Annotated in this window: 49 protein-coding genes (1 of these 49 running past the window's edge); 37 read left to right on the top strand and 12 right to left on the bottom strand. The window is 65.7% G+C overall.

Annotated elements, in window-relative coordinates; genetic code table 11:
• The 6 genes from infB to VK98_RS01625 form a co-directional block, all read left to right on the top strand.
• On the top strand, positions 1–1,084 hold the end of the coding sequence (infB, locus tag VK98_RS01650; RefSeq protein WP_048412381.1) for a translation initiation factor IF-2. Its footprint begins 1,847 nt before the window's first position; 1,084 of the gene's 2,931 nt are visible here — the last part of the coding sequence; the start codon falls outside the window, past its left edge; it ends in the stop codon at positions 1,082–1,084.
• Positions 1,085–1,254: 170 nt separating this feature from the next.
• Positions 1,255–1,674: a 30S ribosome-binding factor RbfA gene (gene rbfA, locus VK98_RS01645; protein ID WP_048412380.1), complete on the top strand. Its 420-nt coding sequence runs from the start codon at positions 1,255–1,257 to the stop codon at positions 1,672–1,674.
• On the top strand, positions 1,671–2,594 hold the full coding sequence (gene truB, locus VK98_RS01640) for a tRNA pseudouridine(55) synthase TruB (protein WP_048412379.1): 924 nt from the start codon (positions 1,671–1,673) through the stop codon (positions 2,592–2,594). The genes rbfA and truB overlap by 4 nt, the downstream gene beginning before the upstream one ends.
• A gap of 119 nt (positions 2,595–2,713) precedes the next feature.
• A complete protein-coding gene (gene rpsO / locus VK98_RS01635) occupies positions 2,714–2,983 on the top strand; it encodes a 30S ribosomal protein S15 (RefSeq protein WP_019104449.1) in 270 nt (89 codons plus the stop codon).
• Between the two features lie 192 nt (positions 2,984–3,175).
• A complete protein-coding gene (gene pnp, locus VK98_RS01630; protein ID WP_048412378.1) occupies positions 3,176–5,320 on the top strand; it encodes a polyribonucleotide nucleotidyltransferase in 2,145 nt (714 codons plus the stop codon).
• Between the two features lie 85 nt (positions 5,321–5,405).
• Positions 5,406–5,945: an STM3941 family protein gene (locus VK98_RS01625; RefSeq protein ID WP_156187730.1), complete on the top strand. Its 540-nt coding sequence runs from the start codon at positions 5,406–5,408 to the stop codon at positions 5,943–5,945.
• 53 nt (positions 5,946–5,998) lie between these two features.
• Here the strand turns inward: VK98_RS01625 and VK98_RS01620 are convergent, their stop codons facing one another.
• Positions 5,999–6,676 carry a DUF3313 domain-containing protein gene (locus VK98_RS01620; protein WP_048412376.1) on the bottom strand — a complete coding sequence of 226 codons (678 nt, stop codon included), beginning with the start codon at positions 6,674–6,676 and terminating at the stop codon, positions 5,999–6,001.
• A gap of 298 nt (positions 6,677–6,974) precedes the next feature.
• Between VK98_RS01620 and VK98_RS01615 the strand changes: the two genes are divergently transcribed.
• From VK98_RS01615 to VK98_RS22615, 15 genes are all read left to right on the top strand, one after another.
• Positions 6,975–9,596 carry a family 20 glycosylhydrolase gene (locus VK98_RS01615; protein WP_048412375.1) on the top strand — a complete coding sequence of 874 codons (2,622 nt, stop codon included), beginning with the start codon at positions 6,975–6,977 and terminating at the stop codon, positions 9,594–9,596.
• A gap of 370 nt (positions 9,597–9,966) precedes the next feature.
• A complete protein-coding gene (locus VK98_RS01610) occupies positions 9,967–11,181 on the top strand; it encodes an aspartate aminotransferase family protein (RefSeq protein WP_048412374.1) in 1,215 nt (404 codons plus the stop codon).
• A gap of 158 nt (positions 11,182–11,339) precedes the next feature.
• Entirely contained in the window at positions 11,340–12,371 is a 1,032-nt protein-coding gene (aruF, locus tag VK98_RS01605; RefSeq protein WP_048412373.1) for an arginine/ornithine succinyltransferase subunit alpha, read from the top strand.
• On the top strand, positions 12,368–13,402 hold the full coding sequence (astA, locus tag VK98_RS01600) for an arginine N-succinyltransferase (RefSeq protein WP_048412372.1): 1,035 nt from the start codon (positions 12,368–12,370) through the stop codon (positions 13,400–13,402). The genes aruF and astA overlap by 4 nt, the downstream gene beginning before the upstream one ends.
• Positions 13,402–14,862, top strand: a complete 1,461-nt coding sequence (astD, locus tag VK98_RS01595) for a succinylglutamate-semialdehyde dehydrogenase (RefSeq protein ID WP_048412371.1) — start codon at positions 13,402–13,404, stop codon at positions 14,860–14,862. Before astA ends, astD begins: the two co-directional genes overlap by 1 nt.
• A complete protein-coding gene (astB, locus tag VK98_RS01590; RefSeq protein ID WP_197082927.1) occupies positions 14,859–16,205 on the top strand; it encodes an N-succinylarginine dihydrolase in 1,347 nt (448 codons plus the stop codon). The genes astD and astB overlap by 4 nt, the downstream gene beginning before the upstream one ends.
• Before the next feature lie 596 nt (positions 16,206–16,801).
• On the top strand, positions 16,802–18,112 hold the full coding sequence (locus VK98_RS01585; protein ID WP_048412369.1) for a lysine N(6)-hydroxylase/L-ornithine N(5)-oxygenase family protein: 1,311 nt from the start codon (positions 16,802–16,804) through the stop codon (positions 18,110–18,112).
• Positions 18,109–19,152, top strand: coding sequence for an FAD-binding oxidoreductase (locus tag VK98_RS01580; protein WP_048412430.1), 1,044 nt, complete (start codon positions 18,109–18,111; stop codon positions 19,150–19,152). The genes VK98_RS01585 and VK98_RS01580 overlap by 4 nt, the downstream gene beginning before the upstream one ends.
• Before the next feature lie 6 nt (positions 19,153–19,158).
• The gene (locus VK98_RS01575; protein ID WP_048412368.1) at positions 19,159–21,177 is read left to right on the top strand and encodes a class I tRNA ligase family protein; all 2,019 of its coding nucleotides are present in this window, start codon (positions 19,159–19,161) and stop codon (positions 21,175–21,177) included.
• Positions 21,174–22,811 (top strand): AMP-binding protein, encoded by a 1,638-nt coding sequence (locus VK98_RS01570; RefSeq protein WP_053077169.1) that lies wholly within the window; start codon positions 21,174–21,176, stop codon positions 22,809–22,811. Before VK98_RS01575 ends, VK98_RS01570 begins: the two co-directional genes overlap by 4 nt.
• Before the next feature lie 20 nt (positions 22,812–22,831).
• Entirely contained in the window at positions 22,832–23,437 is a 606-nt protein-coding gene (locus VK98_RS01565) for a GNAT family N-acetyltransferase (RefSeq protein ID WP_048412367.1), read from the top strand.
• Positions 23,438–23,500: 63 nt separating this feature from the next.
• Positions 23,501–24,208: a carboxylesterase gene (locus tag VK98_RS01560; protein ID WP_053077168.1), complete on the top strand. Its 708-nt coding sequence runs from the start codon at positions 23,501–23,503 to the stop codon at positions 24,206–24,208.
• Between the two features lie 20 nt (positions 24,209–24,228).
• The gene (locus tag VK98_RS01555; protein WP_048412366.1) at positions 24,229–25,200 is read left to right on the top strand and encodes a cupin-like domain-containing protein; all 972 of its coding nucleotides are present in this window, start codon (positions 24,229–24,231) and stop codon (positions 25,198–25,200) included.
• An 80-nt stretch (positions 25,201–25,280) separates the two neighbouring features.
• On the top strand, positions 25,281–26,486 hold the full coding sequence (locus tag VK98_RS01550) for an ATP-grasp domain-containing protein (RefSeq protein WP_048412365.1): 1,206 nt from the start codon (positions 25,281–25,283) through the stop codon (positions 26,484–26,486).
• A 104-nt stretch (positions 26,487–26,590) separates the two neighbouring features.
• The gene (locus VK98_RS22615) at positions 26,591–27,808 is read left to right on the top strand and encodes an MFS transporter (protein ID WP_053077167.1); all 1,218 of its coding nucleotides are present in this window, start codon (positions 26,591–26,593) and stop codon (positions 27,806–27,808) included.
• Positions 27,809–27,977: 169 nt separating this feature from the next.
• Here the strand turns inward: VK98_RS22615 and VK98_RS01540 are convergent, their stop codons facing one another.
• Both VK98_RS01540 and folE read right to left on the bottom strand, forming a co-directional pair.
• Positions 27,978–28,403 carry a BLUF domain-containing protein gene (locus VK98_RS01540; RefSeq protein WP_048412364.1) on the bottom strand — a complete coding sequence of 142 codons (426 nt, stop codon included), beginning with the start codon at positions 28,401–28,403 and terminating at the stop codon, positions 27,978–27,980.
• 94 nt (positions 28,404–28,497) lie between these two features.
• Positions 28,498–29,193, bottom strand: a complete 696-nt coding sequence (gene folE, locus VK98_RS01535) for a GTP cyclohydrolase I (RefSeq protein ID WP_048412363.1) — start codon at positions 29,191–29,193, stop codon at positions 28,498–28,500.
• Between the two features lie 494 nt (positions 29,194–29,687).
• Between folE and VK98_RS01530 the strand changes: the two genes are divergently transcribed.
• The 11 genes from VK98_RS01530 to VK98_RS22610 all read left to right on the top strand — a co-directional run bounded on the left by VK98_RS01530 (position 29,688) and on the right by VK98_RS22610 (position 43,904).
• On the top strand, positions 29,688–31,601 hold the full coding sequence (locus tag VK98_RS01530) for a thiamine pyrophosphate-binding protein (RefSeq protein ID WP_048412362.1): 1,914 nt from the start codon (positions 29,688–29,690) through the stop codon (positions 31,599–31,601).
• A gap of 30 nt (positions 31,602–31,631) precedes the next feature.
• Positions 31,632–33,227: an FAD-dependent oxidoreductase gene (locus tag VK98_RS01525; protein WP_048412361.1), complete on the top strand. Its 1,596-nt coding sequence runs from the start codon at positions 31,632–31,634 to the stop codon at positions 33,225–33,227.
• A 375-nt stretch (positions 33,228–33,602) separates the two neighbouring features.
• Entirely contained in the window at positions 33,603–35,255 is a 1,653-nt protein-coding gene (locus VK98_RS01520; RefSeq protein ID WP_048412360.1) for an ATP-binding cassette domain-containing protein, read from the top strand.
• Positions 35,256–35,588: 333 nt separating this feature from the next.
• Positions 35,589–36,038, top strand: a complete 450-nt coding sequence (locus VK98_RS01515; RefSeq protein ID WP_019102112.1) for an Os1348 family NHLP clan protein — start codon at positions 35,589–35,591, stop codon at positions 36,036–36,038.
• Positions 36,039–36,128: 90 nt separating this feature from the next.
• On the top strand, positions 36,129–37,124 hold the full coding sequence (locus VK98_RS01510) for a radical SAM protein (RefSeq protein WP_048412359.1): 996 nt from the start codon (positions 36,129–36,131) through the stop codon (positions 37,122–37,124).
• 26 nt (positions 37,125–37,150) lie between these two features.
• A complete protein-coding gene (locus tag VK98_RS01505) occupies positions 37,151–38,659 on the top strand; it encodes a radical SAM protein (protein ID WP_048412358.1) in 1,509 nt (502 codons plus the stop codon).
• A complete protein-coding gene (locus VK98_RS01500) occupies positions 38,656–39,555 on the top strand; it encodes a hypothetical protein (protein ID WP_048412357.1) in 900 nt (299 codons plus the stop codon). Before VK98_RS01505 ends, VK98_RS01500 begins: the two co-directional genes overlap by 4 nt.
• 38 nt (positions 39,556–39,593) lie before the next feature.
• Entirely contained in the window at positions 39,594–40,403 is an 810-nt protein-coding gene (locus tag VK98_RS01495) for a hypothetical protein (protein ID WP_156187729.1), read from the top strand.
• The gene (locus VK98_RS01490; protein WP_048412355.1) at positions 40,387–41,538 is read left to right on the top strand and encodes an HEXXH motif-containing putative peptide modification protein; all 1,152 of its coding nucleotides are present in this window, start codon (positions 40,387–40,389) and stop codon (positions 41,536–41,538) included. Before VK98_RS01495 ends, VK98_RS01490 begins: the two co-directional genes overlap by 17 nt.
• Entirely contained in the window at positions 41,535–42,770 is a 1,236-nt protein-coding gene (locus VK98_RS01485) for an HEXXH motif-containing putative peptide modification protein (RefSeq protein WP_048412354.1), read from the top strand. Before VK98_RS01490 ends, VK98_RS01485 begins: the two co-directional genes overlap by 4 nt.
• A gap of 9 nt (positions 42,771–42,779) precedes the next feature.
• A complete protein-coding gene (locus VK98_RS22610) occupies positions 42,780–43,904 on the top strand; it encodes a 2OG-Fe(II) oxygenase family protein (RefSeq protein WP_053077166.1) in 1,125 nt (374 codons plus the stop codon).
• Between the two features lie 16 nt (positions 43,905–43,920).
• Here the strand turns inward: VK98_RS22610 and VK98_RS01475 are convergent, their stop codons facing one another.
• Positions 43,921–44,523 carry a TetR/AcrR family transcriptional regulator gene (locus VK98_RS01475; protein WP_048412353.1) on the bottom strand — a complete coding sequence of 201 codons (603 nt, stop codon included), beginning with the start codon at positions 44,521–44,523 and terminating at the stop codon, positions 43,921–43,923.
• Positions 44,524–44,635: 112 nt separating this feature from the next.
• On the opposite strand from VK98_RS01475, the gene VK98_RS01470 reads away from it, so the two are divergent.
• From VK98_RS01470 to VK98_RS01455, 4 genes are read left to right on the top strand one after another with little or no spacing between them, the layout of a single operon-like run.
• Positions 44,636–45,691 (top strand): sugar phosphate isomerase/epimerase, encoded by a 1,056-nt coding sequence (locus VK98_RS01470; protein WP_048412352.1) that lies wholly within the window; start codon positions 44,636–44,638, stop codon positions 45,689–45,691.
• A gap of 31 nt (positions 45,692–45,722) precedes the next feature.
• Complete coding sequence (locus tag VK98_RS01465; protein WP_048412351.1) at positions 45,723–46,601, top strand: alpha/beta fold hydrolase; 879 nt, start codon at positions 45,723–45,725, stop codon at positions 46,599–46,601.
• A gap of 2 nt (positions 46,602–46,603) precedes the next feature.
• Positions 46,604–47,554 carry an alpha/beta hydrolase gene (locus VK98_RS01460; protein WP_048412350.1) on the top strand — a complete coding sequence of 317 codons (951 nt, stop codon included), beginning with the start codon at positions 46,604–46,606 and terminating at the stop codon, positions 47,552–47,554.
• Complete coding sequence (locus VK98_RS01455; RefSeq protein ID WP_156187728.1) at positions 47,541–48,017, top strand: hypothetical protein; 477 nt, start codon at positions 47,541–47,543, stop codon at positions 48,015–48,017. The genes VK98_RS01460 and VK98_RS01455 overlap by 14 nt, the downstream gene beginning before the upstream one ends.
• Positions 48,018–48,701: 684 nt before the next feature.
• On the opposite strand, the gene VK98_RS01450 is transcribed toward VK98_RS01455, so the two are convergent.
• The 8 genes from VK98_RS01450 to VK98_RS01415 all read right to left on the bottom strand — a co-directional run bounded on the left by VK98_RS01450 (position 48,702) and on the right by VK98_RS01415 (position 56,631).
• Positions 48,702–50,582 (bottom strand): pYEATS domain-containing protein, encoded by a 1,881-nt coding sequence (locus VK98_RS01450; RefSeq protein WP_048412348.1) that lies wholly within the window; start codon positions 50,580–50,582, stop codon positions 48,702–48,704.
• Positions 50,579–51,742 carry a hypothetical protein gene (locus tag VK98_RS01445; RefSeq protein ID WP_048412347.1) on the bottom strand — a complete coding sequence of 388 codons (1,164 nt, stop codon included), beginning with the start codon at positions 51,740–51,742 and terminating at the stop codon, positions 50,579–50,581. The genes VK98_RS01450 and VK98_RS01445 overlap by 4 nt, the downstream gene beginning before the upstream one ends.
• Before the next feature lie 10 nt (positions 51,743–51,752).
• Positions 51,753–52,883 carry a hypothetical protein gene (locus VK98_RS01440; protein ID WP_048412346.1) on the bottom strand — a complete coding sequence of 377 codons (1,131 nt, stop codon included), beginning with the start codon at positions 52,881–52,883 and terminating at the stop codon, positions 51,753–51,755.
• Between the two features lie 701 nt (positions 52,884–53,584).
• Positions 53,585–53,896: a DUF1484 family protein gene (locus VK98_RS01435; protein ID WP_048412345.1), complete on the bottom strand. Its 312-nt coding sequence runs from the start codon at positions 53,894–53,896 to the stop codon at positions 53,585–53,587.
• A 31-nt stretch (positions 53,897–53,927) separates the two neighbouring features.
• Complete coding sequence (locus tag VK98_RS01430; RefSeq protein WP_048412344.1) at positions 53,928–54,209, bottom strand: hypothetical protein; 282 nt, start codon at positions 54,207–54,209, stop codon at positions 53,928–53,930.
• 455 nt (positions 54,210–54,664) lie between these two features.
• Positions 54,665–55,687, bottom strand: a complete 1,023-nt coding sequence (gene arsB, locus VK98_RS01425) for an ACR3 family arsenite efflux transporter (protein WP_048412425.1) — start codon at positions 55,685–55,687, stop codon at positions 54,665–54,667.
• An 88-nt stretch (positions 55,688–55,775) separates the two neighbouring features.
• Positions 55,776–56,255 carry an arsenate reductase ArsC gene (locus VK98_RS01420; RefSeq protein WP_048412343.1) on the bottom strand — a complete coding sequence of 160 codons (480 nt, stop codon included), beginning with the start codon at positions 56,253–56,255 and terminating at the stop codon, positions 55,776–55,778.
• Positions 56,256–56,259: 4 nt separating this feature from the next.
• Positions 56,260–56,631, bottom strand: a complete 372-nt coding sequence (locus tag VK98_RS01415) for a helix-turn-helix transcriptional regulator (RefSeq protein WP_048412342.1) — start codon at positions 56,629–56,631, stop codon at positions 56,260–56,262.
• 135 nt (positions 56,632–56,766) lie between these two features.
• Between VK98_RS01415 and arsH the strand changes: the two genes are divergently transcribed.
• Positions 56,767–57,489, top strand: coding sequence for an arsenical resistance protein ArsH (gene arsH / locus VK98_RS01410; RefSeq protein WP_048412341.1), 723 nt, complete (start codon positions 56,767–56,769; stop codon positions 57,487–57,489).
• Positions 57,490–57,671 lie beyond the last annotated feature (182 nt).

The raw sequence follows: 57,671 nt of genomic DNA, 5'->3' as shown, positions 1-57,671 counted from the left end.
GTTCGTCGAAGTGTCGGCCAAGATGGGCCAGAACATCGACGCGCTGCTGGAAGCCATCCTGCTGCAAGCCGAAGTGCTGGAGCTGAAGGCTCCGGTGGAGGCGCCGGCCAAGGGCATCATCGTCGAGGCTCGCCTCGACAAGGGTCGCGGCCCGGTGGCCACGCTGCTGGTTCAGTCCGGCACCCTGAAGAAGGGCGACGTGGTACTGGCGGGCACCGCCTTCGGCCGCATCCGCGCGATGATGGACGAAAACGGCAAGGCCATCGAATCCGCCGGTCCGGCGATTCCGGTGGAGATCCTGGGTCTGTCCGACGTGCCGCAAGCCGGCGAAGACGCGATGGCTCTGGCCGACGAGAAGAAGGCGCGCGAAATCGCCTTGTTCCGCGCCGGCAAGTTCCGCGACGTGCGTCTGGCCAAACAGCAGGCGGCCAAGCTGGAGAACATGTTCGCGCAGATGGCGGAGGGCGAGGTGCAAACCCTGTCCATCATCATCAAGGCCGACGTGCAAGGTTCCTACGAAGCGCTGGCCGGCAGCTTGCAGAAGCTGTCCACCGACGAAGTCCGCGTGGGCATCCTGCACTCCGGCGTGGGCGGCATCTCCGAATCCGACGTCAACCTGGCGATCGCCTCCAAGGCCATCGTGATCGGCTTCAACACCCGTGCCGACGCCGCCGCCCGCAAGCTGGCGGAGAGCGAAGGCGTGGACATCCGCTACTACAACATCATCTACGATGCGGTGGACGAAGTGAAAGCGGCGCTGTCCGGCATGCTGGCTCCGGAGAAGAAAGAACAGATCCTGGGCACGGTGGAAATCCGTCAGGTGATCCCGGTGTCCAAGGTGGGCAATATCGCGGGTTGCATGGTGACCGACGGCATGATCAAGCGCACCGCTTCGATCCGTCTGATCCGCAACCACGTGGTGGTGCACACCGGCGAACTGGACTCCTTGAAGCGCTTCAAGGACGACGTGAAGGAAGTGAAGCAGGGCTACGAATGCGGCCTGATGCTGAAAAACTTCAACGACATCCAGGAAGGCGACCAGCTGGAAGCGTTCGAAATCGTGGAAGTGGCGCGTTCCCTGTAAGCGGGACGCCAGGGGCGGGTGCCGGTCTGACCGTGAGGTCGGCGGGCGCTCGCCTTTTTTAATTTTCGCCGCGAAAACCACGAAATGACATGGCGGCCCGCGCCGTGTCATTTCTTGGGTTTCGTGGTCTTGAGCGGCGGCGACGCCGCGCAAAGTTGATTGGAAGCAATATGGCAAAAGCCAAAAAAGGTTTCTCCCGTTCCGACCGCATCGCCGAGCAGATTCAGCGCGAACTGGCGGAACTGACCCGCAAGGGCCTGAAAGATCCGCGCGCCGGCTGGATCACCATCACCCTGGTGCAAGTGACCCGCGACTATTCGCACGCCAAGGTGTTCTACACCGTGATGGACGAGAAGACGCGCGAAGCGACGCAAGAGGCGCTGGAAAGCTCGGCCGGCTATCTGCGCTCCGAGCTGGGCCGCAGCATCAAGATCTTCACCACGCCGCAGCTGCACTTCGTCTACGACGAGTCGGTGGAGCGCGGCATGCACATGACCAGCCTGATCAATCAGGTGGCGCGCGAGGACGCCGAGAAGTTCGGCGGCCAGGAAGCCGCATCCGGCGAGGACGGCGCCGAGGGCAAGGAATGAGCAAGCCGCGCAGCAATCGCCGCCCGATAGACGGCGTGCTGCTGATCGACAAGCCTTACGACATTTCCAGCAACGGCGCGCTGCAAAAGGCGCGCTGGCTGCTGAACGCCGCCAAGGCCGGCCACACCGGCGTGCTGGACCCGCTGGCCACCGGACTGTTGCCGGTGTGCCTGGGCGAGGCCACCAAGTTCTCCTCCTATCTGCTGGACGCGGACAAGGGCTACCGCGCCACGGTGAAGTTCGGCGTGGTCACCACCACCGGCGACGTGGAAGGCGAGGTGGTGTCCGAGCGCCCGGTCGCTTTCGACCGCGACGGCCTGCTGGCGGCGATGGCGGCCTTCCGCGGCGAAATCTCCCAGGTGCCGCCTATGTATTCGGCGCTCAAGCACCAGGGCAAGCCCTTGTACGAGTACGCGCGCGCCGGCATCGAGATCGAGCGCGAGGCGCGGCGGGTGCATATCCGCAAGCTGGAGCTGATCAGCCTGGACGGCGACAGCGCGGTGATCGAGGTGTTGTGCAGCAAGGGCACCTATATCCGCACCCTGGCCTGCGACATCGGCGAAGCCCTGGGCTGCGGCGCTCACCTGACCGGCCTGCGCCGCACCGCCACCGGCGGCTTCACGCTGGACGAGGCCTTGCAGTTGGCCGACATCGAGGCGCTGGAAATGCCGCAGCGCGAGGCGCTGTTGCTGCCGGCCGACATCCTGGTGCGCCATCTGCCCGAGGCGGAACTGGCGGCCGACGAGGCCGGTAAATTCATGCACGGACAGCCCGTGCGTTTTGCCGAAAAATGTGCGAAAATGCAGCGTTTCCGGATTTACCGCGAGGGAAGCCGGGAATTCCTGGGGCTGGGCGAGGCGCGCGACGATGGTCGCCTGCATCCGATCCGGCTCCTGGCGAGCAAGGCGGCGACGCTTTGAACGCCGGCGGCCATTAGGCCGCAACCGGAGTGTTGATGGGTTGCCGGGGTTTAGGCCTTGGCTGCTCGCTGCACTTGTCGGGTTGAAAAACCCCTACTGATAATTTGGAGTTACCCCAAATGGCAATGACCGCCGCTCAAAAAGCAGACATCGTTAAAGACTTCCAGCGCAGCGAAGGCGACACCGGTTCGTCCGAAGTGCAAGTGGCTCTGTTGACCGCTCGCATCAACGACCTGACCCCGCACTTCAAAGCCAACACCAAGGACCACCACAGCCGTCGTGGCCTGTTGAAGCTGGTAAGCCGTCGTCGCCGTCTGCTGGATTACCTGAAGCGCACCGATGCCGATAGCTATCGCGCATTGATCGCTCGCCTGGGCCTGCGCAAGTAAGGTTGGGTTTTGGAAAAGTCGCAGCGTGCTGCGACTTTTTCATGCCGCATCAAGATCGCGAGCATTATTGCTGTAACAACGGGGGGAGCCTCTAAAAATTCGGATCGGCGCTGTTGGTCGGAATTTTTAGGGGTTCCCGTTGTTTTTTCGGCTTGCGATTATTCGTCACACACAAAAGATTAGGGAAACCCTGTGTTCAATAAAATCACCAAATCTTTCCAGTACGGCCGTCACACCGTCACCCTGGAAACCGGCGAAGTCGCGCGTCAGGCGTCCGGCTCCGTCATCGTCACCGTTGAAGACACCGTCGTGCTGGTCTCCGTGGTGGGCGGCAAGAACGTTAAAGCGGGTCAGGACTTCTTCCCGCTGACCGTGGACTATCTGGAGCGCACCTACGCCGCCGGCAAGATCCCGGGCGGCTTCTTCAAGCGCGAAGGCAAGCAGTCCGAGAAGGAAGTGCTGACCAGCCGCCTGATCGACCGTCCGATCCGCCCGCTGTTCCCGGAAGGCTTCTTCCACGACGTGCAAATCGTCGCCACCGTGATGTCGCTGAACCCGGAAGTGGATTCCGACATCCCGGCGATGATCGGCGCTTCCGCAGCTCTGGCCATTTCCGGTCTGCCTTTCGCCGGCCCGATCGGCGCCGCGCGCGTGGGCTACGCCAATGGCGAATACATCCTGAACCCGACTCGCACCGAGCTGGCCACCTCCGAATTGGATCTGGTGGTTGCCGGTACCGAGCGCGCGGTGCTGATGGTGGAGTCCGAAGCCAAGGAACTGCCGGAAGCCGTGATGCTGGGCGCCGTGGTGTTTGGCCACGAACAGCTGCAAGCCGCGATCAAGGCCATCAACGAACTGGCCGACGAAGTGAACCCGGTGATGTTCGACTGGGCCGCTCCGGTAGCCAATGAAGAGCTGATCGCCCAAGTGCGCGCCATCGCCGGCGAGCAACTGGCCAACGCCTTCCGCCTGCGTCAGAAGCAGGCCCGCACCGTGGCGATCAACGAAGCCTGGGACGCGGTCAAGTCCGGCTTGATCGACGAAAACACCGACACCCTGAAGGCCAATGAGATCAAGGGCATCTTCAAGGGCCTGGAAGCCGAAATCGTTCGCGGTCAGATCCTGGCCGGCGAAGCGCGCATCGACGGCCGCGACACCCGCACCGTGCGCCCGATCAGCATCCGCAACAACGTGCTGCCGCGCACCCACGGTTCCGCGCTGTTCACCCGCGGCGAAACCCAAGCCATGGTGGTGACCACGCTGGGCACCAAGCAGGACGAGCAGATCATCGACGCGCTGGCCGGCGAGTACACCGAGCGCTTCATGCTGCATTACAACTTCCCGCCGTACTCCACCGGCGAAGCCGGCCGCATGGGCCCGCCGAAGCGCCGCGAAATCGGCCACGGCCGCCTGGCCAAGCGCGCGCTGGTCGCCGTGCTGCCGCCGGAATCCGAATTCGGCTACTCGATGCGCGTGGTGTCGGAAATCACCGAATCCAACGGCTCCTCGTCGATGGCTTCGGTCTGCGGCGGCTGCCTGTCGCTGCTGTCCGCCGGCGTGCCGCTGAAGGCGCACGTGGCCGGCATCGCCATGGGCCTGATCCTGGAAGGCAACCGCTTCGCGGTGCTGACCGACATCCTGGGCGATGAAGATCACCTGGGCGACATGGACTTCAAAGTGGCCGGCACCGCCGCAGGCGTGACCGCGTTGCAGATGGACATCAAGATCCAGGGCATCACCAAGGACATCATGCAGGTGGCGCTGGATCAGGCCAAAGAAGGCCGCATGCACATCCTGGGTCTGATGAAGGAAGCCGTGGACGGCCCGCAAGAGCTGTCCGCCCACGCTCCGCGTCTGTACGTGATGAAGATCAACCCGGACAAGATCCGCGAAGTGATCGGCAAGGGCGGCGAAACCATCCGCGCCATCACCAAGGACACCGGCTGCGAGATCAACATCGAAGAAGACGGCACCATCACCATCGCTTCGGTCAGCAACGAAGGCGCGGAAGCCGCCAAGAAGCGCATCGAAGAGATCACCGTTGAAGTGGAAGTGGGCAAGGTGTACGAAGGCACCGTGGTCAAGATCCTCGACAACAACGTCGGCGCCATCGTGTCCATCCTGCCGGGCAAGGATGGTCTGGTCCACATTTCCCAGATCGCCAACGAGCGCATCAAGAACGTGGCCGACTATCTGAAAGAAGGCCAGGTAGTGAAGGTCAAGGCCATCGAAATGGACGACCGCGGCCGCATCCGCCTGTCCATCAAGGCCCTGCTGGAAGAAGAAGCCAAGACCGCGCAGGCGACTGCCGACTCCTTCGGCCTGAAAACCCAGTAAGCCAGCCTGAGCGCCGCTTCTTTCGGGAGCGGCCGCCGGCTAGCCCCACCCCCTGCCTTGGCAGGGGGTTTTTTACGACTGCGAGATGAGCGCGATGGATGAGATTCGTATCGAGTTCAGCGGCGGCAAGGCGCTGCTGCTGGTCGGAAGCGGCCTGGCTTTTGTCGCCATCGGCTATTTCGTGTGGACCGGGCCCGATACCGGCGTCAGCCTGATCCAGCGCTACGGCGCCGGGGGCGCGGCGATGCTCTTCTTCGGCGGCTGCTGCCTGCTGGGCTTGCGCCAATGGCTGCAGAACCCGCCGGCGCTGGTTTTCAACGCGCTGGGGCTGTGGGATCACTCCAGCCAGATCGCCGTCGGGCTGATTCCCTGGGCGGACATCGTCGGCTGGGAGGTCTCGGCGGTGCGCGGCCAGAAATTTTTGATCGTCAAGGTGAGGACGCCGGAGACGTATCTGAGCAAGCTGGGGCCGGTGGCGCGGCTGTTCAGCCGCTTCAACTTCATGTGTTACGGCAGCCCGATCGCCATTTCCTCAAGCGCCTTGCAAGCGAGCTTAGACGAAGTGCTGGCGCTGGTGGAGCGCTACCATGGACGCTACGGCTCGGCGCCCGCCGGTTGGCTGTAGCCGTCGATATTCACGCCGAGCGCTTTGCCCTCGGCGTTTTTCTTGCTTGCTTCTCAGGGTTGGGCCGGCTTGACCGCCATCCCGCGCGCCAGCAGCCTGGCGCTGTCGCGGCACCAATTGTCGATCAGGCCTTGCAGGGCCTCCAGCTTGACCGGCTCGCCGCGCTGGCGGCTCTTGTCGCCCTTGCGCAGATTGACGCTGCCGGCCAGCAGTTTGCCGTTATTGGCGTCTTCCAATTGTCCCATGCTGGCCACCTTGGTCAGATAAGGCTCCTTGCCGGCGGCCAGCCGGCCCAGATTGAACACCGCCTTGATCGGCAGAATGTCCAGCGCTTCCACGCCCGGCCGCTCCTGGGCCATGCCGGTGACGGCCACGCGCAGGCGGGCGCTGTCCGGCAGCGCTTCGCGGCTGACCGGGATGCCGACCTTGTGCAATTCCTCGGTCATCCGTTGCTGGAAATAGGCGGCGATCCGGTTCTCCTCGCCGCTTTGTAGTAGCTGCCAGTCGCCGTCCGGCTGGTGGCGCATGAAGTACAGCGGCTCTATCACGATGGATTTGTAAGCGCTCAGCTGCGCGTCCGGCGCCCGGTACAGCTTTTGCGAGGCGTCGCGGTCCGCGGCCTTGAACGCCGTCAGCGGCAGGCTGAACACGGTTTGCGGGGCCGAGGCGTCCTGGGCCTGCGCGGGCAGGGTGGCCAGCAACAGCAGGCCGAGGGCGAGAGTCTTGCGCATCGATGCGCTCCTAATGAGGGTTGAACGGCGGCGCGCGGCCCGCCGGCGATGACGGATTTTGCGGCAACCGCGGCTAGACCGGCGGCATGGCGCGGGCGTTCCCGGGCTTCATAGATCTTTGCATTCCGGCCATCTCATGTTAGCCGTCCGCGGCGGGAGAGCGCGATTTTGATCTTGAGCATTGAATACCACATTAATACCAGTTAGCCTGTGCCCACGGTGGCATGCGGATGACGTACGGGAGGCGCGGCGGGGGAGTTCCGCCGCGCGGCGCGCCACGCAAATCGCAGAGGTGAGCATGAGGACGAAACAACTATTGGCGGCGGGCCTGTTGTCGGCCAGCGCGCTGGCTTGGGCGCAGCCGGATGTCGCGGCGCTGGCGCGGGATTTGTCGCTGAACATGGCGGTGGACAGCAATAAGGGGGCGGCCGCCGGCGCGCCCTGCGTGGAGCTGGGCGCGGACTGGGGCAGCTGTCTGAAAGGGCGGCTGATCCTGCAAAACCACGGCTCGGCCGCGGTGCCGGCCAAGGATTGGAGCCTCTACCTGCACAGCATACGCCGGCTGCTGAAGCTGGACAGCCCGGACTTCGAACTGAGCCGTCTGACCGGCGACCTGTACCGGCTGACGCCCAAGCCCGGCTTCGCCGGCATCGCCGCCGGCGCCAAGCTGGAGCTGCCGTTGGTGGCCGAGTACTGGATGTTGCACAACAGCGACGTGCTGCCGCGGCCCTATCTGGTGGCCGACGGCCAGCCGCCGGCGGTGCTGGCGCGCAATGACGACGACGACGCCAGCTATTTGCTGCCGCTGCCGGGCGAGGAATGGAAGTCGCCGGCGGGCGAGGCGAGGCCCTTGATGGACGCTGGCGAGCGCTACCGCGAATTCGCGCGCCGCGGCCCGCAGCTGGCCGCCGCCGACGTGGCCGCGCGGGTGATTCCCGCCGCGCTGCGCGTCAAGCGCGACGGCGGCAAGGCGGCGGCGGGCGGTCTGAGCTGGCGGCTGCCGGCCTTGTCCGCGGACGCGCGCGCGGCGCTGGCGCAACGCAGCCGCCAACTGGGGCTGGCCGGGCAGGGCCTGCCGGTCAGCGGCGCCGTGGTCAAGGGCTTGCCGGCCGACATCGCCGTCGCCGGCGGCTACCGCCTGCGGGTGGGGCGCGGCGGCGCGCGCATAGACGCGCATGACGCCGCCGGCCTGTTCTACGGCGCGCAGACCTTGCTGGGCCTGATTCCGCAGGGCGGCGGCGAGATTCCGGCGCTGACGGTGGAAGACGCGCCGCGCTACGGCCACCGCGGCTTCATGGTGGACGTGGCGCGCAATTTCCGCCAGCCGGCCACGCTCAAGCGCCTGATCGAGCAGATGGCCGCCTATAAGCTCAACAAGCTGCATCTGCACCTGTCCGACGACGAGGGCTGGCGCTTGCAGATCAACGGCCTGCCGGAGCTGACCGAGGTCGGCGCGCGTCGCTGTCACGATCTGAACGAGGACCGCTGCCTGCTGCCGCAACTGGGCTCGGGTCCGGACAACCGTTCCGGCGGCGGCTATTTGAGCCGCGAGCAGTATGTGGAACTGCTGCGTTACGCCAAGGCGCGCTTCATCGAGGTGATCCCGGAAATCGACATGCCGGCGCACGCGCGCGCGGCGGTGATGGCGATGGAGCGGCGCTACCGTCACCTCAGCCAGTTGGAACAGCCGGAGGCGGCGTCGGCCTACCGGCTGATCGATCCGCAAGACCGCTCCAACACCCTGTCGGTGCAATTCTACGACCGCCACACCTATGTCAATCCCTGCGTGCCCGGCGTGCCGCGCTTTGTCGACAAGGTGGTGTCGGAAGTGGCCGCCATGCACCGCGAGGCCGGCGCGCCGCTCGCCACTTGGCACTTCGGCGGCGACGAGGCCAAGAACATTCTGCTGGGCGGCGGCTTCCAGGACCTGTCCGGCACGGACCCCGGCAAAGGCAAGATCAAGCTGGCGGAGCAGGACAAGCCCTGGGCGCGCTCGCCGGCCTGCCGCGCGCTGCTGGCGCAGCGGCCGGGGAAAACCGTCGCCGATCTGCCCCTGCAGTTCGCCGAGGACGTCAGCCGCATCGTCGCGCGCCACGGCATCGCCGCCATGGGCGCCTGGCAGGACGGCTTGAAGGGCGCCAAATCGCCCAAGGACTTCGCCACCGCCAAGGTGATGGTCACCGAGTGGGACACCTTGTTCTGGGGCGCGGCCAAGGAGGCGCACGAGTTCGCCAACAAGGGCTTCCAGACGGTGCTGGCGATGCCGGACTATCTGTACTTCGACTTCCCCTACGAGCTTAACCCCAAGGAGCGCGGCTATTACTGGGCCTCGCGCGCCACCGACAGCTACAAGGTGTTCAGCTTCGCGCCGGATAATCTGCCGCAGAACGCCGAAGTGATGCCGGACCGTCAGGGCAAGGCCTTCGAAGTGCCCAGCGAGTCCGCGCCGGCGCGCTTCGCCGGCATCCAGGGCCAGGCCTGGAGCGAGGTGATGCGCAGCGACGCCCAGTTCGAGTACATGGCCTATCCGCGCTTGCTGGCGCTGGCCGAGCGCGCCTGGCACCGCGCTGGCTGGGAACGGCCTTACCGTCAGGGCGAGCGTTACCAATTGGGCGTCAGCCAACTGGTGGACCGCGCGGCGCTGAACCAGGACTGGCAGCAGTTCGCCGCGGTGCTGGGCTGGCGCGAGACGGCCAAGCTGGAGCGCGCCGGCGTCGGCCTGCGCATCGCGCCGCCGGGCGTGGCCAGCGGGACGGCCGGCGTGCTGACGGAGTTTCCCGGCCAGGCGCTGCAGTCCTCGCCGGACGGGCGCAGCTGGACGCGCTACCGGCCGGGCCAGGGCGCGGAAGCGCCGTATTGGCGCGGCGTCAGTGGCAACGGCGCGCGCTTTAGCCGGCAGGAGGCGCGCAGCGGCGACTGAGCGCCGATGCGGGCAAGACTGGGACGCTCGGGCCGCCGGCCCGGGCGTTTTTCATGGATGAGCGGTTTTCCGGCGTTGATAAGACAATAGAGTTGATCTATCTTGATGCTCCCGCAGCACGCCTGCGGGCGGCGCTTGCAGCCGGATTGGCAACAGTTTTCCACTGTAATGGATGTTGTCGGACAAAATTTATTGCGCTGTATCAAGGAATGTATACGGCGGTGTCGCAAACCGGATATGGGTTTGCGACGGGCTTACCTTAGAATCATTGAAACTTCATGAAATCGTCGATAAAGCCGGCACCACGACTGGCCTGGATTTCATCAGACGGATAAGAAACAAACGATAGAGCAGGAAGGGAACCATCAAGATGAGCAATACTGTCACGCGCGCCGATTTCGACCAGGTCATGGTCCCCAATTACGGCCCGGCCGGCTTCATTCCGGTCAAGGGCCTGGGTTCCCGCGTCTGGGACCAGAGCGGCCGCGAATTCATCGATTTCGCCGGCGGCATCGCCGTCAACTCGCTGGGCCACTGCCACCCGCAGCTGGTGGCGGCCTTGACCGAGCAAGCTTCCAAGCTGTGGCACGTGTCCAATGTGTTCACCAACGAGCCGGCCTTGAAGTTGGGCAAGCTGCTGACCGAGACCACCTTCGCCGAGCGCGTGTTCTTCTGCAACTCCGGCGCGGAAGCCAATGAAGCCGCCTTCAAGCTGGCGCGCAAATACGGTTCCGACCACTTCGGCCCGGAAAAGAACCAGATCCTGGCCTGCAAGAATTCCTTCCACGGCCGCACCCTGTTCACCGTCAGCGTAGGCGGCCAGCCCAAGTACACCGAAGGCTTCGGCCCGGTGCCGGGCGGCATCGCCCACTTCGAATACAACGACATCGAGTCGCTGAGGGCGGCCATCTCCGACCGGACCTGTGCGGTGGTGATCGAACCCATCCAGGGCGAGGGCGGCGTGATGCCGGCCGACCAGGCCTTCCTGCAAGCCGCGCGCGAATTGTGCGACCAGCACAACGCGCTGTTGGTGTTCGACGAAGTGCAGAGCGGCGTAGGCCGCACCGGCTCGCTGTTCGCCTACCAGGAATACGGCGTGACCCCGGACATCCTCAGCTCCGCCAAGGGCATAGGCGGCGGCTTCCCGATCGGCGCGATGCTGACCACCGAGAAAGTGGCCAAGAGCTTCGGCATCGGCACCCACGGCTCCACCTACGGCGGCAATCCGCTGGCCTGCGCGGTGGCGCACAAGGTGCTGGAGCTGGTCAAGGAGCCGGCGGTGCTGGACGGCGTGCGCGCCAAGCACCAGCGCTTCGTCGACGGCCTGAACGCGATCAACGCCAAATACCAGGTGTTCAAGACCGTGCGCGGCATGGGCCTGCTGCTGGGTTGCGTGCTGACCGACGCTTACGCCGGCCGCGCCAAGGAGTTTCTGAAGGCCGCTGAAAAGCAGGGCCTGATGTTGCTGGTGGCCGGCCTGAGCGTGGTGCGCCTGGCGCCGTCGCTGGTGATCGAGGATAAGGACATCGACGAAGGCCTGGCGCGTTTCGACGCGGCCGTCGCCGAACTGGTCGCCGGTCAATAAGCGCCCGCGGCACCGATTCCGGGCGGCCGCCGGCCGCCCTTGCTCCAGACACAATACCGTTATCCGCCCACGTTCCTGTCCTCGGCAGGCGCGCGGGCGATGCTGCGCCGCGGTCTCGCCGCGGCACGGCCGGATTTCAGCGATAGGGGAGATGTCCCATGCTTACCGTGCGTCCCGTCCGCACCTCCGATCTGCCCGCCATCGAACGCATGGCGGTGGCCAGCGGCATCGGCGTCACCAGCTTGCCCAACAACCGGGAAAAGCTGTTCGAGCGCATCCAGCAGTCCGTGTCCGCCTTCGAGCACGAAGCCATCGGCGACTCCGGCTGCGAATACTATATGTTCGTGCTGGAGGAAGACGGCCAGGTGCTGGGCACCGCGTCCATCAACGCCTCCGCCGGCTTCGACGAGCCCTTCTACAGCTACCGCAGCGAAATCTTCGTCCACGCCTCGCGCGCGCTGAAGGTCAACAACCGCGTGCACGTGCTGAACATGTGCCATGACCTGACCGGCATGGTGCAGTTGTGCGGCTTCTACGTGGACGGCCATCTGGAGCCCTTGGCCGCCGAGCTGCTGTCGCGCGCCCGGCTGCTGTTCATCGCCAGCAAGCGCGAGCGCTTCGGCCGCCGCGTGATCGCGGAGATGCAGGGCATCCACGACGACGCCGGCCAATCGCCGTTCTGGAACGCCATCGGCCGCCGCTTCTTCAATATGGATTTCCTGCAGGTGGAGCAGGCCTTCGTCAGCCACAGCAAGACCTTCATCGCCGAGCTGATGCCCAGCTACCCGATCTACGTGCCGCTGCTGCCGGACGAGGCGCAGCACTCGATAGGCCAGATCCACGCCAGCTTCGAACGCTCCTGCCAGCTGCTGTGCAACGAGGGTTTCGAAGCCGACAACTACATCGACATCTTCGACGGCGGCGCGGTGCTGACCGCCGAGGTGGACCGCCTGAAAACGCTGGAAAACAGCCGTTGCTACCCGGTGGAAGTGCTGGCCAGCCTGCCGGAGCAGGCGCAGCCGCAGTTGTTGAGCAATCTTGAATCCAGCGAGTTTTCCGCCGCGGTGTGCCGCGTGGCGGTGGTGGACGGCGTCGCCTTCATCAATCCCGACGCCGCCCGCGCGCTGGGCCTCGCCAGCGGCGGCCAGGTCCAGGTGGCCGGCCTGCAGCAGAAGGAGTCCGCAGCATGATGTTCATCCGCCCCGTAGCCCACAAGGACCTGGACGGCCTGATGAATCTGGCGCGCAGCGCCGGCGTCGGCCTGACCTCGCTGCCGGTCAACGAAGAGCGGCTGTCGCGCCGCATCGCCCGCTCGGTGCTGTCCTTCGCCGGCGAACTGGACAAGGCCGACCAAGGCTATGTCTTCGTGATGGAGGACGGCGCCACCGGCGCCATCGCCGGCATCTGCGCGCTGGAAGCCGCAGTGGGCCTGAAGGAGCCGTGGTACAACTACCGCGTCGGCACCATCGTCCACGCCTCCGAGGAGTTGGGCGTCTACTCGCGCCACGACACCCTGTTCCTGTCCAACGACCACACCGGCTATTCCGAGCTGTGCACGCTGTTCCTGCACCCGGACTACCGCGCCAACCGCAACGGCGGCCTGCTGTCCAAGAGCCGCTTCCTGTTCCTGGCCCAGTTCCCGCAGCTGTTCGGCAAGCTGGTGGTGGCCGAGATGCGCGGCGTGTCCGACGAGGCCGGCCGCTCGCCGTTCTGGGAAGGCCTGGGTCGTCATTTCTTCTCCATCGATTTCGCCCACGCCGACTACCTGACCGGCGTCGGCCAGAAGGCCTTCGTCGCCGAGCTGATGCCCAAGCACCCGGTCTACATCGACTTCCTGCCGCCGGAGGCGCAGGCGGTGATCGGCCAGACCCACGAAAACACCCGCCCGGCGGTGGCGATGCTTGAGTCCGAGGGCTTCCGCTACGAAGGCTATGTCGACATCTTCGACGCCGGCCCGACGGTGCAGACCTATACCAGCGAAATCCGCGCGGTGAAGGAAAGCGCGGCGGTGGCGGCGCGGCTGGCGGACCCGCTGCCGGAAGGCGACAAGAACTTCTATCTGGTGTCCAACGACTCGCTGGCCGGCTTCCGCGTCATCCTGGCCGAGACGCTGGCGCCCACCCATGAAATCCTGCTGACGCCGGAACAGGCGCAGGCGCTGAACGTGGAAGAGGGCGGCCATCTGCGCTGCGTCGCGCTCTACCCCAAGGAGAATGCATAGTGAGCAGCTTATTCATCAACGGACAGTGGCTGGAGGGCGCCGGCGCGGCGCTGAGCAAAACCAATCCGGCCGACAATAGCCCGCTGTGGCAGGGCCGCGCCGCCGACGCCGCCCAGGTGGACGCCGCCGTGGCCGCCGGCCGCGCCGCGTTCAAGCACTGGGCGCGCACGCCGCTGGACGCGCGCGTGGCGGTGGCCAAGCGCTTCGGCGAACTCCTGAGCGCCAACAAGGACGCGCTGGCCCGCGTCATCGCCCAGGAAACCGGCAAGCCGCTGTGGGAGGCGCAGACCGAAGTGACCACCATGGTCAACAAGGTGGACATCTCGCTGAAGTCCTACCACGAGCGCACCGGCGAACGCGCCGCCGCCATGGGCGACGCCCAGGCGGTGCTGCGCCACAAGCCGCACGGCGTGGTGGCGGTGTTCGGCCCCTACAACTTCCCCGGCCACCTGCCCAACGGCCACATCGTGCCGGCGCTGTTGGCCGGCAACGCGGTGATCTTCAAGCCGTCCGAGCTGACGCCGTGGACGGCGCAGGAAACGGTGCGGCTGTGGGCCGAAGCCGGCCTGCCGGCCGGCGTGATCGCGCTGCTGCAAGGCGCGCGCGACACCGGCGCGGCGCTGGCCGGCCACGCCGGCATCGACGGCCTGTTCTTCACCGGCAGTTCCGCCACCGGCGCGCTGTTGCACAAGAATTTCGCCGGTCATCCGGACAAGATCCTGGCCTTGGAAATGGGCGGCAACAATCCGCTGATCGTGGAAGGCGTCCAGGACATCGACGCCGCCGTCCACCACATCGTCCAGTCCGCCTTCGTCTCCGCCGGCCAGCGCTGCACCTGCGCGCGCCGCTTGCTGGTGCCGCAAGGCGCCTGGGGCGACGCGCTGCTGGCGCGGCTGGTGGAGGTGACGGCCAAGCTGCGCGTCGGCAAATACGACGCCGAGCCGGCGCCCTTCATGGGCGCGGTGATCTCCAGCGCCGCCGCCGAGGCGCTGCTGCAGGCCCAGGCCGCGATGCTGGCCGCCGGCGGCAAGGCGCTGCTGGAAATGCGCCGGCTGACGCCGGACGCGGCGCTGCTGAGCCCGGGCATCATCGACACCACCGCCGCCGCGCGTCCGGACGAGGAATACTTCGGCCCGCTGCTGCAAGTGGTGCGCTACGCCGATTTCGATCAGGCCATCGCCATCGCCAACGACACCCGCTTCGGCCTGGCCGGCGGGGTGCTGTCCGACGAGCGCGCGCTGTACGAGCGCTATCTGCTGGAAAGCCGCGCCGGCGTGGTCAACTGGAACAAGCCCTTGACCGGCGCCTCCAGCGCCGCGCCTTTCGGCGGCATCGGCGCTTCCGGCAACCATCGCGCCAGCGCCTATTACGCCGCCGACTACTGCGCGTATCCGGTGGCCTCGCTGGAATGCGACAGCCTGGCCGTGCCGGCCCAACTCTCGCCGGGGATCACGCTGTGAACGCCTATGAAGTGAATTTCGACGGCCTGGTGGGTCCGACCCACAATTACAGCGGCCTGTCCTTCGGCAATGTGGCGTCCACCAGCAACGTCAGCGCCGCGTCCAACCCCAAGCTGGCCGCCAAGCAGGGCCTGGCCAAGATGAAGGCCTTGCACGACCTGGGCTTCAAGCAGGGCGTGCTGGCCCCGCACGAGCGTCCGGACGTGGCCAGCCTGCGGCTGCTGGGCTTTGGCGGCAGCGACGCCGAGGTGGTGGCGCGCGCAGCGAAGGAAGCGCCGGCCATCCTGGCGGCGGCCTGCTCGGCCTCCTGCATGTGGACCGCCAACGCCGCCACCGTCAGCCCGTCCGGCGACACCGCCGACGGCCGCGTGCATTTCACTCCGGCCAATCTGAACAATAAATTCCACCGCTCGATCGAGCATCCGACCACGCGCCGGCTGCTGCAGGCGATGTTCGCCGACGAGTCCCGCTTCGCCGTGCATCCGGCCTTGCCGGCGCAAATGCACTTCGGCGACGAGGGCGCGGCCAACCACACCCGTTTCTGCGCCGAGTACGACGGCCCGGGCGTGGAGTTCTTCGTGTTCGGCGCGGCGGCTTTCGACGCCCGCTATCCCAAGCCGGCCAAATTCCCGGCGCGCCAGACCCTGGAAGCCTGCCAGGCGGTGGCGCGCTTGCACGGCCTGAGCGCGGAGCGCGTGGTCTACGCGCAGCAGGACCCGGACACCATAGACGCCGGCGTGTTCCACAACGACGTGATTTCGGTGGGCAACCGCCAGGTGCTGTTCCACCACCAGAAGTCTTTCCTCAATCAGCAGCAGGTGCTGGCCGAACTGAGCGCCAAGCTGGCCGCGGCCGGCGGCGACTTTGTGTCGGTGGAGGTGCCGGCGGCCGAGGTCAGCGTAGAGGAGGCGGTGAAGAGCTATCTGTTCAACAGCCAGCTGCTGTCCAGGCCGGACGGCAAGATGATCATCGTGGTGCCGGAAGAGTGCCGCAATCAGCCGCGGGTCTGGGCGTACCTGAGCAAGCTGGTCGCCAGCGGCGGGCCTATCGCCGAGGTCAAGGTGTTCGACCTCAAGCAAAGCATGCAGAACGGCGGCGGCCCCGCCTGCCTGCGCTTGCGCGTGGCGCTGTCGGCGGCGGAAATCGCCGCGGTCAATCCCAAGGTGCTGATGAGCGACGCGCTGTTCGCCACGCTCAACGGCTGGGTGGACCGCCACTACCGCGACCGGCTGAGCAGCGAAGACCTGGCCGATCCGCAGTTGCTGATTGAGAGCCGCACCGCGCTGGACGAGTTGAGCGGCATCCTGGGCCTGGGCTCGGTGTATCCGTTCCAGCTGGGCTGAAGCAAGCGGAACCCGCGCCTGATTTCGAGTCGGGCGCGCTAGCGAAACAGGCCGGGATTCCCGGCCTGTTTTGCGTTTGAAGCGACGGCGTCCGTCCGGATGCGCCGCTCTTGTCGTCGGGATGATGACAGCTTTCCTTTCCCCATAAACTGTACTGATTGATGGTATCTATTTGGAAAATGTCATCTATTTTTGGTTTTTAATGTTGTTTGACATGACAAAAGTCATGTGATAGCTTGAATGACATTGGAATATATTGATCGGTACGGCTTGCCGATCTAGGCCTCCAGGCCATGGGGGACACGGGTTTGCGGCGCGGCCGGCAGCGGCGGCGCGGCGGTCTGGATTCGGCGGGGGTGGAGAGGGCGAGGCGCCTGCTGCGCTTTTGCAACGGGATGCGGCCTGGCCTTTAGTACTGACCGGGCGGGCGGCGGGTTTGGACGCCGGAACGGACGCGGCGCGTCTCCGGCGATGCTTTGGCGGTTTGTGGTTGTTGTTGATTGCGAATGAGAGTGCCGGTTGGGTTTTCCGCCGCTGCGACGCGCAGTTCATCGCGGCTCCTTTTGTCTTGAATCCACTTCAAGTGCCAATACACCATGAAATATCACTGCATCGGCATCGGCAGCGGGCCGTCCAATCTGAGCGTGGCTTCGCTCTTGCACGGCCAGCACGACATCAAGAGCATTTTCTTCGAACAGAAGCCGGCCTTCTCCTGGCACGACGGCATGATGATTCCCGGCGCCGGGCTGCAAGTGTCCCTGTTCAAGGACCTGGTCACGCTGGCGGACCCGACCAACCGCTTCTCCTTTGTGTCCTATCTGCATCAGCACGGCAGATTGCTGCAGTTTCTCAACGCGCGTTTCGATCAGGTGTCGCGGCTGGAATTCCGCGACTATCTGAAATGGGCGGCGGAGAGCAACGACAACATCTGCTTCGGCGAGCGGGTGCTGGAGGTGGATTTCGTCGACGGCGCCTACGTGGTGCAGACCAGCAAGCGGCGGGTGCAGGGCGACAACGTGGTCGTCGGCGTCGGCATCGTGCCGGAGGTGCCGGACTTCGCGCGCTCCTGTCTGAACGAGAGCACGCATTTCCACGTCAACGACTTCGCCGCCAAGTCCGGCGTCACTGCCGGCAAGCGCGTGCTGGTGATCGGCGGCGGCCAGTCCGGCGCCGAGGCGGTGCTGGAGCTGCTGCGCCGCGGCGGCGACCAGGCGCCGGCCGCGCTCAGCTGGCTGTCGCGGCGGGAGAATTATTTTCCGCTCGACGATTCCCCCTTCACCAACGATCTGTATACGCCGACGCATTCCAATTATTTTTACGAGCAGGACGAGACCTTCCGCCGCGAATTCCTCAAGCGCAACCTGCTCAGCAGCGACGGCATTTCCGAGTGCACGCTGCGCAGCATCTACCAACAGATTTATACGTTGCGCTTCATCGCGCGCGCGCCTATCGACATCCGGCTGCTGCCCTTCCGCGAAGTGCGCGCCATCAGCCAGCACGGAGAACACTGGTCCGTCGCCGCCAGCCACCTGGGCGTCCATGAGTCCGAAACGCTGGACGCGGACGTGGTGATCTGGGCCAGCGGCTTCAAGCCGGCGCCCACCCCCTTTCTGCAGCCGCTGCGGGAGAGGCTGGAGCGCGAGGGCGAGGAGATCGCCGTCGACCGCGATTACGCGGCGCTGGGCAAGCTGCCGCGCAACCGCAGCCTGTTCATCCTGAACGCCATCCGCCAGCAGCGCGGCCTGGCCGATCCCAACCTCAGCCTGACCGCCTGGCGCAGCCAGATCGTCATCAACCGCATGCTGGACGCGCCGCGCGCCGGCAATGCGGACGCCGCCTTCGTGTCCTGGGCGCCGCTGGCCGCGACGCGCGCGGACGAGCGCAAGAACAAGAGGGAATGGGCATGAGGGCGCCGCATATCGTCGTCGTCGGCGGCGGCATTCTCGGCTGCACCATAGCCTCGCGCCTGCTGGAGCGCGAGCCGCGTGCCCGGCTCACCCTGGTGGACCGCGGCCTGATCGGCTCGGGGGCGTCGATGTATTCCGCCGGCGTCCATTTCCCGGTGGGCCGCTCCGAGCGCGTGCGCCGCCTGAGCGCCGCCAGCGCCGATTACTACCAGACCCTGAGCGCCGGCCATCCGCAGCTGCCGATGCACGGCTTCGACTTCTTCGTCGCCGCCGACGCGGCCGACGCCGAGGCGGTGCGCGCCCGCTGCGCCGGCCTGCTGCCTGTGACGGCGGAGGAGAGGCTGAGCCTTGCGTCGGACTTGCCGGCCGGCCGCGAGCTGTGGCGGCTGCCGGCCTGCCATGTGACGGATGTGCAGGCGCTGGCGCTCTGGCAGGCGCGGCGTCTGCGCGAGCGCGCCGAAGTGCTGGAGGGCGTCGGGGTGGAGGCGCTGGACGAGGGCGCCGACGGCGTCCGCGTCGTCCTGTCCAGCGGCCGGACGCTGGCCGCCGACGCCGTGGTGCTGGCCCCCGGCCCATGGGCCAACGAGGGCTGCTGGCGCGAGCTGACCGCCGCGCTCGGCATCCGCGTCAAGAAAGTGGTGGCCCTGCATCTGCAGCGGCCGCCCGAGGAGGGGCGGGCGCTGTTCTTCCCCGTCGAGGACGCCTTTCTGGCGCCGCTGCCGCATCGCGGGCACTGGCTGTTCAGCTACACCTGCCAGCAATGGGACCCGGCGCCCGAAGCGGGCCGGCTGGAGGCCCGCGAGATCGCCGAGGCGCGCGAGGCGCTGCTGGGCGTCGCGCCGGCCTTGGCGCCGCTGCTGGGTTCGGGCCGGGTGTTCTGCGACGCCTACAGCCCAAGCCGCGAGCCGCTGGCGCAATATGTCGGCCGCCATCAACGCATTCTGTTCGTCGGAGCGGGCAACGGCTCCGGTTATCGGCTGGCGCCCGGCATCGCCGCGGAGGCCGTCGCCCTGCTCAACCCCACACTCACCAACGGATAGCCGACCATGGACATCATTGACTTGAACCAAGCGCAGCGGGCGCCCGCTTTTGGCATCGAAATGGCCGCCATCGCCGGCCTGGGCGAGGGGGAGCCGCTGCGCCTGGCCTACGGCGTCGTCGAGCCGGGCGGGGAAAGCCGGCCGCACAAGCACGACGAGCTGGAGGCCTTCCTGATCCTCAGCGGCGAGGGCGTCATCGACGCCGACGGCCGCCGCCAGCCGGTGAGCGCCGGCCATCTGGCGCTGTTCAAACCGTTCGAGATGCACGTGCTGCGCAATACCGGCACGCAGCCGCTGCGCTTCTGCGACTTCTACTGGCGGGACCCGGCCCGGCGCGCCGCCGCCGCGCGGGACAACGGCGCCTCGCGCTTGCAGGGGCGTCCGGTGTTCGTGTTCTCCACGCCGCCGACGCCCAACGGCGACCTGCATCTTGGCCATCTGTCCGGCCCCTATCTGGGCGCCGACGTCTATGTGCGCTTCCTGCGCGCCAGCGGGCACGAGGCCTACCACCTGACCGGCAGCGACGATTACCAGAGCTATGTGGTGGGCCGCGCCCGCCAGGAAGACAGCAGTCCCCAGCGGGTGGCCAGCCATTATTCGGCGGAGATCAAGGCCACGCTGGACCTGATGGACATCCATCTGGATCAATACACCGTCACCACCCGCGACCCCGGCTACGCCGCCGGCCTGCGCGATTTCTTCTCGCGGCTGGTGCGGGGCGGCGCGGAGCTGCGCTCGGACGCGGCGCTGTTCGACGCCGAAACCGGCGATTATCTGTACGAGGTGGACGTCGCCGCCAAATGCCCGAGCTGCGGCTCGCCCTGCGGCGGCAATATCTGCGAGGAGTGCGGCGAGCCCAACAATTGCGTGGACCTGGACGCGCCGCGCTCGCGGCTGTCGGACGCGGCCCCGGTCACCGGCGCCATCCGCCGCTACATGATCAATCTATCCGCCTTCAAGGACGCGGTGGAGCAGCATCAGCGCCTGGGCAAGGTGTCGCCGCGCTTGCAGCAGCTGGCGGAGCGGGTGCTGGCGCGCAAGGACTACTGGGTGCCCATCACCCACCCGGCGCAATGGGGGGTGCCGCCGGCGGAGGAGGTCGAGGGCGAACAGGTGATCTGGGTGTGGCCGGAAATGGCTTACGGTTTTCTGCACGGCATCGCCGCGCTGGGCGGCCGGCTGGGCAAAGCGTGGAAAGCCGACCAGCCGCAGCTGGACTGGAAAATCGTCCATTTCTTCGGCTACGACAACAGCTATTACCACTCCATCCTGTACCCGGCCTTGTACCGGATGGCCTTCCCGGACTGGCGCTGCGACATCGACTACAACGAGAACGAGTTTTATCTTCTCGACGGCCTGAAGTTCTCCACCAGCCGCCGGCACGCGGTATGGGGCAAGGATATCCTGAGCCCGGACAGCGTGGACGCGGTGCGTTATTACCTGGCGCGGACCCGCGGCGAACAGGAGCGCACCAATTTCACGCTGGACGATTTCCACGCGCGGGTGGAAGGGACGCTGCTGGGCCAGTGGCAGGTCTGGCTGGCCGGCCTGGGCGAGCGCCTGCGGCAGGATTTCCAGCAAGAAGCGCCGGACGCCGGCAGCTGGACCGCCGCGCACACCGCCTATTTCGACACGCTGAACCAGCGGCTGGCCAGCCTGAAAATCCATTACGGCGCCGATGGTTTCTCGCTCAACCGCGTGGCGGAGGAACTGGACGCGCTGGTGGCCGGCGCGCTGCGCTTCGCCCAATCGAACGAGCGCATCCGTCGCAACCCGGCGCTGCGCGACGAGTACCGGACCGCGATCGCGCTGGAACTGGCCGCGGCGCGGCTGCTGGCCCAGACCGCCGCCCCCTTGCTGCCGCGCTTCGCCCAGCGCCTGGGCCGCGCCTTGGGCATGGAGCGCGTCGACGTCTGGCCGGATAGCGCGACGCTGACGCCGCCGGGCACGTCCCTGGACCTGGCGGAGCAGCGCTTCTTCACGCCGCTGCGCCAGCCGGCCGGCCCGCGGGAGGCGCAGGCATGAGCGGGCTGATTCCTCAAGCGCCGCGCGGCGAGGCCGTCGACCTGATCAACGCCATCGCGCTGCGCCGCTGCGACGATGAGCGGCATGTGATCCGTTTCCGCCAGGACGACGAGGTGCGGGTCTGGACCCTGGCCGAGCTGGACCGCAAAGCCGCGCGCGTGGCCCGCCGCTTGCGAGCGCTGGGTTTGCGACCGCGCGACCGCATCGGCGTGATGTCGCTGAACCGCATCGAGTTCGTGCTGTTGGACCTGGCCATCCTGAAGCTGGGCGGCGTGACCGCGGGTTTCGAAGCCGGCCGTTACCGGCCTGAACAGATCGTCGACATCTACGGGCTGAAGGCGCTGTTCGCCGAAGGCATCGCCAGCGGCGGCGCGTTTTTCGACATCGCCGAGATCCAGGCCTGGGCGGAGGGCGCCGAGACCGAGGCCGCCGAGCCGCCCATGCACGCCGGCTATGACGCGGCCGACATCTTCGCGATCAAGTTCACCTCGGGCAGCACCGGCGCGCCCAAGGGGCTGGAGGCCACCGTCGCCAGCGCCAACAGTTCCATCAATGACACGCAGACCCTGTTCGCGCATCGGGACGGCGACAATCTGCTGGTGTTCCTGCGCCTGGTGCTGTTGCAGCAACGCTACTGGATCTACTCGGCGCTGGTCTACGGTCATGACCTCACGCTGTCCAATCTGGAGCAGGCGCTGGACATGGCCAGCGCCTGCGCGCCTACGGTGGTGATGGGGGTGCCCGGGTTTTACGAAGAACTGCGTGGCCGGCTGCTGAGCCGGCACGGAGACAGCGCGGCCGCCGAGCGCGGCGCACAGATCCAGGCCGCGCTGGGCGGCCGCGTTCGTTATTTGTGGACCGGTTCCGCGCCGGCCAGCCGGGACGTGCTGGAGTTCTTCAATCATGCCGGCGTGCCGCTGTACGAGGGCTATGGCAGCAATGAGGCCTGCATCGTCGCCAAGAACCACCCGGGCGCCTTCCGCCTGGGCAGCGTGGGCCAGGTGCTGCCCGGCAAGAGCGTCCGCTTCGACCAGGACGGCATCCTGATCGTGGCCAGCCGCCATCCGGTCAATTGCCGCTATACCTGGTGCGATCCCGGGATCAATGAAAAGAGCTTCCTGCCCAGCGCCGAGGTCAAGACCTGGGACCTGGGCCATCTGGACGCGGACGGCTTCCTGTACATCCACGGCCGCATCGACGACATCGTTACGGTGACCAACGGCCGTAACGTGCTGGTGCGGCCGATAGAGGAGGGCTTGCGCCAGCACCCGCATATCCGGGAAGGGGTGCTGTACGGCACCGGCAAGCCCTTTGTCACGGCGATTTTGTCCCCGGACCTGGCCGCGGCGGACGCGGAGGCGTTGCGCCGGCATGTCGCGACGATGAATCAGGGGCTGTTTCAGGAGGAGCGCATCCTGGCCGTTGTCATCGCCGAGGAACCGTTTTCCATCGAGAACGGCCTGCTGAGTTCCCAATTCAAGCCCAAGCGCAAACTGATTTATCAGCGTTACGCGGCGCAACTGGACGAGATCTACGCCCGCCACGCGCGGACGCCGGAAGCGTTTTCCGAGGCGGCGGCGTATGTGCGGGATTGCCGGACGCCGCAGCCCTCCCTGAACCGCGACCCCGCCTAAACCCATGCAAGGAGCAAGCCATGACCTGGCGTAATCTGAAAGACCTCACCCTGGAAAACGAACGCGTGCGTCTGCGCCGGATTCAGATCGGCGACTACGCGGCTTTCGAGCGCATCGTATTCGAGCCCGCCATCTGGGAATACTTCGTCGCCCGCATCCAGACGCCGGACGATCTGGGACGCTTCATCGAGCAGGCGATACAGGACACCCTCAACGGCACGCGCATCGTGTTCGCCATCATCGACCGCCAGACCGACCGCATCGTCGGCAGCACCGCCTACGGCAATCTGGCCGAGGGCGAGCGGCGGCTGGAGATAGGCTGGTCCTGGCTGTGCCGGGACGCGCGCCGCACCGGCATCAACCGCGCGGTCAAGTTCGAGCTGCTCAAGCACGCCTTCGAGGCGCTGGAATGCGAGCGCGTGGAGTTCAAGACCGATGTGCTCAACGCCGGCGCCCGCGCCGGCCTGGCCGGCATCGGCGCGACGGAGGAGGGGGTGTTGCGCAGCTTCAACTTCATGCCCGGCGGCCGCCGCCGCGATGTCATCTACTACAGCGTGCTGCGCCGGGAGTGGGAACAGGTTCGCGACGAACGCTTCGCGGCGCTGGCCGCCGCGGCCAAGCCTTGAGCGGAAGCCGCCCCCTCATCAGCCATCGGAACAGGAAGGCCCCGCCTTCCCGGGAGCTTGAACATGAGAACGGAAGATTTCACCTTTGACGCCAACGGGCAGCGGCTGGCCGCCACCCGGGTGCAGCCGGAAGCCGGCGCGGCCAGCAGCATACTCACCCTGCACGGGCTGGGCCACATGTCCAACCGGCACACCATACGCTATGTGATCGACCACCTGGCCACGCATGGTCTGGGCTCGGTCTGCTTTGAGTTCTCCGGCAACGGCGACAGCAGCGGGGTGATGGAAGAATCATGTCTGCAGCGCCGCTACGGCGAAGTGCTGGCGGCGGCGGAGCACCTGGACAAGCGCGAGCCGCTGACCTTGATCGGCACCAGCATGGGCGGTCATCTCGCCGCCTGGCTCGCGCCCGTCTTGAAACCCGCCTGCCTGGTGCTGTTCTGCCCGGCCTGCTATCCGGCCGACGCCGTCGAATCCAAGTTCGACGGCAGCCTGGCCCGGCCGGGCTCTTATCCGGACTCGCCGGCCTATGCCGGCATCGGCGAATTCGGCGGCGACTTGCTGATCATCGGCGCCAGGAACGACGCGGTGGTACCCGCCGAGGCGCTGGACGGCTACCTGGCGGCGGCCCGGAACGCCCGTAGCAAGCACATCGTCTGGCTGGACGACTGCGATCATTTCATCCATCGCTGGCTGCCGCACCAGGACGCGCTGCGGCCGCGGCTGCTGAAAACGATACGAGACACTGTCCTGCAAGCGCGCGCTCGCTGATAAGCCCATTGGAGGAATCCATGCAAAACGCTCCCATTCTGATTGAAGAGAACATCTTGAAACGGCGCGATGTCGCCAGCATCGATATCGTTGAAAACGCTTTTTCGAACGGCCCGGTGGCCGAGGCCTTGCGGCAGGCGCCCAGCATCGAACGCCGCAAAGGCTTGAGCAAGGAGGCGTTTGATCGGGAGTACCGCGCTGGCCAGCGGCCGGTGATCCTGGAAGGCTATGCCGCCGACTGGCCGGCGGTGCGCAACTGGAGTTTCGAGCGCCTGGCCCAGCGCTGCGGCGACACGCCGGTGGTGGTCAACAGCTATAGCAGCCAGCGCTCCGCCCAGGCCAGCTTCGCCGAATTCGTGGCCATGATGATGAACAACGAAGGGCCGGACACGCAGCCCATCTATCTGCAGGAATGGTACTACAAGGCCTCCCGCCCGGAGCTGGCCGCGGATCTGCCCGAGATGGACATCGCCCAGTACGATTTTCGCCGCGATTTGTACGGCGAGGTCATTTCCACCAACCACCAGCTGTGGCTGGGCCAGCGCGGCGGCGTCACCCGGCTGCATCAGGATTCCTACACCATCGATGTCATGCATGTGCAGCTGGTGGGCGAGAAACATTGGATCGTCATGGGGCCGGAGGCGAAGCTGGCGGAAACGGCGGACGGCGGCGCGGACCTGGCCGCGCTGGCCCAAGACCCGGCCACCCAACTGATGCAATGCACCTTGAAGCCCGGCGATGTGCTGTACCTGCCCGCCTTGTGGTTCCACCGCATCAAGCTGCTGAGCAACTCGATAGGCCTGGGCCGCAAATGCCTGGACCAGGCCAATCTGCAAACCCACATCCGGCAGCGGATGGCGGAATTGCTGGCGCTGGCGCTCAACCCGGAAGAGGTCAAGCTCACCCACCCGGAGCTGTTCAATGTGGTGATGATGCGCAACCGGGTCTGGGCCAAGCGCATGGGCATCGATTTGTCGAAACTGAGGCCTTGAGCCGGCGCCGGCCTGGCCAGGACATACCTAAATTAGAGTCTGTTCAAAATCTTATGAATAGGCTCTTAGAGGAGAAGAGAATGAAGCAAGCGCACGTGCTGGTCGTCGGGGGACTGGACCACACGCTGGACAAACTGGAGCAACTGGGCGTCCGCTATTCGATGATGCAGACCCTGGAGCGCGTCAACGAGCGGCAGTACCGCGCGGCCACGCGCTACGCGGTGATGGATTACGAGGATATGGAGGAGGTGCTGTTGCTGGCGCGGGCCTGGCATGCCAGGGACCCGTTCGACGCGGTGGTGTCCTTCACCGAATACGGCCTGCATCCGGCATCGCAATGCGCGATCGAGCTGGGCATTCCGGGCGACAACCTGGAGGCGGTGCTGCATACCCGCGACAAGATCAAGATGCGCGAGCTGCTGGGCCAGCATGGTCTGAGCCCGGTGCAGTACCGGGTTTGCCAAAGCGTGGACGACGCCAGGGTCTTCTTCCGTGAGCTCAAGGGCGAAGCGATGGTGTTGAAGCCGTTTGCCGGCGGCCTGAGCGAAGGGGTGTTCTTCGTTGACGCGGAAGCGCATCTGGAAGCGCGCTGGAACGGTTCCCGCGCGGTGATGGACGGCCCCATCCTGGCCGAGGAATTCCTGCACGGCCCGGAATACAGCGTCGAATCCATCTCCATCAACGGCCGCCATCAGATCGCGATGATCACCGAGAAGGAAACCACGGCGCTGCCGCGCTTCATCGAGCTGGGCCACCAGGTGCCGGCGCGGCTGGACGAGGCGCAGCAGGCGGCGGTCAAGGAACTGGTCACCCGCTTTTTGGACGTCATCGGCCAGAAAACCGGGCCCGCGCACACCGAGATCCGCCTGACCCCGTCCGGCCCCCGCATCATCGAGTCGCAGACCCGGGTGGGCGGCGACCAGATCTGGGAAATGTGCGAGATGGTCAGCGGCGTCAACCTCACCGGCGAAACCGTGGCGGTGCTGACCGATTCGCCGCGGCCGGAGCGCAAGCCGGTGGCCCAGGCCGCCGCCATCCGCTTTTTCTCCTACGAGAACGCCCGCATCCTGGACGTGCGCGGCATCGAGCAGGCGAGAAGCGCGCCGGGCGTGGTCCGGCTGGATTGCCAATTGCAAGCCGGCAAGCGCTACGACACGCTGAAGTCGTCCAACTCGCGCCAGGGCTATGTGCTGTGCGTGGGCGACACCATAGAGCAGGCCGTCGCCAACGCCGAGGCAGCGCGCGACGCGGTGCAAGTGGCCTGGGAGCCGCTGGCCGAGGAATAGGGGTCGCAGATCCTGCCGGCAGGCCAGTCCGTCGCGCATGCTTTCACGCCGCGCGGCGGACTTTAACCGTTTCTTGAATCCATCCGAATCAAAGACAGGCAAGCATGAACTCGCATCCGGTCCGGCGCAGCGTGCTGTACATCACCGCGCATTACATCATGACCTATCTAGGCTACTACGGCCTGGTCTCCACCCTGGTGGTCACTCTCAACAAGGGCGGGTTCAGCGCGGAACAGATCGCCATGCTGGTCATCCTGTTCACCTTGACCACCAAGGCGGCGAAGATACCGCTGGCGCCGTGGCTGGACCGGATGGCGGCGACGCATTCCGTGTTGATAGGCTGCGGCATGGCCGCCGTCGGTTTCTTGCTGCTGTATTCAGCCCAGGGCTTTTATCTGACCGCTTGTGCGCTGACGCTGTCCGGCACCGGCATTTCCATCAACGCGCTGGCGAGCAAGCAATTGGCCGCGGCCACCAGCGACATGATGGACAACCGCGCCAAGCTGTTTTCCATCACCTATATCGGGATCAATATCGCGGCGGCGGCGGCGGCGCCGCTGGCGCTGTTCCTGGTGGCCCAGGGGCAATACCGACTGGTGTTGATCGGCATCGCCGTTTCCTATTGCATCGCCGGCGTGGTGACCTTCCTGAATTTCACCAAGCTGGGCATGAAACGCCCCGGCGGCGGCGCGCCGTCGTTCCGCTCCTATTGGAATCTGCTCTACCTGCCGGGCATGGCGCCCTTTCTGCTGATCAACTTCTTATGCTGGCTGCTGTACGGCCAGCTGTTCAATGTGCTCGCGCTCCATGTCTCGGAAACGCTGGCGCTGCCCGGCAAGCTGGGCTGGTTGTACTCCTTGAACGCCTTGCTGGTGATCGCGCTGCAATTGCCGGTCACCCATCTGGCCCACGGCTGGAGCGGCGGCAAGCCGCTGGGCATCGTCCGTTCCTCCTACGCCACCTTCGCGCTGGCCTTCATCATGCCCTTCATTCTCCCTGGCTATGGCGGCGCGCTGGCCTTTGTGTTGCTGTTCACTTTCGCCGAGATGATGTTCGCGCCGAGCATGGACGTGCTGCTGCTGTCCTTGATCGGCAAGGAAAGCCGCGCGGTGGGCTATAGCGTGCTGTCCATCAGCACCGCGCTGGGGGAATCGCTGGGCGGGGGCATGGGGGTGGCGGTGTACCGCTGGATGGCGGACTACGGCCATGCCGGCCAGTTCTGGCTGCTGCTCACCGGCCTGTCGCTGCTGTGCATCGCCGTCGCCTATGTGTTGCAGGAGTCCAGCGCCGGTTTGCGCTCGCTGGCGGCCGGCGCGGCTTAGAACCTGTTTACGATCTGCTGCGCGTCGGCGATACGGCGTTGAAAACAGCTTCGAAATGCTCATGTACCACTTGTACATTCCGCTTTCTCAGCGGTTTTCGCCTTGTCTCGCCTTAGCTCGCGAAATCGTAAACACGTTCTGCGCGACGCGCGGCAGAGCGTAAACCGGTTCAGTGGCGGATCTGGGTGCTGCCGGCCTCCGCCAGCGCCTCCAGCAACAGCGCGGTGCTGGCGCCGGGCAGGCTGAACGGGTCCAGCCGCGTCTGGGCGGAATAGCGCAGCAGCAGCGAGGCGTTGAGCTTTTCCATCATCACCTCGGCCATGCTCCAGTTGGCGAAGCGGCGTTGCTCCACTTCCTGGTAGTCCAGCAGGGTCAGGCATTGATGGCGCGGGTCGTGGGCCAGTTTCTGGTACAGCAGATTGACCTCGGCGCGGCCGCCTTCCAGCGATTGCACGAACACATCCTTGCTGTAGCACAGCACCCCGGTGATGCCCTGGGGCGGATTGTATTTGCGCGCGGCGATCATGATGTCGTCCACCAGATCGCTGTCTATCGATTTGTGCGCGCGGCTGCAGTAGGTCAGGCGTACCAGCATGAGTCTCCCCTTGGATGCGAAGAGGCCGCGCCGGATCGGCGCGGCCTCGTTTTCATCTTAGCCGCTGCGCGCCGGCTTGCCGCCGGCGACCGCCTTATTTATGCATCAAGGACAGGAATTCACGGCGCAGATTGGCGTCGCTGAGGAAGGAGCCGCGCATCACGCTATTGGTCATCTTGCTGTTGCTGTCCTTGACCCCGCGCCAGTGCATGCAGAAGTGGTCGGCCTCCATCACGATGGCCAGGCCGTCCGGCTGCAGCTTCTTCATCAGCAGGTCGGCGATCTGCGACACCGCCTCTTCCTGGATTTGCGGACGGGTCATCACCCAGTCTATCAGCCGCGCGTACTTGGACAGGCCGATCAGATTGGAATGCTCATTGGGCATCACCCCCACCCAGACGCGGCCGATGATGGGGCACAGGTGGTGGGAGCAGGCGCTGCGCACCGTGATCGGGCCGACGATCATCAACTCGTTCAGCTTTTCCACATTGGGGAACTCGGTGCTGGCCGGCATCGGCACATAGCGGCCGCGGAAGACTTCCTTGATGAACATCTTGGCCACGCGCTTGGCGGTGTCCTGGGTGTTGTGGTCGTGTTCGGTGTCGATGACCAGGCTTTCCAGCACCGCTTTCAGTTTTTCCTGAACCTCGGATTGCAGCAGGTCCAGTTCGCCGTCCTCGATGTGGGCGGCGATATTGTCGTTGGCGTGAAAACGGACGCCGGCTTGCTGCAGGCGGCTGCGGATGCGCTGTGAGACCGGCAGATGGTCAACGGTATTGGTCTTGTTCATTGTGTTGGCAGTCTCGGATGCTTATTTATCATTTTGGCGCCGCCATGGCTGGCGGCTCTATCCATTGCGCATGACTTGGGGCGGGGCAGGCGGTGGGCGCCTCCCCGGAAGGCGGCGTGGTTGGAGCCTGACCGATGCGACAGGAACGCTCCATGTTAGCACAAGCGCCGGAGCGCATCCGCAGCCGATGCGTCTAGTAGAAACCCTTAGCCCGTCAGGGCTTGACGCGGGAAGTCCTTAATTTGACGGGCATGCAAAGTCAATGCCGGCGGCTGGCCGCAGCCGATCTTGCTGTCCTTTCGGACTGGGGCGCGCGCGGCGCGGCGGCTCCCTTCGCGCCGGCGCGAGCCTTGCCGCGCCGGAGGCGCGCCCGTCGGCGGCTGCGCCGTCGGCGCGTGTTGGCGTTTTCGACACAGAAATGATCCGGATTGTATTTCCGCCGGCCTGGATTACCACTCACATAACAAGGACAACTCATCTGGAGACAGTACGGTATGGACAGCCAAGCGCAAACCGGCCGGCAACGCTGGGCCCGGGACTATGTGTTCGACGCCTTGAGCCAATTGGGCATCCACCGCATTTTCGGCGTGCCGGGCACCAATGAAATTCCCATCATCGACGGCACCTCCTACCCGGAAAACCAGGTGGAGTACATCGAGTGCCTGCACGAAAACATCGCCATGGGCGCGGCGATGGGCTCGGCGCGGATGACCGGCAAGCCCGGCGTGGTGGTGGTGCACGTCACCCCGGGCATCGCCCACGGCATCGGCAATCTGTTCAACGCCTGGCGTTCGCAGGCGCCGCTGGTGATTCTGTGCTGCCAGCAGCAGAACGAGCTGGTCACCCAGGAGCCTTTGCTGGCCTCCAATCTGGTGGACCTGGCGCGGCAATACACCAAGTGGGCGCATGAGGTGCGCACCGAGCAGGAACTGCCTATGGTGTTGCAGCGCGCCTTCAAGGAGGCGATGGCGCCGCCCAACGGCCCGGTGTTCGTCGCCATTCCCTGGGAATTCACCATGCGCCGCATCGGCGACGGCGACCGCCTGCCCGGCATTACCCGCATCTCCCCGCATTTCGTCGCCGACGCCGACGCCATCCGCCAGGCGGCCGCCATGCTGCGCGAGGCGGCCAACCCGCTGATCGTGGTGGGCGACGCCGCCGGCTACGCCGAAGCCTGGCCGGAACTGCAGGCGCTGGCGGAGTTGATAGGCGCGCCGGTGTCGCTGCAAACCTTCAGCAGCCTGGCCAACTTTCCCAACGGCGATTACCACTGGCAGGGCGAGCTGCCCGGCGGGCAGAAAGATCTGCAGCAAGTGTTCGCCGGCCACGACGTCGCCTTCTTGTGCGGCTTCAGCAACCAGGCCCAGGTCACCGTGTTCAAGTACAGCGACGGCCCGCTGATCCCGCCCTCGGTGCGTCAGGTTTACCTGAGCAACAACAGCTGGGACATCGGCAAGAACTACTACGGCGAGTGCGCGCTGTTCGGCGACATCAAGGCCACCTTGCCGCTGCTGAACCGGGAGATCGGCGAGCAGCCGTCGGCGGCCACGCGGCAGCGCAATCTGTCGCTGCGGCAAAAGTCCGAAGCGCGGCGGCTGCAGTGGGACGTCTATCTGCGCGAGGCGATGCGGCAGCAAGAAATCTGGGCGGTGGTGATCGCCGACGCGCTGCGCCTGGAAATCAGCGAACGCCGGCTGGAAAAGCAATTCGTCTACGTGCACGAGGCGGTGTCGGACCCGGCGCCGTTCCAATACCTGCTGCCCTTCACCGAAGAGGCCGCCGCGCCGATCAGCTACTACTGCGTCGGCGGCGGCTCGCTGGGCTGGTCCATGCCCGCCACCCTGGGCATCAAGCTGGAAGCGCAAGGCTGCCAGGGCATAGACACCCGTTTCGTGGTGGCGGCCACCGGCGACGGCTCCTCGCTGTTCTACCCGCAAACCTGGTGGACCGCGCAGCACCGTCAGCTGGGCGTGCTCTACATCATCACCAACAACCACGAATACCACACCCTGCAAATGGGGCTGCAGCAAGTGGAGGCGATGTACGGCGACGCGCCCGGCTACGGCTGGCAGGCGCGCACCCAGGACCCGGAATACCTGCGCATCCACCGGCCCAAGCCGGACTTCGTCGCGCTGGCCAAGGCCTTCGGCGGCATGGAGGGCGAGGTGGTGGTCCATCCGGAGGCGGTGCGCGCCGCGGTGCGGCGCGGGCTGGACCACGCGCTGGCCGGCCGCGCCTACGTGCTGGACATGCAGACCGTGGGCCTGGACCAGCCGCCGCCGACGCCGCAGCAGGCCAACGCCCGCTACCGCCATCAGCCGCGATTGGACTGTTTCCACGTGCCGGACGGGGACGTCCAGCGCAACACGGACAACGGCCGGCCGGCCAATGTGCCGGTGATCTTCTGATCCCGGCCCCACTCAGCGAGGACAAGCAAAATGGCCAGCGAAAACATAGACATCGCCATTGTCGGCGGCGGCGTGTCCGGCGTGTACAGCGCCTGGCGGCTGCAACAACACTATCCCCAGCTCAAGATCGCGGTGTTCGAGGCCAGCGATCACATCGGTGGCCGGCTGCTGTCGGTGCGGCCGCCGGACATCCCGGACATGGTGGCGGAGCTGGGCGGCATGCGCATCCTGCCGGAAGTGCAGCCGCTGATCTACGACCTGATCCAGGAGTTGAACGCGCTGCTGCCGGCGCCGGAGCAGATCGAGCTCTACCGCTTCCCGGTGGACGAGCCGCAAAACATCGCCTATCTGCGCGGCGTCTACCTGCGCTTGCAGGACTTCACCACCGAGCCGGACAAGGTGCCGTACCGGCTCAACTTTCTGGACCGGGGCCAAACCGGCGGCGGCGTCATCATCGACGCCATCGAGCAGATCGTGCCCGGCATCACCAATAAATCGCTGACCGAGGAGGAGCGCCGGCTGATGGCGCAGAGCGCCAGCTTCGGCGGCGTGCCGCTGTACCAGCAGGGCTTCTGGAACGTGCTGTTCCGCGTGATCACCGGCGAGGCCTATCAGTACGCCGAAGACACCGGCGGCTACGACACCACGCTGTGCAACTGGAACGCCGCCGACGCCATCCCCTGGTTTCTGTCCGACTTCGGCGTGTCGGCGCAATACATGGGTTTTTGCAACGGCTTCCAGCAAGTGCCGCTGGTGTTGGCCCAGTTGTTCCAACAGGCCGGCGGCGAGGTGAGGCTGGAAGCGCCGGTCAGCGGCGTGACGCGCAGCGGGCAGGGCTTCCAGTTCCAGGCGCAAGGCCAGACCGTGTCCGCCAAAACCCTGATCCTGGCGATGCCGCGCCGCGCGCTGGAACTGCTGTCCGCCACCAGCCCCTGGCTGCAGGAGGCCGCGCGCTTCCAGCAATTGACGGCCAGCGTCACGCCGCGGCCGCTGTTCAAGTTGTTCACCACCTACAACAGCCCCTGGTGGCTCAATACCGGCTACAGCACGGCCGACGGCGACTACGTGCCGGTCAAGTCCGGCCGCTCCGTCACCGATTTGCCGGTGCGCCAGACCTATTACTGGCCGCGCAGCAACGGCCTGCCCGCCTTGCACGGCCACGCCATGTTGCTGGCCAGCTACGACGACGGCGACAACACCGGCTTTTGGGATGGCTTGCGCGGCCGCCGCCACAGCGCCTGGAAGAAGGGGCTGGAAGTGGCCGAGCTGGCCGATCCCTTCATCGGCGCGGACGACCAGGTGCGCGCCAAGGAGCTGAGCTGGCACCGCTACAAGGCCCCGCGGATGATGACCGAGGAAGTCACCCGCCAGCTGACGGTGATGCACAGCCTGTCCTACACGCCCAAGGTGCGCAACGCCGCCTTCCGCGACTGGGGCGACGACCCCTACGGCGGCGGCTGGAACAGCTGGAACATCGGAGTGAAGAGCTGGGAGGTGAAGCGGCAGATCATCCAGCCGCTGGACGGCCAGCCGCTGTATGTGTGCGGCGAAGCCTATTCCGACGCTCAGGGCTGGGTGGAGGGGGCCTTGCAGACCGCGGACATGATGTTGGCCAAGTTGGTCTGAGAACCTGTTTACGATCTGCTGCGCGTCGGCGATACAGCGTTGAAAACGTCTTCGAAATGCTCATGTACCACGTGTACATTCCGCTTTCTCAGCCATTTTCGCCTTGTCTCGCCTTAGCTCGCGAGATCGTAAACAGGTTCTGAGAACCGGTTCAAGGTTCGCCGCGCCGCGGCGCTTCCGTAAGCGGGACAGACGCGGTCTGTCCCGCTTGGCGCGCGGCCCGGCGCGCGCTACCATACCGTTTTCGCGCGGCGATCCCGCCGCGCATGTTCCGAGGTAATCGTCCGATGCGCCATTGATGCCGCCGTCCCCCCTGGACGGCCACGTTCTCCGCCCCCTGCGCGCAGGGGAATGTTAGGCATCCCTGGAAGCTTCATGACCCACACCCATCTCACTTTGGACGATGTGTCCTATCTGCTGCCCGATGGCAGAGTTCTGTTCAGCCAGCTCAATATGGTGTTCCACCCCCAGCGCATCGCCCTGGTGGGCCGCAACGGCGTGGGCAAGACCGTGCTGGCGCGCTTGCTGGCCGGCGAGCTGCAACCCAGCGCCGGCCGCTGCCTGCGCGGCGGGACGGCGCATTACCTGGCGCAGAGGGCCGGCGCGCCGCGGGGCGGCACCGCCGCCGGCCTGGCCGGACTGCAAGCGCCGCTGGACGCGCTGGCGCGCATCGAGGCCGGCGGCGTCGACGCGCGCGATTTCGAACTGCTGGCCGAACGCTGGGACCTGCGCCAGCGGCTGGAACGCGAATGGCGGTGCTGCGGCCTGGGCCATCTGCGCCCGGAGACGCCGGCCGGCGCGCTCAGCGGCGGCGAGGCCGCGCGGGCGGCCTTGAGCGGGGCGATGCTGTCCGACGCCGATTTCCTGATCCTGGACGAGCCCAGCAATCACCTGGACCGGGATCAGCGGCAGGCGCTGATCGAGCAACTGTCCCGCTGGCCGCGCGGCCTGCTGCTGATCAGCCACGATCGTCAGCTGCTGGCGCGGATGGAGCGCATCGTCGAACTGTCGCCGCAGGGCCTGACCGGCTACGGCGGCGCTTACGATTTTTACGCAGAACAGAAGGCGGGGGAGCAGGCGCGCGCGCAGTCGCTGCTGGAACAGCGCAAACAAGAGCGCTTGCGCGGACAGCGGGCGCTGCGCGAACAGCAGGAAAGGCAAGAGCGGCGGCAGGCCCGCGGCGATAAGCGCGGCCGCGAGGCCAATCAGGCCAGCATCCTGCTGGACCGCCAGCAGCAGCGCAGCGAAGCCAGCGCCGGCAAGCTGCGGCGGCAACAGGCCGCGACGCGGGAAGCGCTGGACCAGGCGGTGCGCGAGGCCGCCCGGCGGGCGGAAGACGAGGCGGCGGTGGTGGTGCACGCCTTGCCGCAGGGGCGGGCGCTGCCGCGCGTCGCCGTCGCGCTGGACGAGGTGGAGCTGCCGTTCGCGCCGCCGGCCACGCGCCGCGTCCATCTCAGTCTGGGCGGCGGCCGCCGCATCGGCGTCGTCGGCGCCAACGGCTGCGGCAAGTCCACCTTGCTCAAGGTGCTGGCCGGGCAATTGCGCCCGCTGGCCGGCCGGGCGCGGGTTCCGGCCGGCTGCGCTTACCTGGCCCAGGACCTGGACGGGCTGGACTCCGGACGCGGCGCGATCGAACAGCTGCTGGCCGCCAATCCGGCGGCCGGGGAAAGCCGGCTGCGCATGCTGCTGGCCCAACTGGGGCTGGACGCCGGACTGGCTGCGCGGCCCTGCGGCCTGCTCAGCGGCGGCGAGCGGCTGAAGGCGGCGCTGGCCCGCGCGCTCTACGCCGATCCGCCGCCGCCGTTGCTGCTGCTGGACGAACCCAGCAATCATCTGGACCTGCCGTCCTTGCAAGCGCTGGAAGCGATGCTGCGCAATTACCGCGGCGGCCTGCTGGTGGTGTCGCACGACGACGCCTTCCTGGACGCGCTGGGCCTGGACGGCTGGCTGACGGCGGACGAGAACGGCTGGCGGCTGCGGGACGGCGCGGAGCGGGACGCGGGGGGCATCGATAAAAGTTCGTTTTAGGTAATTTAACGTACAGATATACTAAAAACGCATGAATATAGTTAAAGCGCTGACGAAAACCGTCGGCGCTTTTTCATTCCAGTGACACGCAGGCTGGCTGGATGACGAGGCGGATGGGCGAGGCATTTGGGTGGGTGCGGAGATTCCCCGGAGGCGCGGCGGCCGCTTGGCGGCTCAGCGGCGAAGGCCTCTTGCCGGCGTGAAGCCGATAGGGAGCGCGGACCGCATATTGCCTCCAGTCGCAGAACGCGCCGCCGGTATCCGCTCCATCCAGACGACGGCGCCGCCAAGCCAAGCACGCCTCGGTCACAGTGCTCAAGCCAGGAGGACACCATGGCCCAACCGGAAGTGAACAAACTGCTGATGCGCGCGGTGAGCGATAACGATTTCCGCGCCAAGTTCTTGTCGGACCCCATCGCCGCGGCGAAGGACGCCGGCGCCAACAGCGCGACGGTCGCCGAATTGAAAAAGATCGACGTCGCGCGCTTGCGCGCCCAGTTCGACCACCTGACCCGGGTGTCCGGCGACTTGCTGGCCGGCTCGGTGGTGGCGGCCGGGCATAGCCGCGACTGGAGCGACCGCAGCAATATCCACGACAACGACGGCCACATCCACGACAAGGCGGCCAGCGTGTTTTCCCCGGGCGATCTGGTCACCAATCCGGCGGTGTCCACCACGCTGAACCCGGCGGCGGTGCGCGACGCGCTCAAGGACCCGCTGGTGCTCAAGGAAATCGAAAACAATCCCCAGATCAAGGCGGCCTTGAAACGCGGCGTCAAATAGCCGCGCGGCGAGCGGACCCCGGCGCGGCCAGCCGCGCCGGGACGGATTTTCTGGCGGCCCGCTTGCGGGCCCCTTTGTGGGGCGACGGCGATGATCATCCGGCTGACGGCTTCCTGCAACAACAAGTGTTTCTTCTGCATCGTGGACGACGAGATCGCCCAGCGGGCCTTCCGGCCGCTGGAGGAGATCGTGGCCGAGCTTGAGCGGGCGGCGCCGGACGAGGAAGTGGACATCTTCGGCGGCGAACCCACCATAGACCCGGTGTTCTGGCAGGTGCTGAGCGAGGCGCTGAAAACCGGCCGCCGCGTCAGCCTGGCCTCCAATGTGCGGCTGTTCTCCCACCGCCCGGCGGCGGAGCGGCTGGCGGCCATGGCCGACGGCCGGCTGGAAGTGCGCACCAGCCTGATGGGCCACAACGCCGAGCTGCACGACAAGCTCAACGGCGTGCGCGAGGGCGCGTTCCGGCAAACCCTGCGGGGCATCCGCCACCTCAGCGAGCTGGGCTTCGACATCCAGACCAATATCGTGATCCTGGCGGAAAACGTCGAACACCTGCTGGCCACCGGCGTGAGCGCGGTGGAGGCCGGCTCCTCGCGGCTCAAGTTCAGCGGCAGCGTGCGCACCGGCAAATTCATCGACTCCATCGCCGACCCGGCGCTGGTGCGCGAACGGCTGCGCACCATCGTGCCGCTGTTCCGCGCGCTGGGCGTGCCGGTGACGCTGGAGAAACTGGCGCCTTGCCTGATCCCGGACTTCCTGGACCTGCTGATCCGCGATTCCGATCCGGCGGTGGACACCCATCCCTGGTACGAGAAAACCCGCGCCTGCCGCGGCTGCCGGCTGGCCGACGCCTGTCCGGGCGCCGAGCGCGGCGCGCTGATCCGCCACGGCCAGGACTGGGTGCGGCCGCTGGCCGAAATCCCGGCGGAGCTGATAGACGAGGTGCGCGTCGCCGCGCTGGAGCGCTATCAGCCGCGGCGCGACAAGCCCTTTCTGCGGGTGTTGTTCGATCACCAGGACCTGTCCTCGCTGGGCCTCATCGCCAGCTTCTCGCGCCAGCATCCGCAACTCTATTTGATCGCCTAACCCGTCACCCGTCCGCGAGGCCCGTCATGAACCACGTCGTCACCCCGATTCGCCCGATTGAAGCGCAGGCGCCGCGCGCGGCTCCGGCCCCCGCCCAGCCGGACCGGGCCGGCATGGAGGACATTTTCGCCGACTTCCGGCTGCGCGACCGCTGGAAGCCCAATTACCGCGCCCGCGACGTCGGCGACGGCGTCTTCCTGTCCAGCGACCAGGGCAGCTGGGCGCTGCTGAGCCGGGACGAATACCGCGCGCTGCGCAGCATCGCCCTGCCCAGGGCCTTGCACGACATGCTGGAGGAGCGCGGCCTGATCCTCACCGCGCGCAACGCCGGCGCGGTGATGCGCGCCTACGAAGACTGGTCCGCCAATTATTTTCCCGGCACCGCGCTGCACATCATCGGCATGACGCGGCGCTGCAATCTGCGCTGCGCCTACTGCCACGCCGCCGTGGTGCGCGACAGTTCGGACCCGGCCCGCTACGACCTGGACGAGGCCACCGCGCGCGCCATCGTCGACTTCGCCTACCAATCGCCGTCCTCGCGCATCCATTTCGAATTCCAGGGCGGCGAAGCCACGCTCAACTTCGGCGCGGTGCGCTATCTGCACGCCTACGCGATGATCAAGAACCTGGCGCACAAGCGCGCCTTGTCCTTCTCCATCGTCAGCAACGGCGTGGACCTGCCGGACGAGGTGCTGGACTACCTGGCGGCCAGCCGCATCAACATCACCACCTCCATCGAGTTCGACGCCGCGGAGCATCCGTCGCTGCGCGTGGACTGGGACGGCCGCGGCCATTGGGACGACATCCGCCGCAACCGCGCCCGCATGCGCGAACGCGGCCTGGACGTGCCCTCGCTGATCGTGGTGGGGCGCAACAATCTGCACAAGCTGCGCGACTACGTCGACTTCGCGGTGGCGGAAGGGCAGTCGTCCATCTTCTTCTCCCCGGTGCAGAAAATGGGCTTCGCCAAGGGCAAATGGGACAGCGTGGGCATGGAGATGGACGAGTTCTTCGACGCCTGGCGCGACGCGCTGGACTACATCTTCTCGCTGTGGGACCAGGGCATTCTGCTGGAAGAACGCTATTTCTCGCTGGCGCTGGAAAAGCTGTTCAACAACCGCGACGTCAAATACGTGGACTTCCGCAACCCCAGCGGCATGGTGCTGGGCAATCTGGCCTACGACCACCTGGGCAACGTCTACGGCTGCGACGAGGGCCGCGGCCACGCCGATTTCCGCATCGGCAACGTGCACACCGACAGCTACGCCGCCGCGGTCAGCTCCGACAAGGCGCGCCAGCTGGTGTCCTACTCGCTGCGCGAGCACGACGCCTGCCAGGTGTGCGCCTACCGGCCTTATTGCGGCGTGTCCCCCATCGTCAGCAAGGGCGAAACCCATTCGCTGGACCCGCAGCCCTTGACCAGCTCCTGCTGTCAGCGCACCCGGCACCTGTTCGACTTCGTGGTGAAGCTGATGCGCGAGCGGCCGCAGCGCGTCGACCAGGCGCTGACCATCATCCGGATGAGCACCCAATGAGCGCCGCCCGAGACCTTCTCGCCGGCGAGTTGCTGGCCGGCGGCGAAGGCGCGCGCATCGCGGTGGAGGCGCTGGCGGTGCTGGCCGGCCTCAAGCCGCTGGCGCGCTTCACCGCCGGCCGCGACAGCGCCGCGCGGCTGTGCGCGCTGCTGGACGCCTGCGGCCTGCGCCACGGCCAATACGTGCCGCCGCCGGACGACTGGGGCTACCGCCACGCCACCGCGGCGGAGCGCGCCGCCTTCAGCCGCAGCGACGCGCGGGTCTATTACGCGCGGGACGCGGAGGCGCTGGAACAGGGGCTGGACGCCCAGCGGCGGCAAGACAATGTGGCGCTGGGACGGGCGCTGGGCTATCCGGCCTGCTGCATCGCCGCCAACGAATACTTCGGCGCCGCGCCGATGACCGATCTGCTGCGGGTGGCGCGCACCCCGGGCGGGCGCGACTGGCGGCTCAATGTGTTCCTGACCGAGATGGAAGTGGGGCGCGGCTCGCCGTATTACCTGATCTCCCACTTCCCCTGCCACCTGGGCTGCCGCGCCAGCATAGACTACGCCGCGGCGCTGCTGGACGCGCTGCGCGACGCCGTCCCGGCCTTCGCCGCCCAGCTGGAGCGCCTGTTGCCGCTGCCGCTGCTGCTGCGCGACGAGGAAGCGCCGCCGGAGGCGCGGCGTTACGGCAATTTCGGCGCCCAGCTCTACGGCGGCGGCGTGGGCGACGCGGTGTTCTATCAGGGCTGGCGGCCGTTGCGCGCCAGCGACCGTCTGCCGGAGGCCCGGCTGGACCAGGGCGATTGCATCGCATGGCAACAGGAGGACTTATGCGTGCTCAGCGCGCGGGACGGGCGCGAAGTGGCGAGGCTGCCCACGGAACGCTGGCATTTGGTGGCCTTTCAATAGCCGCGGCGGCCGCCGCCTCGCCCGAGGGCTTGCGCGCCGTGCTGCCGCAGCTGACCCAGGCGGCGCGGGTGGACCTGGCGCTGACCCTGGCCGGCGCCAAGCCGCTGGCGCGGGTGTCCTGCGCCTACCGCGACGCGGAGCGCGTGATCGGCGCGCTGCGGCGGCTGGGCCTGGCCGCTCGCCGCTGGGAACGGGCGCTGCGGCCGGCGGTGGCGGACGCCGACGACTACGTGGTGTCCGCCGTGGCCTGCGACGAGGCGGCCGCGCCGGACGCGCGCGCCTTCGTCTTCGCCGCCCGCGACGGGGAACTGGCGGAGCTGGCCGCGCGCTTCACCGACGACGACCTGATCGCCGGCCGCCTGCTGGGCTATCCGGACTGCTGCGTGCAAGCCTATCTGGCGCATCGCGAGCATCACCACGCGCGGCTGGAGCCGGCCTTCGCCGGCGACGGCGGCGCGTCGCCGTACTGGACCAACACCATGCTGGACGTGTTCGGCTGGCATCTGCTCAGCCACTTTCCCTGCCGCGCCGACTGCGCGGCCAGCCGCGCCCAGGCGATGCGCCATTGGGAGGCGCTGTGCCGGCTAGACCCCGGCTTCGGCCTGGCCGCGGTGCGCCATCTGCGCAGCCTGGTGCTGCGTCATCCGCGGCTGGGAATGGTTTACGGCCAGCCGCTGGCGGACGGCGGCCTGCTGCTCTTGGGCGGCTCCGCCGCCTTCCGCGCCGCGCTGGGCGGCGCCGAGCGGGTGGAGCGCCGGCCCGGCCGGCTCGAGCGCGGCGGCCAGGCGGTGAGCGGCGTGGAAACCTTCGACTTCACCGCGGGCAGCGACGATGGACACCCCGTTTGACGAACTCGCCGCCAGCGCCGCCTGCCCGGGCGATCCGGACGGGCTGGCGCTGCTGGAAAGCTGCGCGGCCCAGGCCTGGCGGCGCAGCCTGCGCGCCTTTCTCGAACGCCTCGCGCCGGCCATCGCCTTGCCGGCGGGCGCGGCGCGGGCGCTGAGCGCCATGGCCGAGGCGGAGCCGGACTTCGAACGCTGGTGGCATCCGTCGCTGGGCGCGCTGGCCCAGGCCGAACGCCAGCCCCGCGCCGGCTTCCTGCTGGCCTGCGCGCTGGAGATCGCCTGGCACGCGCACCAGAGCGGCGTCGCCGGCGAGTGGCGCGCGCATTGGAACCCGGCGCGCGCGCTGACGCTGCCGGACCGGATCGCCGACGTCCGCGCGCTCTGCGTCGCCGCGGACGGATGGCGGCTGAACCTGAGCGCCGCCGGCGCCGACGGCGCGCGGCTGGCTTTGAGCATTGAGTCGCGGCCCTGGGGCGGGGCGGATAGAAGCCCGGCGCTGGCCGCCTATCCGGCGCGCACCCCGGACGACCGCCAGCAAGCCGCCGGCGATCCGGACGCGGAGGCCGGCCGGGCGCTGGCCGCCGGGCTGGCCTTGATCGAGCAGGGCGCGCCGGCCTACGGACCCTGGGTGCGCCGCCTGGTGCGCCAGGTCCGGCCGCTGCGGCGAAGCGGCGGCCAGGTGTCCAGCTGGAGCAGCCTGCATTATCCGGGGCTGGTGTCGATGACGCTGTTCGCCTCGCCGCTGGACATGGCGGAAACCCTGGTCCACGAAGCCAGCCATCAGCACTTCCACTTGCTGGACCGGCTGTTTCCGCTGAGCGAGCGCGGCGCCGAGGAATGGCTGTATTCCCCGGTCAAGCGCCGCCGGCGGCCGGCCGCGATGCTGCTGCTGGCTTACCACGCCTTCGGCAACGTGGCGCTGTTCTTCGACGCCTTGCGGCGCAACGGCCGGCTGGCGGAGGCCGACTGGCGCCACCACATGGCGGATTTGAACGACTGGCTGCCGCGCATGGCCGCCGAGCTGGAGCGGGCGCGCAGCCTGAGTCCGGCCGGGCGGCGCTTCCTGGACGCGCTGCAGCGTCGCTTGCGGTCGCTGCCGACGCCCGCGGCGGCCTTGAACGAGGAGATCGCGCGATGACCCCTGAAATCGCCCGCGCCTATTCCAACCCTTTCGAAGCCTTCGACGAGGACTGGCACGCCGGCTGGACGCGACAGCTGCGCGGCCGGCAATTGAACGCCTTTCTTGAGCACTGGCGGCCGCTGCTGCAACGCCACGCGCCCGGCGTCGCCCCGGCCTTGTCGGAAATGGCCGCCGCCATGCTGGCCGCGGACGGTGGCGACGCGGCTGAGACCGCGCGGCTGAGCGAGCTGGCCGCGCACCCGTTTTGCAATCTGCGGGCGCTGCGCGAGGACGAGGCCCGCCAGCCGGACCTGCTGCTGTCGCGCGCGCTGCAATGCGCGCTGCACTGGGCCGCGCACCGGCCCGGCCGCGAATGCCACTTGCGGCTGTCCCGGCCGCTGGCGCTGGGCTTCGCCGGCTACGCGCTGCCGCCCGCCGTGGCCTACCGCGTCAGCGGCGACGCGGAACGGCTGGAAATCCGGCTGGACACCGCCGCGCACACGCAACGCGGCTGCGCTTTCGAACGTACGGACGAGGGCTGGCGCAGCGTGACCGGCCCGGCGCGCAAGCTGCCGGTCGTCGCCCTGGGCGAGGCCGGGCCGGATATCGTGCTGCGGCCCTTGCCGCGCAGCCTGCTGAACCCGGACCCGGAGGTAGTGCCGCCCAGTCCCGGCTGCGCCGCTGTGCTGGGCCGGGCGGTGACGCTGATCGCCCTGCATTCCCCGGCCTACCTCCGCTGGATAGCCCGCCTGTTGCGGGTGGTGTCGCCGCTGCGGCTGGAGCCGGGCAAGTTCAACAGCGAAACCTATTCCATGCTCAACGGCGCGCTGTACATGACCATTCACCCGGACCCCTTGCGTTGCGCCGAAACCCTGGTGCACGAAGTCAGCCACGATTATCTGCACCAGCTGGCGGCGATGGGGCCGTTGAGCGATCCCGCGCTGGGCGAAAGCTTCCATTCCCCGGCGCGCGGCGTGCAAAGGCCGACGCTGGGCATCCTCAAGGCCCACCACGCCTTCGTCAACGTGCTGATTTTCTATTACCGGCTGATCATGGCCGGCGTCGCGGTGCGGAGCGAACTGGCGCGCAATGTGGCGGAACTGGAGGACTGGCGCGCGCGGATGGAGGACTCGCTGGACCGGGCGCGGGCGTTGACCGAGTTGGGGCAGGCGCTGTGGCGGCCGCTGGCGCTGCGGGCGGACCAGTTCCGCGCGCTGGCCGGCCGCGACGCCGCGCTGCATTGCGCATAGGGGAAAACCATGTTGGAAAACGTGCTGTTCTTCGAGCAACCGTACCGCCACTTCCTCTGCTTCGACACCTTCGACGAGAAGGTGGCCGAGCAAGCCGGCGCGGTGCTGAGCGGACCGCTGCCCTGGGAGGAGCGGACGGGCGATTTCTTCGTCACCTACCGGCTGGATCTGCGCCGGCTCTACCAGCTGCGGCCGGACGCGCCGGCCTTTGTGCGGGACGATTTCCTGGAGGACTTGCGCGAGCAGATGCAGATTCTGTTCGAGGTGCCGCTGTCCGCGGAGGATATCCAGGTGCTGGGCCACCGCATGGTGCCGGGCCAGCGCATAGGCGTGCACAACGACAATCCCGGCCTGGGTTACGAAGGCTACCGCGTGGTGGTGCAATTCACCCGCGGCCATAGTCCGGAGGACGGCGGCCTGCTCAATATCCACGCCGGCGACGAGCCGGACGCCGTTTACCAGAGCATCCGCCCCTATCCCAATATGGCCTTCGGCTTCGAGATGAGCGCCCACTCCTACCATTCGGTGTCGGCGTTGACGCGGCAGCCGCGCGACGCGCTGATCTTCAATTTCTGGCACCAGGGCAATACCCCGGCGGTGGAGCGCCGGGTGCGGCAAACCCTGGCGCAGCTGTTTCCGGACGCCGCGCTCGCCGCGTCCGACCCGGCCGAGCGCGGCCTGCATCGCGACGGCGACATGGCGGCGACGCCAAACTGGCCGGCGCCGCGCGCGGCCCAGGCCTTGCTGGCGGAGTGGGGCATGGGCGGCGCGGCGCAAGCGGCCGGCCTGCTGCTGGCCGCCGCCCGTTCCTGCGCGGCGGAGCCCGTCCGCGCGCCGGAAGTGGGCGCGGCGCTGGCGCGGCTAGGCTTCGCGCCCGAGGCGCCGCTGCCGGTCAGCGAGGCCATCCACGCCGCGGCGCAGGCCAATGTCGGCCTGAGCACGGACCCGGACACCCTGCGCGCCGCGCTGGTGCTGGCGGTATGGGTGGCCAGCGCGCCCAGCCGCATGTTCACCCACGAGCATTGGCGCCGCTGCGCCGCCCAGGTGCGCCCCTGGGCGCATCGCTTGCCGATACGCGCGATGCATCTGGCCGAGACGCTGTTCCCGGAGTGGCCGCGGGAGGGCGCGGGCTAGGGCGGCCGGCGTCCGCTCAAGCCTTGCCGGCGGCGATCCGCAGCGGGGTCATGGCGACGGCCAGCGAGGCCAGCAGCCGCTCGCGCGGCACGCCGTCGCGCGCCTGCACCGAGACGCCGTGCAATTGCGCGGCGTAGAAATCGCCCAGGGCGTCCACATCCGCGTCCGGCCCCAGCTGGCCGTCGGCCACGCCGCGCCGCAGCCGCTCCGTCACCGATTGCGTGCGCGCCTGGCGCTGCGCGCGCAGCCATTCCAGCACCCCGTCGTTCTGCTCCGAGCAATTGGTGGCCGCCGACACCACCATGCAGCCGTGCGGCAGATCGTCCCGGGTGTAGAGCGCCACGGCGTCGGCCAGCATTCGCTGGATGGCGGCCACCACGTCGTCCTCCTGGCTCAGGGCCAGATCGGCGAAGCCGCCGTCCCCGGCGGCGTAGAGCGCCACCGCCTCGCGGAACAATTCCTCCTTGCTGCCGAAGGCCGCGTAGATCCGGGCCGAAGCGATGCCCAGCGCCGCCACCAGATCCGACATCGACGTGCCCTCGTAGCCGCGCCGCCAAAAGGCCAGCATCGCCTGTCGCAACGCCTGGTCCCGGTCAAACTCCCTGGGCCTGCCCGCCATCTTTTCGCCTCGCTCGAATCATGTTGGACGGAATTTTATCGCGCTCCGCCGTTGACGTGTAGCCTGGCCGGCGTCTATTATTTGTCGATCGACAAACAATTGACGGTGACACATGAAAACACTCAAGGGACCCAGCCTGCATCTGGCTCAATTCGGCGCGGACCACGCCCCCTTCAACAGCCTGGACGGCATCGCCGGCTGGGCGGCGCGCACCGGCTTCAAGGCCTTGCAGGTTCCGGCCTGGGACAGCCGCTTCATCGACGTGGAGCTGGCCGCCGCCAGCCAGGATTATTGCGATGAGATCCAGGGCACGCTGGCCGCGCACGGTCTGCGGATCAGCGAACTGAGCACGCACATCTTCGGGCAACTGGTGGCCGTGCACCCGGCCTACGACGCGATGTGCGACAACTTCGCGCCGCCGGAGCTGCGCGGCAAGCCGGAGGCGCGCACCGCCTGGGCGCTGCAGCGCCTGCGGATGGCGGCCCAGGCCTCGCGGCGGCTGGGGCTGAGCGAGATGGGCACCTTTTCCGGCTCCTTCGTCTGGCCGTATCTGTTCCCGTTTCCGCAGCGGCCGGAAGGCTTGATCGAAACCGCCTTCGAGGAACTGGCGCGGCGCTGGTTGCCCATCCTCGACGCCTGCGACGAACACGGCGTCAACCTGTGCTACGAAATCCACCCCAGCGAAGACCTGCACGACGGCGCCAGCTTCGAACGCTTTTACGAGCAAGTGGGCGGGCACGCGCGCTGCAAGATGCTGTTCGACCCCAGCCACCTGGTGCTGCAACAACTGGACTACCTCGCCTTCCTGGACATCTATCACCAGCACATCCGCATGTTCCATGTGAAGGACGCCGAATTCCGCCCCAACGGCCGGCAAGGCATTTACGGCGGCTACAGCGGCTGGACAGAGCGCGCCGGGCGCTTCCGTTCGCTGGGCGACGGCCAGGTGGACTTCAAGGCGATCTTCTCCAAGCTGGCGCAGTACGACTACGAGGGCTGGGCCACGCTGGAGTGGGAATGCTGCCTCAAGGACCAGGAAGACGGCGCGCGCGAGGGCGTCGACTTCATCAACCGCCACATCATCCACGTGACCGAACGCGTTTTCGACGACTTCGCCGGCGCCGCGGTCGATCAAGCGCAGATCCGCGCGATGCTGGGCATCGCCTGACTTCCATCCACTTTTCACTGCGAGACTACAGATGTCGGCACTTCCTCTTATCGATACCGAACCCGATTTCACTCACGACTATGTGCGGCTGGACGGCCAGCGCGTCCACGTGGTCACCGCCGGCGCGGGCCGCCCGGTGCTGCTGATCCCCGGCTGGCCGCAAACCTGGTTCGCCTGGCGCCACGTGATGCGCGCGCTGGCCGCGCGCGGCTTCCAGGCCATCGCCGTCGACCCGCCGGGCACCGGGGTGTCCAGCCGGCCGGACAGCGGCTACGACACCGGCGCCGTCGCCGCCGCCTTGCATCAGGTGATGCTGCGGCTCGGCCACGCCCGCTATCAGGTGGTGGGCCACGATGTGGGCATGTGGCTGGCCTACGCGCTGGCCAGCGACCACCCCGGCGTGGTCAGCCGGCTGGCGCTGACCGAGGCGGTGATCCCCGGCCTGGCGCCGGCGCCGTCTATCTTCGCGCCGCCGGAGGAGAACATCTTTCTGTGGCACTTCATGTTCAACCAGCTGGCCGACTTGCCGGAAACGCTGATCGCCGGGCGCGAGCGCGCCTACCTGGACTTCATGTTCCAGCACTGGTCGTGGCGGCGCGACCGGGTGGCGGCGGAGGTGTATATCGACGCCTACTCGTCGCCGGGCGGCTTGCGCGGCGGCTTCGCCTATTACCGGGCCATCCCGGAAACCATGCGGCAGAACCAGCGGCGCGCGCAAAGCAAGCTGACCATGCCGGTGCTCGCCATCGGCGCCGAGCACGCCACCGGCAACGCGCCGCTGGACACCATGCGCGGCCACGCCGACGACTTGCGCGGCGTGGTGATCCCGGATTGCGGCCATTTCATCATGGAGGAGGCGGCCGAGGAGTTCATTGCCGAACTGCTGCCCTTCCTGGAAAGCGAGGACTGAGCATGCCCTTGGACATCAAGATCCGGCAGTGGCTGGAACAGGCGGCGGCGGGCGACGCCGCCGCGCCGGCGGACATGGCGCAGCTGCGCGCCGACACCGACGCCGGGCTGCGCCAACTGCACGGCCCGCTGGAACCCGTTGCGCGGGTGGAAGTGTTTCAGGCGACGGCGCGGGACGGCCATCCGCTGCGCATCGTCGGCTATTGGCCCGAGGCCAGCGCGGCGCGCGAGGCGGCGCAGCCGGCGCTGCTGTTCGCCCACGGCGGCGGCTGGTGCCTGGGCTCGGCCGAGGTCTACGACAACCCCTGCCGCGCGCTGGCCAAGGCCACCGGCTGCGTGGTGCTGTCCGTCGATTACCGGCTGGCGCCCGAGCACCGCTACCCGACGCCGTTGCACGATGTGTACGACGCCCTGTGCTGGGCCTTCGAACACGCGCGGCGCCTCGGCCTGGATCCCGCCCGGCTGGGCGTGGCCGGGGACAGCGCCGGCGGCAATCTCGCCGCCGCCGCCTGCCTGCTGGCGCGCGAACACGGCGGCCCGTCCATCGCCCATCAATTGCTGATCTACCCGGCCTTGAACCACAGGATGGACAGCGCCAGCTACCAGACCTACGGCAATGGCTATTACCTGACGCGGGAACTGATGAGCTTCTGCTACGCCACCTATCTGTCCGCCGAGGAAGAGGGGGAGTCGCCTCATGTCTCGCCGCTGCTTGCGCCCAGCCTGGACGGCCTGCCCGGCGCAACCATTCTGGCGGCGGAGTTCGACCCGCTGCGCGGCGAGGCGGAGGACTACGGCGCGCGGCTGCGCCAGGCCGGGGTGGCGGCGACGGTGCATCAGCTGGACGGCATGGTCCACAGCTGCATCCACATGTTGGGGCTGACGCCGGCCGCCGGCGCGCTGTTCGACATCGCTGGCAGCGAGGTGAGGGCGGCGCTGGGTGTCGACGGCTGACTGCGTTTCAAGGGATGGCCAACTGCGTCAGCACCAGACCGGCTTGCAATGTCTGAAGGGCCCGCAGGTCCAGGTGTTGGAGTCGGTCAAGAACCAGCACGCCATCGAGCGGCTGGGCCTGTTGCATGAGCAGCGCAAGACCTTGATGCAGGTGCAAAGCGCGCTCAAGCGCGACGATGAAGCCGCCGAGTACGGCAAACGCCGCAACCCGGAAGACAGGCTACAAGCGATCACCAGCGGCTATTACGATGTGGGATCGGACGAGGGCAAGGCCACGCTGGCCAAGGCCGCCAAACAAATCATGGAGACCATAGACGCCGAGGGCGCGTGCATCCGTCGCGACGGCATAGGCGGGGTCTTGGCTGGAGCAACGCAGGAGGGGGAGGGCTTCTTGATGTACTGGGAATGGAAGTTGGGTACGGGGCTGCAGCGGGAGTGCTGGATCAAGTCTGAACTCCTATAGCTTAGGCATTTGCAATCATTGAATCTACCCAGCTTTCGTCGATGCTTTTGCAAAGCTGGTATGAACCACAAACTGGTCATCAACCCGTATTGCCCAACTGGCTGCTAAGGCTGACCAGCAGCCGATTGAGTGAGGACTCAGGCAGGTCATCGGCCTTAGCGGTCGGTCACTCCATTTGGTCAGATCGTCAGTTCAGGGGCGCATACCGGTCATCGGCCTTGCGTCGTAGCCAAAGGGCAGCTTTCAAGCTTGGGGAACGCTCACTTTCGACCCACAGCTGTGCATAAGGAATGCGGACGTTTTGTAGCGTTTGTTTACACTGTCAACTTGAAGAGAAGCTCAGAAACTGGTTCTAGTAAGTTGAGCGCGTCATGGCATAGATACGCCCGCTGCGTCCGTCGCCGAGAGGAGCAATCAGAGCATCAAGGTGTCAAGAAGGGGCAAGTAGCGTGGCTAGTGACTACCAGCTTGGTGACCAGGTATGGGGGGCGTCTGCAGTAACTCAGAACACCCTTCTTCCGAAACAGTAGAAGGGGCCAAAGCAGACGACCGAGTGACCGATGAAAATGGCCGCTTTCCCATAGGAAGCGGCCACAAATGTATCTAGTAGACTAGGGACGACTCAGCGCAGGGCTATACCTTAACCGTTAAAGGCTGGCCGCAAGACGTATCTTAGGTCCAGAATCACCGAAATTTTATGATGTCGGGCGCGCCCTCAATCTTCGTGAGGTCGCACTCGAGCTCGATGCCGGCCTTTGACAGCCAGACGCCTACGGTGAACCCGCCCCATGCCTGGATGCGTAGCCGGGCGCGGTTTCCGCGAAACGTCACTTTCAGTGCAGACGGGGAGAAGGTTGGGTGAAGAACGAACCAAGCGGAGTCGCCGAGCCCAATCTTGGCCGAGCGCTCGGCCTCTACCGTAAGGATGATCGTGACCCAGTCGCTGTCATTCGTCGGTTCGAATGCCGCCATCAGGCGAAAACCCTCTCGACTGTTCAGGCCACCAAACCTACCTCTATTGGGATCCTTGTCAGGTCCCGGTGCTCGGCCGAGTGCTGGCATCTGGGAAAAGCCATAATCCGGCGCGTCTGCCGACTGCTCGACGAAGGAGGAGATAACTGTGCCGTTATTCGGAAAGTGCCGAATAGTATCTTGGCCTCCTCCGATAATCACGATCTGACCAGCGCTCACCTGCCCTTCGAAAATGATCGAGGAGTCTCTCGACCGCAGCCTTCCAGACGAGTGCCGGTACGGTACAAGGACCTTGCGCTTCTTCAATGCATCCTGATCGCGTGCAAGCCACGTGAACGTCGGCCCCACACCGCGTTGCAGCGGAAGCTCGCGATGCCAGCGTCCATAAAGCCGGTTGAACCTAGCCACAACAGCCGGATCGATGCAAGTCTTGTTCGTCTTGAGATAATCAACAATACCTGCTGCCATCTCCGAGAAAAGCTGGTTGGTATAGCGGTAGTAGGGCGATCCCGCGACCTGCGCCTTGGCGAGACACGCAATGGCTTTAGCGATGGCTTCATCCTGAGCCTCTGGAGGTGAGTCGTGGGCAGCGAAAAGTGCCTGGCTGGCCCGAATAACATGTACGTCGTAAGCCCAGTTGGCCCGCTCACCCAGCTTGTCAGCCCATACTGGATCGATCGGCGGAAACACCTCGGGAAACCTGATCGCCAGGAGCCCCGCGAGAATGGCGGCCCAGGGATCTGCCTCGTCAGCGAGCAGGGCTGCCAGATCACTATTGCCAAGAATATTGTCACGAACCGCGGTCGCCTCAGAGGAAGCTCCGGCGTCCAACGCCCGCACGAGTGCCCGTAACTTTGGATCCACGGGCATGATGCCTAGTTCAAGATCGGAAGGAGCGAAGGGTGGCGCCGCTACCGTGATCTTCGTCCCGCCACGATAGAGAGGGAGAAGGCATCTTTCGACCCGTACCTGCTCAATGGCGGCAGATAGCCTGATCCGATGGCCTGCCCAGTGATCGCGGTGCAGGTCCGTCGGAATCTCGATTTCGAGCCGTCCGGAGAACAGCTCCATCTTTGATTGGCCTCGGAACGTATCGAAGGTCTCGCACCCGTGTTTTTCTTCCGACAGCCCGATGGAGATGCGCCTCCTCTCTTTGGAGACATCAACCTGCTGCGAACGTTTGGGGTCGATGATGTTCTCGTGGGCGATGCCTGAGAACGCCTCACTCTGATGTGGGGGCAGATTTAGTTTTTCGATGACGTTCAGGCTCACCGAATACGGCACTTCCGCAACCGTTTGCTGACTAGTCGTATCGAAGAAGCTTGTATTGCTGCCGGACGAAGCGAGTGCCGAAAAGGACGGCAGGACCACGTTGCTGGTCTTCCCCTCACGGATTTCGAAAACGACGGATTGGGGCGAGACGCCGGCAGGGCCGATTTCAGCATAATAGATGCCGGGCTTCAAATCATCGCGTTGAAAGGTGCGATTGTCGGGGGTCGCGACCCAATCGGCGATCGTTTGTCCCTCACCCTTAATCCGAACGGTTCCAACAGAAAGGTCACTCGGCGCTTCGAAATGCAGGCTCGTTTTCATGGTACTGACACCCACTGATCGAATAAGGGCTCCTTGGGCTGGAACAGCAGCGGATAGTGGTCGGTTCCCTTCACTGCGATGGCGTAGAGCGCATCGCGGCCAGGCGGAACCGTTGTGTACCACGCGCTCGGGTCGCCCGCATCTCTGTTCTTCAGCCATGGCGGTGTCGGATCATTCTTCTGGCTGATGACGAAGTTATAGTGGGACATCCGGTCCGGCGGGTCAGTCATGACGACGAGTGGCAGTTCGAACCCGTCGGGAAACACAATAGGAATCGGATCCGTTGGCGTGACGGCTGGGTAGGGCTCGAAGGGTTCGTTGTCCCCCCAGTGGCTGAAAAAGACGCGGCGCAGGGGTTTGAGATCACCAAGCAAGTCGCGACAGCTGACCCCCCATCCGCTCCTGGTCCACCGGGCAGACGAGCCGCTCAGCCCTTTCAGCACCGCCTGGGTAAAGCGCCCGAATTTGAGGTCGCTGCCCTCCTTGTCCACACCCTCGTAGGCCAGTTGACCTTCGGCGGCGGCACATAACAGCGACACTTGGTTGCGGCTTGCAGAAAATACGCTGGGCTCATCGAAGAAACGGCAATCCTGTGCCTTTCCAAGTTCAAACTCGGGCACATACTGACCACATGCATCAGAAAACAAAAAAGCGGCAGAGACGGATTGGCACTTTCTCAACGCAAACGCGAGTAAGCCCAAATTGATGTGCGTCCAGACATTAACCCGGTTTTGGTTCAGGTCTTCGAGAAACAAGACCGGCTGCTGGAGATGCGATGCGCCATGTCCGCAGCAGTAGAAGAAAGCGATGTTGCCAGGTTCTGCGACAACACGATCATACCACTGTAGACCTCTGGCCGAGACGTTGGCTTCGGTTGCTGTGTCGACCGGCCCTCGGGCCCATGAGTAGCGATGATTAGAATCTGTCGGATCTGAAATCAGTACGTCGAGGGTCGCGAGCGGAGCGGAGAGCCTGTCCTGGTTGTTGACTAGCCAATCGCACATGAGCTTGGCGCTGTCCGCCGCACTGGGGAGATCGGGAACCCTGCGAAGGTTTTCCTGAACTCCCATACCCGCTTTCGCGTACGGATACTTGCCCACACCGATAACGAAGGCATGAGTCTTGGGACCCTGGATGGGGCGATCGAAGAGCAATGTCATTGGCTAGGCCTCACAAAACCCCGAAGCCCTGGAGCCGCTTGCGAGAGTTGGCATAAAACTGCGGTCGCTGGAAGTATTTCGAATGCGCTTCCGTGATTCCCGTCACGGAGTTGAACGCGAGGTCGACCGCGTCCTTAAAGATCATATCCGTTCGAAAAGCCAGAGGATCGATTGGGTCGAAGACGTTGAGCCAATGTTTGACGCAGTCAGGCTTGCGGCGCGCCGAGCCACCCGGCAAATTGTGCGCGAGAAGGTCGAGAGCAGCGAAGAAGCCAGGCTGCGAACCAACAGTCAAAAGAGCGTCGATACTGACCCCATCCGGAAGTCCCGCAGAACCAGGATTTGTCAGCATGTCGACAAGAATAACGCCGCCCATACTGTGCCCGACGACCACGAGGGGACCCTTACCTGCCTTCGCCCCCTCATATGCGTTGGCGAGGGCCATCCCGACTTCGCTTCGGATTCTCTGGCGATACTCTCCATCCTTTAGGTAGGCGAATACGTCACCGATGAAAAGGCCGATGGCGGGACTAAGGCTTCCTCTGATAGCGCCAAAGCCAAGCGTTGACGCCAGGTTTTGCACGCGATCCGTGACAGCCGAAATGGCATCGCTGATCAGACTTCCGATGCCGTACGCTGCCGGTCCTCCGGCGCTTAGTTGACCCGCGATTGCATGAGGGCTGGCATCTCCGACGAACGCTGTCGCGGCACTGTCCGAGGCGATGAGTTCGGATGCTCTGCGGAACGCCTGAAGTTCCTCCGGCTGAAGCTCTCGTTTCTCGCGCACCGCCCGGTCTGCAATCTCCGAGCAAATAGCGTCAAGCGCCGCTATGGGGTCCTGCTTACCGACGGCGCCAATCGAAATATCGGATGCCCCCCCCGCCTGCCCGTTCCCGATAAGGCCGCCTCCAAGTCCTGGCATCGTGCCCACATTTAGGGCATAGGTTCCCACGCCCTTGTCGGTCTCGAAAACATCGTGTGGGATTGCGGGAACGAACTGGCCCCACATTGGCGAGTGGATCTCGACATCGACTCCGTTGAACAGCAATTCGCGAAATAGCTTGTCGCGGTTTGCAATTGTAGCCCGATACTCCGGCATGTCGCGCGTTGCGACACCATGAACAAACACCAGTTGTGCCATCTGCTGCTCCCAGAATGGTATCCGTGCATTTAGGGTGTACTCATAACTTGCAGCACTGACTCCACGGACAGTGATTCCTGTTTTTATCGATTAACAATAGACGCGCTTCCGACGACAGAGGGCGTGATGGGTCACGGAAAGTAAAATAACGCTCTAAGACACCCAACAGTATTTATACGAACAACGGTGTCCACTAACAATTGATATAGATGACAGAATTTATAGACCCCAACCGTTTGACATGCAAAAGCATTTGAATGTCAAAGTGCCCGTTGCCCCAGCCAATCAACCTTACAAGCAGCCCGATGTCTTTAAGACTAAGCCAATGGCAGCTACATGTTGCTAAGCTGGCGCCAATTGGACCAAGTGAATGGTAGCTGAGGGTCGGAAGCACGCGTTGTTGGAGCCAGGAAGCCGACGTTTGGCATCTGAAAATGGGATTGTCCGGTATGCGGCCTTGAGCGGACACTCAGAGCAGACATGACCGAGGACTGCTATGGCCAAGTTACGGCCGTGGCAAACGGAATTTCTGATCAAGCGTCTTGCAGTAGCCCACATAAAAATGCCCCAGCCGAAGCCAAGGCATAAGTATGATGATTAACAAATCATGAAGACTTATAGGTAAAAGCTCATACGGCAGTATGCCTGCTTTTACTCCATAGAGGCCCCATTATCGGGGCGCTCCTTGCCGGTGGCCCGGGCTACACCAGGCGGTTGATGCGGCCTAGGCCGTGGCTCAGGCGCTGATGCACCGGCTCCAACAGCGCCACTGCTTCATCGCTGTTGAACAGCAGCGGCTCGTCGCGGCGTTGCAGCAGGGTCAGGATGGCTTGCAGGCCGGTATGGGCGGCGCGCAGGTCCATCAAGCCCTGTAGCAGACAGGCATCCAGCTCCGCGCACTGTTGAGTCAGTTGCTGGCTCAGCTGAGACAAGATGGTTTGGTCCGGCTGAGCGTGGAGCAAGTCCTGATTCAGCTGTTTCAGCTGCTCTATCACGGGCAAGTGACTTTCCATTGCGATTCTCCTTCCACTTGGGCATGCACAATTACATTGGGGATAGGCTCTGGTATTCGTTTTGGGCGGCGGCGTTCAGGCGTTGCAACTGGGCCGAGTAGTCATCCAGCACCTCGATGGAGAGGCGAATCAGGAGATGGGGGTGAGAGGTGGTAGCGGTTCTGGCCTGGATCGCGGCCAGGGTGGGGCGTATGAGGGAGAAGCTAGTCAAAGCCAGCGTACAGGCCTCCATGGTTTGGGACAGCAGGCGCAGTTGCTCCTGGCGGAGGGCCGGGGGCGGTTTGGCAAAAGTCGAGGGGGAAACAGGAGTCATTGCGGTCTCCAAGTCAGCGTTGGAAACCTGTCCGGCGAGACTTGGACAGGCCAGTGACAAGGTTGGAAGACCGGGACTCGTAATCAAAGACCGGTAACTCGCAGGGAGTTCCCTGCCACGGCCTATCCGAATGGGCACAGCGTGGCAGCAGACGTGCTTGTGCCGAAGCCGACACAAGGAGTCTGCGATTACGAATTTCTGGGCTTCCAAACCCTGCGCGGCGTGATTGGGCGCCGCGCGAGACAAAGGGTACTGAGGCAGGGGTGGGGCGTCAAGCTGGTGCTTGGGGGCTAGTCCATCCGTTGGGGCGGTAGCCGTTACTGAGGAGATGGGAAGTCCATTTATGGGCTTCCCATTTCACTGTTCAGTTGGGCGGGCTTGCAGATTGTTGAGATGAGAGGCATGGCGAGCCGGAGTGTCGTTCTCAAGCCGCCGGTCGCCGTGATCGTTTGCGGCTACACACCTCTTTCATACCAGCCTTTGCTGGCGTTCACGATGCGAACGACCAGCAGCATGGCCGGCACTTCAATCAGCACGCCGACAACTGTGGCCAGCGCCGCTCCGGAATGAAAACCAAACAAGCTGATGGCGGCGGCCACCGCCAGCTCAAAGAAGTTGGACGCGCCAATCAAGGCTGACGGGCAGGCCACGCTATGCTTTTCTCCGACGAGCCGGTTGAGCCAGTAAGCCAGGGCGGAGTTGAAGAACACCTGGATCAGAATGGGCACCGCCAGCAGGGCAATGACCAGCGGCTGCTTCAATATCGCTGCGCCCTGGAAGGCGAACAGCAGGACCAAGGTGGCGAGCAGGGCGGCCATTGACCAGGGGCCGATCTTGGCCATGGCGGCATCGAAAGCGGCTTGACCCTTGGCCAGCAGCGCCTTGCGCCATAGCTGCGCCAAGATGACCGGAATCACGATGTAAAGCGCCACGGAAACCAGCAGGGTGTCCCACGGCACGGTGATGGCGGAAATGCCGAGCAGCAGGCCGACGAGCGGGGCGAAGGCCACGACCATGATGCTGTCGTTCAAGGCGACCTGCGACAGGGTGAACAAGGGGTCGCCATGGGTCAGCCGGCTCCACACGAAGACCATGGCGGTGCAGGGCGCGGCGGCCAGCAGGATCAGCCCGGCAATATAGCTGTCCAGTTGCTCCGCCGGGAGCATGGGGGCAAACAGGTGGCGGATGAAGAACCAGCCTAGAAAAGCCATGGAGAATGGCTTGACCAGCCAGTTCACCAGCAGGGTCACGCCGATGCCGCGAACATGCTGGCGAACTTCGTGCAGTGCGCCAAAATCGACTTTGACCAGCATGGGGATGATCATCACCCAAATCAGCAAGCCTACGGGCAGGTTGACCTGGGCGATTTCCAGTTTGCCGATGGCCTGGAACACCTGGGGCAGCGTTTGTCCCAGGGCGATTCCCGCGATGATGCACAGAAAAACCCAGAGGGTCAGATAGCGTTCAAACCGGCTCATGGCAGCCGGGCCGTCCTGGCCCAGGGCGGCGTTGCAAGGGGTGGACAAAACGGTTCTCCTTTTTCAAACCAGCGGGCAGGTCTTTGCCTCAGGGCAGCAGGGCGCCGATGCGATCCAGTTCCGTTTTCAGGCGCGCGCGGTCTTGTTGCAGCTCGGCCAGCGGCAGGGCCAGGAAGGCTTCGATGCGGGCGCGCAGAATGCGGTAGGCCGTCATGAAGGCGGCGTCGATGGCTTCGTCGGCGCCGGTGACATGGGCGGGGTCATCCACGCCCCAGTGGGTGCGCATCACCGGTCCCAGGTAGGCGGGGCAGGTCTCGCCGGCGGCGCCGGCGCAGACGGTGATCACGATGTCGGGCGTGGCCGGCAGTTGGTCCCAGGATTTGCTGTGGCAGCCCTCGCTGGCAATGCCTTCACGGCTCAAGAGCGCCAGCGAGCGCGGGTGTACTTGCCCGGTGGGTTGGCTGCCCGCGCTCATGGCCTGCCAGCCGGCCGGCGCCAGGTGGTTGAAGGTGGCTTCGCCCAGGATGGAGCGGCAAGAGTTTCCGGTACACAGAAATAGCACGTTCATGGGCTTAAGTTTCCGTTTCTGTCTTGGGCGGCGGGGGCGGGGCGGCTTCGGGGCAGCATGAGTCCGCGCGCAGGTCGGCGCATTGCTCCGGATGGCCGGCGCAGCACTCCTCGGTCAGATAGGCGATCAATTCCAGCATCAAGGCCAGATTGGCGCGATAGCGCTGGTAGCGTCCTTCTTGCTCCACCGAAATCAAGCCGGCGTGGGTCATGCCCTTGAGGTGAAAGGACGCGTTGTTGGCGGGAAGGTTGAGCGTGCTGGCGATTTGGCCAGCCACCATGCCTTCCAGTCCTTGCCTGACCAGCAGCCGGTAAATGTCGAGACGGATGCCGGACGACAGGGATTCGAAGACTTGGGTCGCGGTTTTCTTTTCCATTTGTCAACTATACAAGAACTATTGAAATAAAGTCCAGATCCATTATCATGGGCTGCATTCCGTTCACCTGGATGAGGCGACAACGCTTGCCTGGTCCTGGGTGATTGACTTGTCGCTTGCGCGTAGGAGGCCGCCATGTTCATCAACACCCCTGACTTGCCCAATGTTCAGGCCGATCTATTTGAGAGCCCATCGCACTCGCAGCTGTCGGCGGTGTCTCCATCCAGGCATGCGCCCCGATTTTTGCTGCTCTACGGCTCGCTGCGCGAGCGGTCTTACAGTCGTTTCCTCGCCGAGGAGGCCGGCCGTCTACTGGTCGCCATGGGGGCGGAGGTCAGGATGTTCGATCCCAAGGGTTTGCCATTGCCGGATGAGGCCCCGGACAGTCATCCCAAGGTGCTGGAGCTGCGCGAACTGGTTTTGTGGGCCGAAGGCATGGTGTGGTGCACTCCGGAACGACATGGCGCGATGACCGGCATCATGAAGACGCAAATTGACTGGATTCCTCTGTCTGTCGGCGCCGTGCGTCCCACTCAGGGCAAGACCTTGGCGGTGCTGGAGGTGTCCGGCGGTTCGCAGTCCTTCAATGCCGTCAACCAGCTGCGCATCTTGGGGCGCTGGATGAGGATGCTGACCATTCCAAACCAATCCTCGGTGCCCAAGGCTTTTCTCGAGTTCGACGAAGACGGCAGGATGAAGCCGTCCGCCTACTATGACCGGGTGGTGGACGTGATGGAGGAGCTGATGAAGTTCACGCTGCTGACCCGCGACGTGTCCCCCTATCTGACGGATCGCTACAGCGAGCGCAAGGAAAGCGCGGAGGCCTTATCCCTGCGGGTGAATCAACATAGTATTTAGAGCGGCTAACAAAACTCCTGATGCTGCGTTGCGCCGACTTGCCGTACTCAAGTACTGCCTGTGTCGGCGCGCCTTGCCTTAGAACCTGTTTACGATCTGCTGCGCGTCGGCGATACGGCGTTGAAACCAAGCTAAAAATGCTCATGTACCACGAGTACATTCCGCTTTTTCGCTAGTTTTCG

It is taken from the genome of Chromobacterium sp. LK11 (assembly GCF_001043705.1).
Classification (GTDB): domain Bacteria; phylum Pseudomonadota; class Gammaproteobacteria; order Burkholderiales; family Chromobacteriaceae; genus Chromobacterium; species Chromobacterium alkanivorans.
This window is presented reverse-complemented; position numbering and strand designations above follow the sequence as displayed.

Coding starts and splice junctions, on each gene's coding strand:
- rbfA (WP_048412380.1), top strand. CDS start 1,255: ATGGCAAAAGCCAAAAAAGGTTTCTCCCGTTCCGACCGCATCGCCGAG.
- truB (WP_048412379.1), top strand. CDS start 1,671: ATGAGCAAGCCGCGCAGCAATCGCCGCCCGATAGACGGCGTGCTGCTG.
- rpsO (WP_019104449.1), top strand. CDS start 2,714: ATGGCAATGACCGCCGCTCAAAAAGCAGACATCGTTAAAGACTTCCAG.
- VK98_RS01625 (WP_156187730.1), top strand. CDS start 5,406: ATGAGCGCGATGGATGAGATTCGTATCGAGTTCAGCGGCGGCAAGGCG.
- VK98_RS01620 (WP_048412376.1), bottom strand. CDS start 6,676: ATGCGCAAGACTCTCGCCCTCGGCCTGCTGTTGCTGGCCACCCTGCCC.
- VK98_RS01615 (WP_048412375.1), top strand. CDS start 6,975: ATGAGGACGAAACAACTATTGGCGGCGGGCCTGTTGTCGGCCAGCGCG.
- VK98_RS01610 (WP_048412374.1), top strand. CDS start 9,967: ATGAGCAATACTGTCACGCGCGCCGATTTCGACCAGGTCATGGTCCCC.
- aruF (WP_048412373.1), top strand. CDS start 11,340: ATGCTTACCGTGCGTCCCGTCCGCACCTCCGATCTGCCCGCCATCGAA.
- astA (WP_048412372.1), top strand. CDS start 12,368: ATGATGTTCATCCGCCCCGTAGCCCACAAGGACCTGGACGGCCTGATG.
- VK98_RS01585 (WP_048412369.1), top strand. CDS start 16,802: ATGAAATATCACTGCATCGGCATCGGCAGCGGGCCGTCCAATCTGAGC.
- VK98_RS01580 (WP_048412430.1), top strand. CDS start 18,109: ATGAGGGCGCCGCATATCGTCGTCGTCGGCGGCGGCATTCTCGGCTGC.
- VK98_RS01575 (WP_048412368.1), top strand. CDS start 19,159: ATGGACATCATTGACTTGAACCAAGCGCAGCGGGCGCCCGCTTTTGGC.
- VK98_RS01570 (WP_053077169.1), top strand. CDS start 21,174: ATGAGCGGGCTGATTCCTCAAGCGCCGCGCGGCGAGGCCGTCGACCTG.
- VK98_RS01565 (WP_048412367.1), top strand. CDS start 22,832: ATGACCTGGCGTAATCTGAAAGACCTCACCCTGGAAAACGAACGCGTG.
- VK98_RS01560 (WP_053077168.1), top strand. CDS start 23,501: ATGAGAACGGAAGATTTCACCTTTGACGCCAACGGGCAGCGGCTGGCC.
- VK98_RS01555 (WP_048412366.1), top strand. CDS start 24,229: ATGCAAAACGCTCCCATTCTGATTGAAGAGAACATCTTGAAACGGCGC.
- VK98_RS01550 (WP_048412365.1), top strand. CDS start 25,281: ATGAAGCAAGCGCACGTGCTGGTCGTCGGGGGACTGGACCACACGCTG.
- VK98_RS22615 (WP_053077167.1), top strand. CDS start 26,591: ATGAACTCGCATCCGGTCCGGCGCAGCGTGCTGTACATCACCGCGCAT.
- VK98_RS01540 (WP_048412364.1), bottom strand. CDS start 28,403: ATGCTGGTACGCCTGACCTACTGCAGCCGCGCGCACAAATCGATAGAC.
- folE (WP_048412363.1), bottom strand. CDS start 29,193: ATGAACAAGACCAATACCGTTGACCATCTGCCGGTCTCACAGCGCATC.
- VK98_RS01530 (WP_048412362.1), top strand. CDS start 29,688: ATGGACAGCCAAGCGCAAACCGGCCGGCAACGCTGGGCCCGGGACTAT.
- VK98_RS01525 (WP_048412361.1), top strand. CDS start 31,632: ATGGCCAGCGAAAACATAGACATCGCCATTGTCGGCGGCGGCGTGTCC.
- VK98_RS01520 (WP_048412360.1), top strand. CDS start 33,603: ATGACCCACACCCATCTCACTTTGGACGATGTGTCCTATCTGCTGCCC.
- VK98_RS01515 (WP_019102112.1), top strand. CDS start 35,589: ATGGCCCAACCGGAAGTGAACAAACTGCTGATGCGCGCGGTGAGCGAT.
- VK98_RS01510 (WP_048412359.1), top strand. CDS start 36,129: ATGATCATCCGGCTGACGGCTTCCTGCAACAACAAGTGTTTCTTCTGC.
- VK98_RS01505 (WP_048412358.1), top strand. CDS start 37,151: ATGAACCACGTCGTCACCCCGATTCGCCCGATTGAAGCGCAGGCGCCG.
- VK98_RS01500 (WP_048412357.1), top strand. CDS start 38,656: ATGAGCGCCGCCCGAGACCTTCTCGCCGGCGAGTTGCTGGCCGGCGGC.
- VK98_RS01490 (WP_048412355.1), top strand. CDS start 40,387: ATGGACACCCCGTTTGACGAACTCGCCGCCAGCGCCGCCTGCCCGGGC.
- VK98_RS01485 (WP_048412354.1), top strand. CDS start 41,535: ATGACCCCTGAAATCGCCCGCGCCTATTCCAACCCTTTCGAAGCCTTC.
- VK98_RS22610 (WP_053077166.1), top strand. CDS start 42,780: ATGTTGGAAAACGTGCTGTTCTTCGAGCAACCGTACCGCCACTTCCTC.
- VK98_RS01475 (WP_048412353.1), bottom strand. CDS start 44,523: ATGGCGGGCAGGCCCAGGGAGTTTGACCGGGACCAGGCGTTGCGACAG.
- VK98_RS01470 (WP_048412352.1), top strand. CDS start 44,636: ATGAAAACACTCAAGGGACCCAGCCTGCATCTGGCTCAATTCGGCGCG.
- VK98_RS01465 (WP_048412351.1), top strand. CDS start 45,723: ATGTCGGCACTTCCTCTTATCGATACCGAACCCGATTTCACTCACGAC.
- VK98_RS01460 (WP_048412350.1), top strand. CDS start 46,604: ATGCCCTTGGACATCAAGATCCGGCAGTGGCTGGAACAGGCGGCGGCG.
- VK98_RS01450 (WP_048412348.1), bottom strand. CDS start 50,582: ATGAAAACGAGCCTGCATTTCGAAGCGCCGAGTGACCTTTCTGTTGGA.
- VK98_RS01445 (WP_048412347.1), bottom strand. CDS start 51,742: ATGACATTGCTCTTCGATCGCCCCATCCAGGGTCCCAAGACTCATGCC.
- VK98_RS01440 (WP_048412346.1), bottom strand. CDS start 52,883: ATGGCACAACTGGTGTTTGTTCATGGTGTCGCAACGCGCGACATGCCG.
- VK98_RS01435 (WP_048412345.1), bottom strand. CDS start 53,896: ATGGAAAGTCACTTGCCCGTGATAGAGCAGCTGAAACAGCTGAATCAG.
- VK98_RS01430 (WP_048412344.1), bottom strand. CDS start 54,209: ATGACTCCTGTTTCCCCCTCGACTTTTGCCAAACCGCCCCCGGCCCTC.
- arsB (WP_048412425.1), bottom strand. CDS start 55,687: ATGAGCCGGTTTGAACGCTATCTGACCCTCTGGGTTTTTCTGTGCATC.
- VK98_RS01420 (WP_048412343.1), bottom strand. CDS start 56,255: ATGAACGTGCTATTTCTGTGTACCGGAAACTCTTGCCGCTCCATCCTG.
- VK98_RS01415 (WP_048412342.1), bottom strand. CDS start 56,631: ATGGAAAAGAAAACCGCGACCCAAGTCTTCGAATCCCTGTCGTCCGGC.
- arsH (WP_048412341.1), top strand. CDS start 56,767: ATGTTCATCAACACCCCTGACTTGCCCAATGTTCAGGCCGATCTATTT.